General features: G+C 61.3%; 52 protein-coding genes and 1 pseudogene (1 of these 53 cut by a window edge). 24 read left to right on the forward strand and 29 right to left on the reverse strand.

Annotation, left to right across the window (positions count from 1 at the left end; genetic code table 11):
* The 4 genes from TX24_RS10870 to TX24_RS10885 all read right to left on the reverse strand — a co-directional run.
* On the reverse strand, positions 1 to 349 hold a 349-nt coding region (locus TX24_RS10870), incomplete at its 3' end, for an HAD-IB family phosphatase (protein WP_157255545.1).
* A 292-nt stretch (positions 350 to 641) separates the two neighbouring features.
* On the reverse strand, positions 642 to 1,190 hold the full coding sequence (locus TX24_RS10875; protein ID WP_003192236.1) for a cytochrome b: 549 nt from the start codon (positions 1,188 to 1,190) through the stop codon (positions 642 to 644).
* Positions 1,191 to 1,304: 114 nt separating this feature from the next.
* Entirely contained in the window at positions 1,305 to 2,132 is an 828-nt protein-coding gene (gene phnX / locus TX24_RS10880; protein ID WP_057710321.1) for a phosphonoacetaldehyde hydrolase, read from the reverse strand.
* Between the two features lie 100 nt (positions 2,133 to 2,232).
* Positions 2,233 to 3,357 carry a 2-aminoethylphosphonate--pyruvate transaminase gene (locus TX24_RS10885; protein ID WP_003192233.1) on the reverse strand — a complete coding sequence of 375 codons (1,125 nt, stop codon included), beginning with the start codon at positions 3,355 to 3,357 and terminating at the stop codon, positions 2,233 to 2,235.
* A 112-nt stretch (positions 3,358 to 3,469) separates the two neighbouring features.
* On the opposite strand from TX24_RS10885, the gene TX24_RS10890 reads away from it, so the two are divergent.
* The gene (locus tag TX24_RS10890) at positions 3,470 to 4,324 is read left to right on the forward strand and encodes a LysR substrate-binding domain-containing protein (RefSeq protein WP_057710322.1); all 855 of its coding nucleotides are present in this window, start codon (positions 3,470 to 3,472) and stop codon (positions 4,322 to 4,324) included.
* On the opposite strand, the gene TX24_RS10895 is transcribed toward TX24_RS10890, so the two are convergent.
* Positions 4,300 to 5,190: a LysR substrate-binding domain-containing protein gene (locus TX24_RS10895; protein ID WP_034133785.1), complete on the reverse strand. Its 891-nt coding sequence runs from the start codon at positions 5,188 to 5,190 to the stop codon at positions 4,300 to 4,302. The two genes, TX24_RS10890 and TX24_RS10895, sit on opposite strands and share 25 nt — an antisense overlap.
* A gap of 258 nt (positions 5,191 to 5,448) precedes the next feature.
* On the opposite strand from TX24_RS10895, the gene TX24_RS10900 reads away from it, so the two are divergent.
* Both TX24_RS10900 and TX24_RS10905 read left to right on the forward strand, forming a co-directional pair.
* The gene (locus TX24_RS10900; RefSeq protein ID WP_057710323.1) at positions 5,449 to 6,780 is read left to right on the forward strand and encodes an MFS transporter; all 1,332 of its coding nucleotides are present in this window, start codon (positions 5,449 to 5,451) and stop codon (positions 6,778 to 6,780) included.
* 109 nt (positions 6,781 to 6,889) lie between these two features.
* Entirely contained in the window at positions 6,890 to 7,594 is a 705-nt protein-coding gene (locus TX24_RS10905) for a YebC/PmpR family DNA-binding transcriptional regulator (RefSeq protein ID WP_003192227.1), read from the forward strand.
* Positions 7,595 to 7,727: 133 nt separating this feature from the next.
* Here TX24_RS10905 and TX24_RS10910 read toward each other — a convergent pair whose 3' ends face one another.
* Positions 7,728 to 9,017, reverse strand: a complete 1,290-nt coding sequence (locus TX24_RS10910) for a protein kinase (protein WP_057710324.1) — start codon at positions 9,015 to 9,017, stop codon at positions 7,728 to 7,730.
* Positions 9,018 to 9,053: 36 nt separating this feature from the next.
* The gene (gene zapE, locus TX24_RS10915) at positions 9,054 to 10,148 is read right to left on the reverse strand and encodes a cell division protein ZapE (RefSeq protein WP_057710325.1); all 1,095 of its coding nucleotides are present in this window, start codon (positions 10,146 to 10,148) and stop codon (positions 9,054 to 9,056) included.
* 181 nt (positions 10,149 to 10,329) lie between these two features.
* Between zapE and TX24_RS10920 the strand changes: the two genes are divergently transcribed.
* From TX24_RS10920 to TX24_RS10950, 7 genes are all read left to right on the forward strand, one after another.
* A complete protein-coding gene (locus tag TX24_RS10920) occupies positions 10,330 to 10,830 on the forward strand; it encodes a Csu type fimbrial protein (RefSeq protein ID WP_442962802.1) in 501 nt (166 codons plus the stop codon).
* A complete protein-coding gene (locus TX24_RS10925; protein ID WP_003192221.1) occupies positions 10,824 to 11,369 on the forward strand; it encodes a Csu type fimbrial protein in 546 nt (181 codons plus the stop codon). The genes TX24_RS10920 and TX24_RS10925 overlap by 7 nt, the downstream gene beginning before the upstream one ends.
* An 18-nt stretch (positions 11,370 to 11,387) precedes the next feature.
* Entirely contained in the window at positions 11,388 to 11,930 is a 543-nt protein-coding gene (locus TX24_RS10930; protein WP_003192220.1) for a Csu type fimbrial protein, read from the forward strand.
* A gap of 2 nt (positions 11,931 to 11,932) precedes the next feature.
* Entirely contained in the window at positions 11,933 to 12,421 is a 489-nt protein-coding gene (locus TX24_RS10935) for a Csu type fimbrial protein (protein ID WP_003192218.1), read from the forward strand.
* Positions 12,422 to 12,447: 26 nt separating this feature from the next.
* Entirely contained in the window at positions 12,448 to 13,236 is a 789-nt protein-coding gene (locus TX24_RS10940) for a fimbrial biogenesis chaperone (protein WP_003192217.1), read from the forward strand.
* A 72-nt stretch (positions 13,237 to 13,308) separates the two neighbouring features.
* Positions 13,309 to 15,657 carry a fimbria/pilus outer membrane usher protein gene (locus TX24_RS10945; protein ID WP_057710452.1) on the forward strand — a complete coding sequence of 783 codons (2,349 nt, stop codon included), beginning with the start codon at positions 13,309 to 13,311 and terminating at the stop codon, positions 15,655 to 15,657.
* A 77-nt stretch (positions 15,658 to 15,734) separates the two neighbouring features.
* Positions 15,735 to 16,655, forward strand: coding sequence for a Csu type fimbrial protein (locus tag TX24_RS10950; RefSeq protein WP_003192215.1), 921 nt, complete (start codon positions 15,735 to 15,737; stop codon positions 16,653 to 16,655).
* Here the strand turns inward: TX24_RS10950 and TX24_RS10955 are convergent.
* Positions 16,652 to 17,389, reverse strand: a complete 738-nt coding sequence (locus TX24_RS10955) for an anti-sigma factor family protein (RefSeq protein WP_003192214.1) — start codon at positions 17,387 to 17,389, stop codon at positions 16,652 to 16,654. The two genes, TX24_RS10950 and TX24_RS10955, sit on opposite strands and share 4 nt — an antisense overlap.
* Complete coding sequence (locus tag TX24_RS10960; RefSeq protein WP_003192212.1) at positions 17,386 to 17,892, reverse strand: sigma-70 family RNA polymerase sigma factor; 507 nt, start codon at positions 17,890 to 17,892, stop codon at positions 17,386 to 17,388. Before TX24_RS10960 ends, TX24_RS10955 begins: the two co-directional genes overlap by 4 nt.
* Positions 17,893 to 18,059: 167 nt before the next feature.
* Here TX24_RS10960 and TX24_RS10965 point away from each other — a divergent pair, with 167 nt between their 5' ends.
* Positions 18,060 to 19,142 carry a catalase family peroxidase gene (locus TX24_RS10965; protein ID WP_034133787.1) on the forward strand — a complete coding sequence of 361 codons (1,083 nt, stop codon included), beginning with the start codon at positions 18,060 to 18,062 and terminating at the stop codon, positions 19,140 to 19,142.
* Positions 19,139 to 19,678, forward strand: a complete 540-nt coding sequence (locus TX24_RS10970) for a cytochrome b (RefSeq protein WP_003192209.1) — start codon at positions 19,139 to 19,141, stop codon at positions 19,676 to 19,678. Before TX24_RS10965 ends, TX24_RS10970 begins: the two co-directional genes overlap by 4 nt.
* 46 nt (positions 19,679 to 19,724) lie before the next feature.
* On the opposite strand, the gene TX24_RS10975 is transcribed toward TX24_RS10970, so the two are convergent.
* Together TX24_RS10975 and TX24_RS10980 are read right to left on the reverse strand one after the other, a co-directional pair.
* Complete coding sequence (locus TX24_RS10975) at positions 19,725 to 20,876, reverse strand: M14 family metallopeptidase (protein ID WP_057710327.1); 1,152 nt, start codon at positions 20,874 to 20,876, stop codon at positions 19,725 to 19,727.
* A gap of 464 nt (positions 20,877 to 21,340) precedes the next feature.
* Positions 21,341 to 21,691: a DUF6124 family protein gene (locus TX24_RS10980; RefSeq protein WP_169855972.1), complete on the reverse strand. Its 351-nt coding sequence runs from the start codon at positions 21,689 to 21,691 to the stop codon at positions 21,341 to 21,343.
* A gap of 130 nt (positions 21,692 to 21,821) precedes the next feature.
* Between TX24_RS10980 and TX24_RS10985 the strand changes: the two genes are divergently transcribed.
* Positions 21,822 to 22,457, forward strand: coding sequence for a LexA family protein (locus tag TX24_RS10985; protein WP_057710328.1), 636 nt, complete (start codon positions 21,822 to 21,824; stop codon positions 22,455 to 22,457).
* Here the strand turns inward: TX24_RS10985 and TX24_RS10990 are convergent.
* From TX24_RS10990 to TX24_RS11005, 4 genes are all read right to left on the reverse strand, one after another.
* Positions 22,454 to 24,379 (reverse strand): acetyl/propionyl/methylcrotonyl-CoA carboxylase subunit alpha, encoded by a 1,926-nt coding sequence (locus TX24_RS10990; RefSeq protein ID WP_003192204.1) that lies wholly within the window; start codon positions 24,377 to 24,379, stop codon positions 22,454 to 22,456. The genes TX24_RS10985 and TX24_RS10990 overlap by 4 nt on opposite strands.
* Positions 24,376 to 25,182, reverse strand: a complete 807-nt coding sequence (locus TX24_RS10995; RefSeq protein WP_003192202.1) for a gamma-carboxygeranoyl-CoA hydratase — start codon at positions 25,180 to 25,182, stop codon at positions 24,376 to 24,378. Before TX24_RS10995 ends, TX24_RS10990 begins: the two co-directional genes overlap by 4 nt.
* A gap of 133 nt (positions 25,183 to 25,315) precedes the next feature.
* Complete coding sequence (locus TX24_RS11000; RefSeq protein ID WP_057710329.1) at positions 25,316 to 26,923, reverse strand: carboxyl transferase domain-containing protein; 1,608 nt, start codon at positions 26,921 to 26,923, stop codon at positions 25,316 to 25,318.
* A gap of 11 nt (positions 26,924 to 26,934) precedes the next feature.
* Positions 26,935 to 28,098 carry an isovaleryl-CoA dehydrogenase gene (locus TX24_RS11005; RefSeq protein WP_003192199.1) on the reverse strand — a complete coding sequence of 388 codons (1,164 nt, stop codon included), beginning with the start codon at positions 28,096 to 28,098 and terminating at the stop codon, positions 26,935 to 26,937.
* 150 nt (positions 28,099 to 28,248) lie between these two features.
* On the opposite strand from TX24_RS11005, the gene TX24_RS11010 reads away from it, so the two are divergent.
* On the forward strand, positions 28,249 to 29,880 hold the full coding sequence (locus tag TX24_RS11010) for an AMP-binding protein (protein ID WP_057710330.1): 1,632 nt from the start codon (positions 28,249 to 28,251) through the stop codon (positions 29,878 to 29,880).
* 1,134 nt (positions 29,881 to 31,014) lie between these two features.
* Here the strand turns inward: TX24_RS11010 and TX24_RS11015 are convergent.
* The 3 genes from TX24_RS11015 to TX24_RS11025 all read right to left on the reverse strand — a co-directional run bounded on the left by TX24_RS11015 (position 31,015) and on the right by TX24_RS11025 (position 33,563).
* A complete protein-coding gene (locus TX24_RS11015) occupies positions 31,015 to 31,914 on the reverse strand; it encodes a hydroxymethylglutaryl-CoA lyase (RefSeq protein ID WP_057710331.1) in 900 nt (299 codons plus the stop codon).
* Positions 31,915 to 31,930: 16 nt separating this feature from the next.
* A complete protein-coding gene (locus TX24_RS11020; RefSeq protein WP_003192195.1) occupies positions 31,931 to 32,323 on the reverse strand; it encodes a MerR family transcriptional regulator in 393 nt (130 codons plus the stop codon).
* A 304-nt stretch (positions 32,324 to 32,627) separates the two neighbouring features.
* Positions 32,628 to 33,563, reverse strand: a complete 936-nt coding sequence (locus tag TX24_RS11025) for a LysR family transcriptional regulator (protein WP_034133793.1) — start codon at positions 33,561 to 33,563, stop codon at positions 32,628 to 32,630.
* 151 nt (positions 33,564 to 33,714) lie between these two features.
* Between TX24_RS11025 and TX24_RS11030 the strand changes: the two genes are divergently transcribed.
* The gene (locus TX24_RS11030; RefSeq protein WP_003192191.1) at positions 33,715 to 34,944 is read left to right on the forward strand and encodes an acyl-CoA dehydrogenase; all 1,230 of its coding nucleotides are present in this window, start codon (positions 33,715 to 33,717) and stop codon (positions 34,942 to 34,944) included.
* Positions 34,945 to 35,057: 113 nt separating this feature from the next.
* Here the strand turns inward: TX24_RS11030 and TX24_RS11035 are convergent, their stop codons facing one another.
* Entirely contained in the window at positions 35,058 to 36,389 is a 1,332-nt protein-coding gene (locus TX24_RS11035) for a substrate-binding domain-containing protein (RefSeq protein WP_057710332.1), read from the reverse strand.
* A gap of 210 nt (positions 36,390 to 36,599) precedes the next feature.
* Positions 36,600 to 37,412 carry an exodeoxyribonuclease III gene (gene xthA / locus TX24_RS11040; RefSeq protein WP_057710333.1) on the reverse strand — a complete coding sequence of 271 codons (813 nt, stop codon included), beginning with the start codon at positions 37,410 to 37,412 and terminating at the stop codon, positions 36,600 to 36,602.
* 166 nt (positions 37,413 to 37,578) lie between these two features.
* Between xthA and TX24_RS11045 the strand changes: the two genes are divergently transcribed.
* The 7 genes from TX24_RS11045 to TX24_RS11075 all read left to right on the forward strand — a co-directional run bounded on the left by TX24_RS11045 (position 37,579) and on the right by TX24_RS11075 (position 48,648).
* Entirely contained in the window at positions 37,579 to 38,229 is a 651-nt protein-coding gene (locus tag TX24_RS11045) for a GNAT family N-acetyltransferase (RefSeq protein WP_057710334.1), read from the forward strand.
* A 64-nt stretch (positions 38,230 to 38,293) separates the two neighbouring features.
* Positions 38,294 to 40,021, forward strand: a complete 1,728-nt coding sequence (locus tag TX24_RS11050) for an autotransporter assembly complex protein TamA (RefSeq protein WP_057710335.1) — start codon at positions 38,294 to 38,296, stop codon at positions 40,019 to 40,021.
* The gene (locus tag TX24_RS11055; RefSeq protein ID WP_169878753.1) at positions 40,021 to 43,707 is read left to right on the forward strand and encodes a translocation/assembly module TamB domain-containing protein; all 3,687 of its coding nucleotides are present in this window, start codon (positions 40,021 to 40,023) and stop codon (positions 43,705 to 43,707) included. Before TX24_RS11050 ends, TX24_RS11055 begins: the two co-directional genes overlap by 1 nt.
* A gap of 275 nt (positions 43,708 to 43,982) precedes the next feature.
* Complete coding sequence (locus TX24_RS11060; RefSeq protein ID WP_003192182.1) at positions 43,983 to 44,456, forward strand: MarR family winged helix-turn-helix transcriptional regulator; 474 nt, start codon at positions 43,983 to 43,985, stop codon at positions 44,454 to 44,456.
* Positions 44,453 to 45,904, forward strand: a complete 1,452-nt coding sequence (locus TX24_RS11065; protein ID WP_057710337.1) for an efflux transporter outer membrane subunit — start codon at positions 44,453 to 44,455, stop codon at positions 45,902 to 45,904. The genes TX24_RS11060 and TX24_RS11065 overlap by 4 nt, the downstream gene beginning before the upstream one ends.
* Before the next feature lie 15 nt (positions 45,905 to 45,919).
* Positions 45,920 to 47,119, forward strand: a complete 1,200-nt coding sequence (locus tag TX24_RS11070; protein ID WP_003192180.1) for an HlyD/EmrA/EmrK family protein — start codon at positions 45,920 to 45,922, stop codon at positions 47,117 to 47,119.
* On the forward strand, positions 47,119 to 48,648 hold the full coding sequence (locus tag TX24_RS11075) for a DHA2 family efflux MFS transporter permease subunit (protein ID WP_057710338.1): 1,530 nt from the start codon (positions 47,119 to 47,121) through the stop codon (positions 48,646 to 48,648). Before TX24_RS11070 ends, TX24_RS11075 begins: the two co-directional genes overlap by 1 nt.
* A gap of 138 nt (positions 48,649 to 48,786) precedes the next feature.
* On the opposite strand, the gene lpxH is transcribed toward TX24_RS11075, so the two are convergent.
* Both lpxH and TX24_RS11085 read right to left on the reverse strand, forming a co-directional pair.
* Positions 48,787 to 49,536, reverse strand: coding sequence for a UDP-2,3-diacylglucosamine diphosphatase (gene lpxH, locus TX24_RS11080; RefSeq protein WP_003192177.1), 750 nt, complete (start codon positions 49,534 to 49,536; stop codon positions 48,787 to 48,789).
* Entirely contained in the window at positions 49,533 to 50,039 is a 507-nt protein-coding gene (locus tag TX24_RS11085; protein ID WP_003192175.1) for a peptidylprolyl isomerase, read from the reverse strand. The genes lpxH and TX24_RS11085 overlap by 4 nt, the downstream gene beginning before the upstream one ends.
* 238 nt (positions 50,040 to 50,277) lie before the next feature.
* On the opposite strand from TX24_RS11085, the gene TX24_RS11090 reads away from it, so the two are divergent.
* The gene (locus TX24_RS11090; RefSeq protein ID WP_003192174.1) at positions 50,278 to 51,978 is read left to right on the forward strand and encodes a glutamine--tRNA ligase/YqeY domain fusion protein; all 1,701 of its coding nucleotides are present in this window, start codon (positions 50,278 to 50,280) and stop codon (positions 51,976 to 51,978) included.
* Positions 51,979 to 51,993: 15 nt separating this feature from the next.
* Positions 51,994 to 53,376 (forward strand): cysteine--tRNA ligase, encoded by a 1,383-nt coding sequence (cysS, locus tag TX24_RS11095; protein WP_003192173.1) that lies wholly within the window; start codon positions 51,994 to 51,996, stop codon positions 53,374 to 53,376.
* Between the two features lie 77 nt (positions 53,377 to 53,453).
* Here cysS and TX24_RS11100 read toward each other — a convergent pair whose 3' ends face one another.
* The 7 genes and pseudogenes from TX24_RS11100 to TX24_RS11130 all read right to left on the reverse strand — a co-directional run.
* A complete protein-coding gene (locus TX24_RS11100; protein WP_057710339.1) occupies positions 53,454 to 53,756 on the reverse strand; it encodes a hypothetical protein in 303 nt (100 codons plus the stop codon).
* Positions 53,753 to 54,466, reverse strand: coding sequence for a DUF4225 domain-containing protein (locus tag TX24_RS11105; RefSeq protein WP_057710340.1), 714 nt, complete (start codon positions 54,464 to 54,466; stop codon positions 53,753 to 53,755). The genes TX24_RS11100 and TX24_RS11105 overlap by 4 nt, the downstream gene beginning before the upstream one ends.
* Positions 54,463 to 54,947, reverse strand: a pseudogene (locus tag TX24_RS11110) (Hcp family type VI secretion system effector). The gene TX24_RS11105 and the pseudogene TX24_RS11110 overlap by 4 nt, the downstream one beginning before the upstream one ends.
* A gap of 353 nt (positions 54,948 to 55,300) precedes the next feature.
* Positions 55,301 to 55,639, reverse strand: coding sequence for a Na+/H+ antiporter subunit G (locus TX24_RS11115; protein WP_003192169.1), 339 nt, complete (start codon positions 55,637 to 55,639; stop codon positions 55,301 to 55,303).
* The gene (locus tag TX24_RS11120; protein WP_003192168.1) at positions 55,636 to 55,914 is read right to left on the reverse strand and encodes a K+/H+ antiporter subunit F; all 279 of its coding nucleotides are present in this window, start codon (positions 55,912 to 55,914) and stop codon (positions 55,636 to 55,638) included. Before TX24_RS11120 ends, TX24_RS11115 begins: the two co-directional genes overlap by 4 nt.
* Positions 55,911 to 56,399: a Na+/H+ antiporter subunit E gene (locus TX24_RS11125; protein WP_034133804.1), complete on the reverse strand. Its 489-nt coding sequence runs from the start codon at positions 56,397 to 56,399 to the stop codon at positions 55,911 to 55,913. Before TX24_RS11125 ends, TX24_RS11120 begins: the two co-directional genes overlap by 4 nt.
* Positions 56,396 to 56,680, reverse strand: the end of a protein-coding gene (locus TX24_RS11130; protein WP_057710341.1) for a monovalent cation/H+ antiporter subunit D. The gene runs 1,398 nt beyond the window's last position; only the last 285 of its 1,683 coding nucleotides appear in the window; its start codon lies beyond the right edge, outside the window; its stop codon occupies positions 56,396 to 56,398. The genes TX24_RS11125 and TX24_RS11130 overlap by 4 nt, the downstream gene beginning before the upstream one ends.

Genomic DNA, 56,680 nt, shown 5'->3' on the forward strand with positions numbered 1-56,680 from the left:
GGCGCAGGCGGTTGGCGAGGATCGGCAGCAGGGTCACGTAGTTGCGCGAAAGGATGCGGGCAATGCCCTGCTCGATGCCGTCGCTGACCACTTCGATGGAGGCACCCAGGCCCATGACGTGATCGACGAAGTCCGGGAAGTCCGGGTCGATCTCGACACTGTCAAAGTACGCCAGCAGTTCAGCCGGGGTGGCCTTGATCAGCGCCAGTTGGCGGCTCAGGCATTCGCGTGAACCGATATGCCCATCCAGCCATTGCTGCTCAATGGTTTCCCACTCGGGGCCGGCGAAGCGTTGGAGGACGTTGTCGATGACATCGGTGGGAGTAATGGTCCCGTCGAAGTCACACAAGACATACCACTGGCTGAACGTCGGAGGTGCTGTAGCATCTCCCTGATCCGCGCAAGTGTGCTGGCGACAGTTACTTGAGGCGCCTTCCATAAAAATCCCGTTCAGTTCGTTGTCAGAGGCGAGTGTTCAATTGCTGGAGCACTGCCGTGCGACAAAACATTACGGGTTCTTTCTGATGGATGTCGTGGGAGTAATCCCAAGCTAAAAGCGTTAAATCGAAACTACAAAGTAGGAAATGTATAGACGATGTAGGATGGTTTACCTGGCACGCTTGGAGTGCCAGGTAAAGTCGTTACCTGCGTTTGGGCATCATGCGCAGCGCCGTGTTATCGCGCATCACGTAATGATGAAAGATCCCCGCCAACGCATGCAGCCCGATCAGCCAGTAACCGATCTGGCCAAATAGCACGTGCCAGCCTTCAATTTCCTTGGCCAATGCTTTGTTTTCCGTGATCAGCGGCGGCAATTCCATCCCATAGAACATCACTGAATGCCCTTCGGCACTGACGATCAACCAACCGGCAATCGGCATGCCGATCATCAACGCATACAACGCAGCGTGCATCAGCGTCGCCAGCAGGCTTTGCCACTGCGGCGGCGCCGGCACGATCTTCGGCGCCACCCCCAGGCTACGTGCAAACAAGCGCAGCCACACCAGTACAAACACGGTAAGGCCGAGCATGAAGTGCATTTCAACAATCAAGGTGCGCGCACCGCTGCCTTTGGGGAATTGGCCGCGCAGTTCAATGCAGGCGTAGACCACCGCCAGCAGTACCACCATCAACCAGTGCAACGCAATGGACATAGTGCTGTAGCGTGTATCGGAATTTTTCCACGGCATCGCTGTGTTCCTCACTCATCAGGGCGTACCTCCATTCTTTAGCGATGGAGTGCATTAACTGTATGCCTGTTTTGAGCGCTGCGCTTGTTGCCACTGCCCTTGTCTTGACCTCGGTCAGTAGGCCTGCGGCATTTCCCCGCGGGCCAGGCGCTGGTTGATGTCGCTGATGACCCGTGGCAGGTCGGTAATGGTGTCGATCAGATAATGCGGGCGCGACCCTTCGAACATCGCTTCGATGCGCTGGCGCTCGCTGGCCAGTGTGTCGGTGTCCAGGGCGCGGAATTGCTCGTAGGTCAGGCCCAGCGCGTTGCCAGAGCAGGTCAGGGCCACGGTCCACATGCCGGCACGGCGACCTTCGAGAATGCCCGGCACGGTGTCGTCGACCTTCACGCAGGCCGCCACATCATCAATGCCCAGGGCGATCACGTTAGCCAGCGCCTGGGCCGGCCATGGTCGGCCGTTGGGCACTTCGTCAGTGGCCACGACGTGGTCGGCGACGTAGCCGTTGGTGGCAGCCAGGGCCACGACCTTGTCCATCACCTGCTTGGGGTAGCCGGAGCAGGAACCGATCTTGATACCTTGGCCGCGCAGGGCGGCGATGGTGTCGAGGGCGCCGGGGATCAGGGCCGAGTGCTCGGCAATTTTCTCGATCTGCAGCGGCATGAAGCGCTGGTAGATGGCGGTCACGTCGTCGTCGGTGGGCGTGCGGCCGAACGCCTGGCGGTAGCGTTCGGCAACTTGCGGTTGGTCGCAGAGGGTGCGGATATGGTCCCACTTGCCCATGCCCATCGGGCCACGGGCCTCCTCGATAGATACCTGCACGTCGAACTCGGCGAAGGCCTCGACAAAAATCTGCGTGGGGGCGAAGGAGCCGAAATCGACCACGGTGCCCGCCCAGTCGAGGATAACGGCCTGGAGGGTGTTGGGGTTTTGATAGTTCATGATTCAGATCCTGTGGGTAATGACATTCATGTCTGTAGGAGCGAGCTTGCTCGCGAAAAACATCCAGGCACCGCGTTGGCTCAGGATGCCCGCGTCATCGTTAACGCGCTTCGAGAGCAAGCTCGCTCCTACACATTTCTTGCAGCACCTCGGCGATGGCCTTGACGGCTGCGCGCATGCCGGCCGCGTCGACATGACCGATGCAGCCCACGCGAAAGGTTTCCACCTGCGTCAGTTTGCCCGGATACAGGATGAAACCCTTGGCCTTGACCCGTTCGTAGAAGTCTTTGAACTGGTAGCGCGGGTCTGTGGGGGCGTGGAAGGTGGCAATGATCGGCGCTTGGATCGCCGACGGCAGAAAACTGCGCAGGCCCAGTTCGGCCATGCCGTCCAGCAATGCCTGGCAGTTATTCACGTAGCGCTGGTGACGGGCGGGCAGGCCGCCTTCCTCGGCGTATTGCAACAGCGCTTCATGCAGAGCAGCAACCACGTGGGTCGGCGGCGTGAAGCGCCATTGTCCCGTCTTGGCCATGTAGGTGTGCTGGTCGAACAGGTCCATCGCCAGGGAATGGCAGTTGCCCTGGGATGCAGCCAGCGCCGCTTTTTCGGCAAAGACAAAGCCCATCCCCGGTACGCCTTCCAGGCATTTGCCAGAGGCGGCGATCAACGCGTCGAAGGGTATTTCGCGGGCATCAATCGGCAGCGCGCCGAAGGAACTCATGGCGTCGATGATCAAGCGCTTGCCGTGGCTTTTGACCACCTCGGCGATCTGCGCCAATGGGTTGAGAATGCCGGTGCTGGTTTCGCAATGGATCAGCGCGACGTGGGTGATGGCGGCATCGGCGTGTAACAGGCGATCCACATCGGCGGCAGTGGTGGGCTCGTCTTCGGCGGTTTCAAAGATGCTGAATTGGCGGCCAAGCACCTCGCAGATTTTCGCCAGGCGCTTGCCGTAGGCGCCGTTGATCAACACCAGCACCTTGCCATTGCGAGGGACCAAGGTGCCGATCGCAGCTTCGACGGCGAAGGTGCCGCTGCCCTGCAACGGCACGCAGTGGTGGCTCTCGGCGCCGTTGAGGATCGCCAACAACTGCCTGCACACACTGGCTGTGAGCTGGTTGAAGCGGTCGTCCCACGAACCCCAATCCACCATCATCGCCTGGCGGGTGCGGTTCGAGGTGGTCAGGGGGCCGGGGGTCAACAGGATCGGCGCGGCAGTGGGCATGTCAAATCCTCGCAAGGTGTCGGGGTTCAAGCTACGGCGCCTAAATTGCAGTTTGGCTTGTCATCAATCAAATTGTTTGTTGTTATGCGAGCTATCAGTGAGGCCGATAGCTATGAACCTGTTCCAACTGCGTGCATTCGATGCCGTGGCCCGCGAGGGCAGTTTTACCCGCGCGGCGGCTCGGCTGTTTATCAGCCAGCCGGCGGTCACCGGGCATATCAAGGCGCTTGAGGAGCATTACCAGATCCCGCTGTTGCGCCGCACCGCACGCCGGGTGGAGTTGACCGAGGAGGGCGCACGCCTGGCGGCCATCACTCGGGCGATCTTCGGTTTGGTCGACGAGGCGCAAACCATGCTGGAAGCCAACCGCCAGTTGCTCACCGGGCGCCTGGAAGTGGCGGCCGATGGCCCTCATCTGGTGATGCCGATGATCGCCAGCCTGCGCGCGCGCTACCCCGGCATTACCGTGAACCTGCGTTTGGGCAATGCCCAGGAAACCCTGGCGGCGCTGCTGTCCGAACATGCGGATGTGGCGGTGCTCACCGAGGTGGAACCGCGCAATGGCCTGCACTTGCAACCCTTGGACCAGTCACGGATTTGCGCCTTGGTGCCGGCCGCGCACCCGTGGGCCAAGCAGCCTGACGGTATCGAGTTGGCGCAGTTGCATGAGGTGATCATGGTGCTGCGCGAGCCCAACTCCATTACCCGTCGCACTTTTGATGACGCGTGCCTTGCGGCGAATGTGCAACCCAAAGTGCTGCTGGAACTGGACAGTCGTGAAGCCGTGACCGAAGCGGTGGCGGCAGAATTGGGCGTGGGCGTGGTGTCGTCGATGGAGGTCAGCCCGGACCCGCGTGTACAGGCGGTACCGATCCTGGGCGATGGCCTGCTGAACCGGCACATGCTCGGCTGCATGGAGCGGCGCCGCTCGCTGCGCTTGATTCAGGCGTTTTTCGAGTTGGCGTGAAGGCTTTCACGCACGATCTCCAGGAAGGTCGCGACCACGCGGCGTGAACTCTGCTCTTTCAGGCACACCAGGGTTTCTTTCATGCGTTGTGTGCAATCGCGGATCGGCATGGCGTATACCCGCGCGTCGGCACCGAACTCTGCCGCCGACACCACGCCTACGCCAATCCCCACCACCACGGCTTCCCGGGCGGCTTCGCGGCCTTCCACCTGGATGGCCGGGCGAATGCGCAGGCCGGCTTGGCGCATTTCCTGCTCCAGGGTCTGACGGGTGACCGAGCCGGTTTCCCGCAGCACCAGCGGGGTGTTATCGAGGTCGGCCAGGCAAATCGATTCGCGCCCGGCCCAGGCATGGTCACGTGCGACAAAAGCCAGAAGTTGGTCGTCGGGCAGCGGCAGTGACAACAGGCGCGCATCATCGACATCGCGCCCCAACAGCGCCAGGTCGGCCTGGTAGTTGTAAAGGCGCGACAGCGACTCATCGGTGTTGCCGGTTTCGATCTTCACGCTGATCCCAGGGTATCGCTGGCAGAAGCGCGCAACCTGCGGCAGTACGTGCACGGGTGCATCCACTGCCAGGGTGAGGGTGCCGGTGAGCAGGGCGCGCGAATCCTGCAGCAATTCTTCGGCTTCGGCTTCGATCACAAACAGGCGTTGGGTGATACCCAGCAGGCGCTCACCCAGATCGGTCAGGCGCACCGAACGTTTGTTGCGGTGAAACAGCAGTACGCCGAAGCGCTCTTCCAGTTTGCGCACCTGGTCGGAAATCGCAGGTTGGGTCAGGAACAGGCGTTCGGCCGCCCCGGTAAAACTGCCGTGAATGGCCACCGCATGGAAGGCTTTGAGCTGGGCATGGGAAACGGACATGGCACGTCCTCTTAAAAGCTGAGCTTATATTTGAAATACGATAAATCGATTTTACCTATGAGTCAGCCATTGCTTTGATGCACCTCAGTCGCCGTAGGTTGAGTCCTACAACCACGGCCGCCATGGGCGCAGGCACACTGCACCCATCTGACCAATACCGCGCTCTTCAAGGCCCGGCATTGCAGTGCTCAACCATAAAAACAACAGGCGTTTTCTTTCGATTCTGCCGGCACACTCACACCTGAGGTCAGAACCACCATGAATATCCCTATGGGTAGCATCAAGCGTTGGCGCGTGCAGATTTTTGCCATCACCTGGCTGGCGTATGCCGCGTTCTATTTCACCCGCAAAGCGTTTTCAGTGGCGAAGCTGGGGATCGGCGACGACCCGAGTTTCCCCCTCGACAAAATGATGATGGCCAACCTGGATGGCCTCTACCTCGCCGCGTATGCCGTAGGCCAGTTCACTTGGGGCATGCTTGCCGACCGCTTCGGGCCACGGGTGGTGGTGCTTGGTGGCTTGCTGATTTCCGCAGGCGCGGCGTTGGTGATGGGCACCTTTGCCACCTTGCCGATCTTTGTCACTTGCATGTTAGTGCAGGGCTTGGCGCAGTCCACCGGCTGGTCGGGGTTATGCAAGAACCTTGGCAGTTTCTTCCCGGCGCAGCAGCGGGGGCGGGTGTTGGGGTTATGGAGTTCGTGTTACGCGTTTGGCGGGTTGGTCGCGTCACCGTTTGCCGGTTGGTGGGCCTATACGCTGATCGGCAGTTGGCACGCGGCGTTTATTTCCAGTGCCGCAGTGGTAGCGGTGGTGGCCGTGTTGTTCTTTATGTTCCAGCGCAATACCCCGCAGGATGTGGGCTTGCCGGCAGTCGAGCCCGAGCCCGAGCCGATGCTGAGCGCCGAGCAGTTGGCCGCCCAGCAGCGCGTCAGCGTACTCGAACCCCTGCGCGCGATCCTGCGCAACCGCACGGTGTTGACCCTGGGGCTGGCGTACTTCCTGCTCAAGCCGGCGCGCTACGCGATTCTGTTGTGGGGGCCGGTGATCGTCTACGAGCAGATGCCGTCGGTGGGCAAGGTCGGTGCCGCCATTGTGCCCACCGCGTTTGAGTTGGCTGGTTTACTGGGGCCGGTGCTGATCGGCCTGGCCTCCGACAAACTGTTCGGCGCCCGGCGCATGCCCGCCTGTGTGCTGAGCCTGTTGGCGCTGACGGTTGCCCTGGCGTTGTTCATGGGCGCGCTGCACACCGGCAGTGTGGTGCTGGTGATGGCCCTGCTGTTTCTCATGGGCCTGACGCTGTACGGGCCGGACTCGATGATCAGCAGCACCGCGGCCATCGACTTCGGCACCGCCAAGGCCGGCGCTACCGCCGCGGGTTTTGTGAACGGCTGCGGTTCGGTGGGGGCGATTCTGGGCGGTTTGCTGCCAGGCTATTTCGATACCGTTACGGTATTTATTGTGTTTGCCGGTGCGGCGCTGTTTTCTTCGCTGGTGCTGATGCCCTACTGGAATGCCAGGCCCGCCGTACTGGCCCAGGCCGGGGGTTTTGTGCCGGACCGCAATGCGGTGATCAAACCCTTGCGCACCTGAGGGCCTTGGCCGGTTTTTTGGTGGAACGAAGCGTTCTCGCGCTATAAACTCTGCCCCCAAAGCGCCGGCCAGTAGACGTTTGGGCGCGATGGAAATAAGAGAGTGAGTCATGGGCGCACAGTGGAAAGTCAAACATAAAGAAGCGGCAGCCAATGCCAAGGGCAAGATCTTCGGCAAGCTGGTGAAAGAAATCACCATCGCCGCCCGCAACGGCGCCGATACCGCGACCAACGCGCACCTGCGCCTGGTGGTGGAACAGGCCAAAAAGGCCTCGATGCCCAAGGAAACCCTGGACCGCGCGATCAAGAAGGGCGCCGGTCTGCTCGGTGAAACCGTGCAATACCACCGCGTCACCTACGAAGGTTTCGCGCCGCACCAGGTGCCTTTGATCGTCGAGTGCGTGACTGACAACATCAACCGCACCGTGGCGGAAATCCGCGTGGCCTTCCGCAAGGGCCAACTGGGCGCTTCCGGCTCGGTAGCCTGGGATTTCAACCATGTCGGGCTGATCGAAGCATCGCCGGACACCCCGGACGCCGATCCGGAAATGGCCGCCATCGAAGCAGGCGCCCAGGATTTTGAAGAGGGTGAAGAAGGCGCCACCTTGTTCATCACCGAAACCACCGACCTGGATGCCGTGCAGAAGGCCTTGCCGGAGCAGGGCTTCACCGTGCTGTCGGCCAAGCTGGGTTATATCTCCAAGAACCCGGTCAGCGGTTTGACCGATGAGCAGATGGCAGAAGTCGAGGCGTTCCTGGAAGGCCTGGACAACCATGATGATGTGCAGGACATGTTTGTCGGCCTGGCGGGCTGATTTCTATCTGAGAGCATGCTGTCAAATTGCCTTGTAGGAGCGAGCTTGCTCGCGAAAAACTCACCGGCGCTGCGTTTATTCAGGACGCACGCGTTATCGTTGACGTTTTTCGCGAGCGAGCTCGCTCCTACAGTTAGATAGCGTGCAGCAAGGCTTCGATCTCTTCGAAGCCCGGCCGCGCCAGCACATCCGGCTGGCAGCAGCGTTGTTGCAGTGCCTGCAAGCGTTCGTCACTGGCCTCAGCCCGCTCCAACAACTCCCCCAGCAACACCCCGAACGCGCGCACTTCAATACGCTGCAGCGCACGGGTTTCCAACGTGTCCGCCGTGGCATGGAAGGACGCCGCGCCAAAGTCTCCCAGCAAGCAATCACCCGCTGCATTCCACAGGATATTGTGGCCATACAGGTCACCATGGGTAATGCCGTGCCGATGCAGGTGCGCCGCCACCGAAGCAATACCCCGCGCCATGCGCAGTGCCACATCCAGGCTGAAACGGGTGTCGGGGGCGTAGATGTCGCGCGTGCACGACGCCAGGCTCGGCAGGGCCGCGAGGTTGCGGTAACTCGGATCGATCAGCTCCATCACCAGCGCGGCCTGGTTATCGGGATGGCCGACGACCCGCCCTTCAACCTTGATCAGGTTGGGATGCAGACCGGCAGCGATGCAGGCTTGCATTTCATGCAGCGGTGAACCGTCGCTGGTGATGGTGCCCTTGTACAGCTTGACCGCGACCGGCACCGCACGGGGTTTCCACAGCGCCTTGCGAATAATCCCCGAGGCGCCTTCGCCCAGGACTTCGCCCATTTCCAGTTCCTGCCAGGCGATGTTCGGCGTCGCCTCATCACTGCTCACCTGCACGGCCATTTCCACCGGGTTGCCTGCGTAGGCCAGCCAGGTCAGGCTCGGCAGGGTCAGCAGCCACTGCGGCAGATGAGTGAGGCGGTTGGAGGCGATGCGGATCAACTCCAGGTTTTGGCACTGGGCCAGGCTTGGCGGTAGGTGAGTCAGTTGGTTACCGGCCAGCATCAGTTTTTGCAGCAATGGGCGTTGGCCCAGTTCATCGGGCAACTGACTGATGCAGTTATCGGTGAGGATCAACCAGCGCAATTGCGGGGGCAGGGCAGCGGCGGCTACCTGGCTGATCTGGTTGGCTTTGAAACCGATCATGCTCAGCTTGGCGCACTGGCCCAGGCATTGTGGCAGTTCGGTAAAGGCGTTGTCCGAACAGAACAGTACGCGCAGGTGCGTCAGGCGGTGCAGGTCGTCGGGCAGGCTGCTCAGCGCGTTGCCGGTGAGGTTGAGGATTTCCAGCGAGTCGGCCAGATCGAAAATTTCCCGGGGGAACTCGGTCAGCCCGCAGGCCAGGTCCAGGCGCATCGCGCCGGCCAATTGGCCAGCCTTGAGTTGGGCGAGGGTATTCATGCAGGCGTGGTGCTCGGAAGAGGGCGTAAAAGGCGCTCATGATAGCCGCTCGGGCGCGGTTTGCGGGCATAGCGTGTGCAATTGCCGCAGGCGACTGGCGGTGCGGGCGAGGTCGATGGCCTGGCCTTCCAGGCATTTATCCAGGGGCTGGTGACCGATAAGTGTCAGTTGTTTGTCCTGGTCGTAGAGCACGTCTACCAGGTTGATAAAGCGCTGTTGCACGGCGATGGGGCATTCGGCCAGATGCGGCAGGCCGTCGATGATCCAGTGGTCGAAGTCCTGGCACAACAACAGGTAGTCCATGACCGCCGTGAGCTGTTCGCACAGGTCGTTGAAGGTGAACGCGATGGTTCGTGCCTGATGGCCTCGGCATTGTAACTGCCGAGTGCCGACCTTCAGGGTTTGCGCCGGGCAATCTGTGGCAGGCAGGCCCAGGTTTTCACGCTGGCCAGCCGTACCTGGCCAGACGTACTGGCCGCCCGTGAAGCGTTGTTGCGCGTGGGCGTGAGCCAGGCTGCGAAAGTCCTGAGGCGCACTGACTTCCAGCACCTCCATGCGCGCGGCGATCAGCTCGATCACCGGTTTGAAGCGTTCGTGGTACAGCGGGTTGGGCAGCAATCCTTCCGGCGGATAGTTGGAAGTCACCAGCACCAGCACGCCGCGCTGGAACAGGGCCTTGAACAAGCGGCTGATGAGCATTGCATCGCCGATATCGTGCACATGGAATTCGTCAAAACACAGCACTCGGCAGCCGGCCAGCAGCTCGTCCAGCGTGACGCCCAGGGCATCGTCATGCCCGCGGTGCAGGAACATGCCCTGGTGCAGCCGGGTGAAGAAGCTGTGGAAATGCACGCGCTGCTTCTCGGCGATGGGCAGTGCTTGGAAAAAACCGTCCAGCAGCCAGCTTTTGCCACGCCCCACCGGGCCATGCAGGTACAGGCTGCGCGTGGCCTGGCCGGTGAGCAGGTATTGGGCCTCGCGATTCAGGGCGCTAATCGCCCGGATTTGCCCATCACTGAGGGTATAACCCTGTTGTGCGGCCTTTTGTTGAAAATATGCCGGGATAGGCGAGGCGTCCGAGGCGTCGGTTTTTTTACCCAGCAGGCGCTGGAGCAGGGCAAGCACGGCCAAGAATAAACACTCTGTATTGCGGTGGTCGCTCACTGTAAGACGCTCGATGCCATTTGACCAATAGCGAACGGCCCCAAGCCTTGCAAACTGGCACTTTCGGGTTAACTGGCTAACCTCATACACAGTTGTCACCCCTGTATAAGGAATTGGGGCTGTGAAGGGACCGGCGGTATTGGCACTCATGGGCACGATGCTCTGCAACGCGGCGATTGCTGCGCAACTCCAGGTGCAGGTGCGTATCGACGTGCAACGGGGTTGCCAGTTGGTGGGCACCACCCGTAGTGCGGGCATCGAGCAACTTGGTGTATTGGATTTCGGCAGCGGCCCGCGTCTGGATGACCCGGCCGGCCCCCTGAGTGCGGCCCTGATCAGCCAGCGCCAGCCGCGCCTGGAATGTAACCCCGACACGCCTTACCAGGTGCGCGTTGACGGCGGCCTGCATGGCGGTGTGGGTGAAGTGCGTTATCTGGCCACTGCGGCGCCTTCCAGCCGGCCCATCCCCTATCGAATCTACGCCGACGCCGCGCGGCTTATCCCCTTGCCGGTGGACGTGCCGATCAGTGGCCGTGTGCCGGACACCGGCTCCGTGGAGCTGCCGCTGTATGGGCGCATCGAACCACTCAAGGACATCCCCGCCGTCGGCCGTTATTCCGACCTGCTCAAGGTCACGGTCACATGGTAAGCCGCTACCTGGCCGTGACGGCCCTGGGCAGCCTGCTGTTGCTGGCGGATGACGCGCAGGCGGCGGTGGTCAACGGCCAAGTCCACGCACGGTTGGTGATCACCGCCAGTTGCGAAGTGAGCAAGGGCGTGGAAACCGCGCCGGTCACGCCCGAAGGCGGCACCGCGCTGTTGGACTTTGGCAGCCAGGGGCCGACGTGGAACGAGACCTTGGGCGCGGCGATTTCCGATGGCGACAAGGCGCCGCTGTCGGTGTCCTGTAACCCCTCGGTGGTCAGCAGTTTCACGGTGACCATCGACGGCGGCGCCAACGGCGACGGCACCACGCGGCGCCTGAGCAATGGCCGCCAGACCATTCCCTATCGACTCTCGGCCGACCCCCAGGGGCGCAGTGCCTACAGCATCGGTCAGCAACGCAATTTCGTCGTGACCCAGGGCACCCAGGTACCAATCCCGGTATTCGGTTCCGTGGTGGCGAATACCAGGGCCCTACCGGCCGGCATCTACACAGACACCCTGACGGTGACTCTGGATTGGTAAACCATGAGGATGGATATCATGCATGTACTTGTATCGCGAATCGGCCTCTGTGCCCTGGGCCTGGGGCTGGCCTCCAGCCTGAACGCGGCGACCACGGTGACCGGGCAGATCAGTTCCAGCCTGACGTTGATCGCCAGTTGCCAGGTCAACGGCTCGGGCGCGGCCACCGGGCTGAATTTCGGTAGCTTGAACTTCGGCACCACCAACAGCCTGTTTACCAATGCCGACGCCCAGTTGCTCGGCGGCACCGGTACCGGCGGGGCGTTGTCGATCCTGTGTTCGGCTGGCACCGCGCCAACGATCAAGGTGCGTGCCGGCGCCCACGATGGCGCTTCCCCCGGTGGCACCCGAGCGTTGGCCGATGGCGTGGGTAACTTCGTGCCCTATGATTTCTACACTGACAGCGGGCGTTCCGCGCTGTTGGCGATTGACGGCGTGGTGACACTCGCCACCAGTACCGGCGTGGCGCAGACCGTCAACCTTTACGGCCGGGCGGTGGGCAAGGCGGGGCTGCCAGCGGGCACCTACACCGACACGGTGGCCGTGGAACTGACGTTCTAACGATGTGGCCCAGAGTGTTGCTTGCCATCGGCCTGGCGATGCCGTTGCCGCTGTCGGCGGTGGTCAACCAGAGCTTCCAGGTGAGCGCGACCATTACGCCGGGCTGCCTGATCGTGGGCGGCGGTTCCAACTACGGCACGTTGGCCTACGGCAGCTATTCGGCCCTGGCCACCAGCACGGTGACGGCGGCCCTCACTGGCGGTGTAACCCTGCAATGCACGCCGGGCGTGGCCCTGAGCATGAGCGTCGATGGCGGCCTGCACAGCAGCACCGGGCGCAACTTGCAGCTCAACAGTGGCAGCGCGCGGGTGGCTTACCAATTGTTTCGCGATGCGGCGTTCAGCCAGAGCCTGGGCATCAGCCAGAGCGTCAGCGTGACCTACAGTGATGCGAGCAACATCAGCCTGCCGATTTACGGGCGGGTGGTTTTACCGGGCAATCAGCCTGGGGGGACGTACAGCGACACGCTGCAGGTGCAGCTGACGTGGTAGGGCTAACGGTTTTAAGGAGGGGTGTTATGGGGTGTGCTTTGCGACGGTTATGCACCGTGGGTTTCGCCTTGGGGGCGTTGTGCTCGGCGGGGTTTGTACAGGCAGCCAGTTCGGTGCTGATCTGGCCCATCGACCCGGTGCTGGAGGCCGACCAGCAGGCCAGCGCGCTGTGGCTGGAGAACCGTGGCACCGAGACCGCCAACCTGCAGATCCGCGTGTTTGCCTGGAGCCAGAATGGCTTTGACGAGCAGTACCAGAACCAGCGCGATGTGATCGGCAGCCCGCCCGTGGCCAAAATCGAGCCGGGCCAGAAACAACTGGTGCGCCTGACCCGCACCCGGGAAGTGCCGCCGGGACAGGAGCTGGCCTATCGCATCATCATTGATGAAATCCCCTCGGCGCTTCAGGTGCCCACGCCGCCGGAGGGCAAGAACACGGCGGCGGCGATTCGCTTTCAGATGCGTTATTCGGTGCCGTTGTTTGCCTACGGCGCCGGCTTGTGGAGCAAGGACGACGCTACCCGCCAACGCGATCCCAAGGGCGCGGGCAAGCCGCAGTTGAGCTGGCAGAAGGTCAACGTGGCAGGGCGCAACTACATCGAGGTGCGCAACCAGGGCGCCGTGCATGCGCGGCTTACCGATGCGTCATTCAAACAGGGCGGGCAGACCCGGCCGTTGGTGGACGGTTTGCTCGGCTATGTGCTGCCGGGCGCGAGCATGCGCTGGCCGGTGCCGGATGCCGTATCGGCCGACCAGCCGTTGCAGGTACGCGTCAACGGCGCGCCGCAACTGGAAAGCCTGGCGCCCAAGCGATAGCCGTTATGTAGCGCAACGGGCACGCGCCCGGGTTTTAACAGGATGGAGATGTCCATTGAAGGACACAACGCCATGGTGAGTCGTGGTTGGGCTCGGGTTTTATGGCCGTCGGTGGCAGTGGCAAGCGGGCTGTGGGGCGCAGCGATGGCAGGCGACTTGCCGCCGCCGCCCGGCAGCATGGAGGCAGTCGCCGATGCACAGCTGTTTCTGGAACTGGTGGTCAATCAGATGGACACTGGCCGCGTCATCGCGGTCGATCAGCGCGCCGGCCAGCTGTTTGTGCCAGCGAGCGCGTTGCAGGACGTGGGCATGAAACTGCCGGGTGAGCCTGTCGGTAGCGTGGCCCTGGACCAAGTGCCGGGCCTGCACAGCGACTACGACAGCAACGGTCAGCGCCTGCTGCTGGATGTGCCGGCCTCCTGGCTGCAGGAACAGCTCATCGGCAACCGCAATACCTATCCGCGTACCCAGGCCATGAGCAGCTTCGGCGCCTTGCTCAACTATGACGTGTATTTCAATGACACCGATGACGGCGGCAGTTACCTCGCGGCCTGGAACGAAGTGCGGCTGTTCGACACCTGGGGCACCTTGTCTACCACCGGGCAACTGCGCCAGACCCTGTCCGATGGAATCAGCGGCGGCACCCTCAACAATGGTTATCGGCGTTACGACACCACCTGGCGTTTTTCCGATGATGAGCGCCTGCTGACCTACGAGGCCGGCGACGTGATCAGCGGCGCGCTGCCCTGGAGCAGTTCGGTGCGCCTGGGCGGGGTGCAACTGTCCCGGGATTTTGCCGTGCGCCCCGACCTGGTCACGTACCCCTTGCCGCAGTTTGCCGGTGAGGCGGCGGTGCCGTCGTCGGTGGACCTGTTTATCAACGGCTACAAATCAGACACCGCGCAACTGCAACCCGGCCCCTACACCTTGACCAACATCCCGTTCATCAACGGTGCCGGCGAGGCCGTGGTGGTCACCACCGATGCCCTGGGCCGCCAGGTGTCGACCACGGTACCGTTCTACGTCACCAGCACCTTGCTGCAACAAGGCTTGACGGATTTTTCGCTGGCCGCCGGTACCTTGCGCCGTGACTACACCCTGCGGGATTTCGGCTACGGCCCAGGCGTGGCCAGTGGCACGTTCCGTTATGGCTATTCCGATAACCTCACCCTGGAAAGCCACGCCGAAGCCTCCAGCGACCTGACCCTCGGCGGGCTTGGCGGCAACCTGCGCCTGGGCAACTTCGGTGTACTCAATACCGCCCTCAGCCAGAGCCAGTTCGACAGCCGCACAGGCCAGCAACTGAGCCTCGGTTACCAGTACAACAGCACGCGCTACAGCTTTATGTACCAACGGGTGGAACGCCGCGACGACTACGCCGACCTGACCCTGGTCGATACCCCTTACGCCAGCCTCAGCAAGCGCAGCGAGCAGGTGACCCTGAGCCTCAACCTTCAACGTTTCGGCAGCCTGGGCCTGGGCTATTTCGACGTGCAGGCGGCGGACGACTCGCGCACACGGCTGCTCAACCTGAGCTGGAGCAAACCGCTGTGGCGCAACACCAGTTTCTATCTGTCAGCCAACCGCGAAATCGGCGACAGCAACTGGGCCATGCAGGCGCAACTGGTCATCCCGTTCGACCTCAACGCCAGCCTGGCCTTGAGCTCCGAGCGCAGCAAGGACGGCGCCAGTCGCCAGCGCATCAACTACAGCCGCGCGGTGCCCAGCGAAGGCGGGGTGGGCTACAACCTCGGCTATGCCCAGGGCGATGCCCCCAGCTATCGGCAGGCCGACCTGACTTGGCGCTTGCAGTCGGTGCAGTTGCAGGCCGGTGTGTACGGCAGCAGCGAGGCCATGACGCGTTGGGCGGACGCCAGCGGCTCGCTGGTATGGATGGGCGGCGAAACCTTTGCCGCCAACCGCATCAATGACGCGTTTGTGGTGGTGAGCACCCAGGGTTTCGCCGGCATTCCGGTGCGCTACGAAAACCAGCTGGTGGGCCAGACCGACCGCAACGGCCATTTGCTGGTGCCGTGGAGCAGTGCCTACTACCGCGGTAAATACGAGATCGACCCGTTGAACCTGCCGGCGAATGTGCAGAGCCCCAATGTGGAACAGCGCGTGTCGGTACGCCGGGGCAGCGGTTATCTGCTGGAATTCCCGCTGCGCCGGGTGCTCGCCGCCAGCATCACCCTGGTGGACCGCCAGCACCAGGAGTTGGCGCTGGGCAGCCTGGTAATGCACGAGCAAAGCAACACTCAGGCGGTGGTCGGCTGGGATGGCCTGGTGTATCTGGAAAACCTCAGCGCCCATAACACCTTGCAGGTCACGCTCGGTGAGGGCCGCATCTGCCAGGCAACCTTCGATATTGATGAGCAGCAACAGGATGTGCCCTTGATCGGGCCGTTAGTGTGCCAATGAGGGATTGAACAGGGAGTGTTCAGGTGAGGGGCAGCGTAGGGCTATATGGCGTAGGTTTGTTGTTTTGCGGGCAGGCCATGGCGGCGTGTTCGGTGGTGTCCACCGTGCCGGCCAGTTTTGGTTCGATCAGTTCGATGACGGTGCGCACCGCCGCGCAAACCAGCTCTACGGCCAACTCAGGGTTGAGTTGCACCTCGGCGCTGATATCGCTGCTGGTGTCCACCGACCACTTTTACGCCACGATCACCTCGCCCCAGACCGGTTTGGTCGGGCCGACCGGTGATGTGATCAGCTACACGATTTATGGCAATAACAGCACCAGCTATCCCATCACCCGTGGCAGCCAATTCGATTTCGGCGGCGCTGGCGGCATCGCCCAGAGCATCGGCCTGATCGCCGGGCCCGGCGCGAAAACTGTGCCGTTGTACCTGAGCAGCATCACTGGCAGCAACGTCGCCGCCGGGGTGTACACCGAGACATTGAGCATCGCCTGGGTGTGGAATTATTGCTCGGGGATCGGCCTTGGCGGCATTTGCCTGGGACGTGACATTGGCAGCGGCACGGCATCGCTGACCGTCAACATGACCGTGACCAACGACTGCCAGATCACTGCCCCGAATATCAGCTTTGGCAGCGCGCCGGTGGTCAGTGGGTTTACTGCGGTGACCGGGCAGACCATCAACATCGCCTGCACCAAGGGCAGCGCCTATACCGTGGGCTTGAGCGATGGCCAGAACCCGGTGAGTGTCGGCGGCCGGCGCCGCATGATTTCCGGCAGCAACTACCTGGCCTATGACATTTTCCAAAGCGCCGGCACCACGCGTTGGGGCAGTGTCGGCGCGGCGCGGCGGGCCAGTTCCACGGCCGAGGTCAACCCTGGCAACGGGTTGGGCGTCGGTAGCCAGGTGTACAACTACAACGCCAAGGTCTACACCGACCAGCCCACGCCGCCGGCTGGCACCTATCTGGATAATGTGGTGTTGGACGTCGGTTTTTAGAATGGCGTCTGCAGCGCGGCGGCCTGGTCTACCGGGCTGACCATTGCATAGTTGTAGCCGCCGCCCGACCAATAGTCGGCCTGCAAACCATCGGCACTGCGGCTGCCGCGAGGCAGGAAACCGTTGTTCGGGCCAGGCGGGCGGATGTAGAAGCTGATGCGCCGGCCTTGGGCGTCCTGATACAGCACCATGGCTGCCGCGCCTTGGTCGGTGGTGAGCAGGCGCCCGCTGACCGGCTTGAAACCGGCTTGGCTGAGGTCGGGCAGGCGATGGGCCTGGTTGAAATAACGGTCGAGCCAGGCCTGCATGGTGCCACGGTCCTGAGCGTTGTAGTCGGCGGGCATGATGCCGTCCTGGGCAAACAGACGGTAGGCCTGCATGGCGTCGGTCATCGGCAGCAGCGGCGGCTGGGTGGCTTCGCGGGCGTGCCAACCGCCAAACCCGCCGAGGCTCACGGCGATCAGCAGCAACGCCGCCGTGGCCAGGTGCCGACGGGACTGTTTATTGATGCGCTGACGAATCAGCGCCGGGTCCAATGCCGGGTTGTACGGCTGCTGCAGGGCGCCGCTCAACGACGCACGCAGCAACTGTGCATCCTGTTGCCAGGCCTGTACCTGGGCCGCCACTTCGGGGTGGCTGGCCAGCCAGGTTTCAAGCACACGACGGTCACCGTCCAGCAGTTGATGATCGACGTAGGCATGTAAATCGCGTTCGCTGGGGGGCAGGCTGATCATTTGAGTCTCCGCAGGGAAGGGCTGGTCATTTCGCCATCGCTGAGTTGACGCAACGCTTGGCGCGCGCGGGACAGGCGTGACATCACGGTACCGATGGGCACCTTGAGGATCTCGGCCACTTCCTTGTAGCTCAAGCCCTCGACAGACACCCACAGCAGCAGGGCGCGCTGTTCGGTGTTGAGTTGGTCGAAGGCTTGCAGGGTGGATTGGGCCAGCACCGTGCGTTCCACCGAAGGTTGCACGTCATCGCGGCCGGTGAAGAATTCGAGCATGCGCGCATAGCGGCGGCTGCGGCGGTGGGCGTCGAGGAATTGCCGGTAGAGGATAGAGAACAGCCAGGCGCGCAAATCGCCCTCGATACGTTTATCGGCCCAGGCGACGATGGCGCGCTCCAGGGTCGATTGCACCAGGTCATCGGCGCTGCTGCTGTTGCGCGTCAGGGACACGGCAAAACGCCGCAACCTGGGGATGAGTTCACGTAACTGTTCGTCGAGTTCATGCATGGGTGTCTGGCTGATCACTACGCTGGGACTAGAGAGACGTCCGGCGTTGAAGGTTATTCCCCGTCCCGCAAAATAAATCCAGGGCCTGGGAATAGAGCCCATCGGCGTTCGTCTTAATGCTCCGACCTTATGTTTCAGCCTGAGGCCTCTGGCCCTGGAGTTCCTGCATGGTAGATCACTCATCACCCCCCCGTCCTCCCTTGAGCACTGCGAGCCTGATCGCACGACTCGCCGGCATCGGTGCCGTGGTTGCGGTTGTTGCCGGCGCATTTGCTTACGTCAATGGCACGCTCGACCCACAGCGCCTGCGGCCAAAAACCTTGGTCAATGCCCTGGAAACCAATAACGGCGTGCATCCGGGCTTTCGCCGTAACCATGCCAAGGGCGTATGCGTGGCGGGTTATTTCCAGAGCAGTAGCGAGGCCCGTGCGTATTCCAGTGCCCAGGTGTTCAGCGAGGCCAAGACCCCGATCATTGGCCGCTTTGCCTTGCCCAGCGGCAACCCCTACGCGCCGGACAGCAGTGTGCCGATTCGCAGCTTTGCCGTGCAATTCAGCCAGGCCAACGGCCAGCAATGGCGTACAGGGATGAACAGCATGCCGGTGTTCCCGGTGGGCACGCCCGAGGCGTTCTACCAATTGCTCAAGGCCGGCGCGCCAGACCCGGCCACGGGCAAGCCGAACCCGTCGAGCATGCCGGCGTTTTTTGCCGCACACCCTGAGACCGCGCCGTTCCTGGCCTGGGTCAAAACCGCCAAGCCATCGGCCAGTTACGCGACTGAAACCTATAACGGCATCAACGCGTTTTACCTGGTGGCTGCCGATGGCAAGCGCCAGGCCGTGCGTTGGGAGGTGGTGCCCCAGAGCCAGGACGCGGCGGGTGATACCGCACCTACGGGCAGTGACTTCCTGGAGCAGGATTTGGTGCGACGCCTGGGCGCCGGGCCGTTGCGTTGGCAGTTGAACATGACCCTGGCCAACCCCGGCGACCCGCTGGACGATGCGAGCAAGACCTGGAGCGGCGCACACAAGGTGCTCAACGCTGGCACCCTTGTGCTGCAAAGCAGCCAGCCCCAGGCAGACGGCGATTGCCGCGATATCAACTTTGACCCGCTGATTCTGCCCAGTGGTATCCAAGCCTCCAACGATCCCTTGCTGGCCGCACGTTCGGCCGCGTATGCCAGTTCGTACCTGCGCCGGGCCGGTGAAGTCAGCCCGTTGCACAGCGCCCCTCAGGAGTCGAAGCCATGAATGCTCAACCGCGATTTTTTGCGCCCTTGGCGCGCGTGCTGCACTGGCTGATGGCGCTGATGATCATCGCCATGCTGTTTATCGGCGCGGGTTTGGCGGCGTCGGTATCGGAGCGCCATGAGTGGCTGATCCACCTGCACAAGCCACTGGGCATTGCGATTCTGGCATTGGTGATCGTGCGCCTGGCGGTGCGTTTCTCTACGCGCCAGCCGCCGTTGCCAGCGGATTTGCCGGTGTGGCAGAGGCTGGCAGCCAAGGCCTCCCATGTGCTGTTGTACGCGTTGATGCTGGTGTTGCCGCTGCTGGGTTGGGCGATGATTTCAGCGGCCGGTGACCCTGTGATGCTCAGTAGTAACCTGCAACTGCCCGCGCTGCTGGGGGCGAATGCGCCGTTGTTTGCGTTGTTGCGCAAGGCTCATGGTTATTTGGCCTATCTGCTGTTTCTCACCGTACTGGTGCATCTGGCGGCCGCGTTGTTCCACGGTTTGATCCGACGCGATGGTGTCTTGCAAAGCATGACCGGTAGCAAGGATTGACCGCTCTTGTGGCAAGCTCGCTCGCCACAAGAGCTCGCCTCAGGGGTTAGCGCAAACGCCCGACGATATCGGTGATGCTGCTCAATACGTCCTTGCCCAACTGTTTCGAACGATCGCCTGACCAGCCAGTTCGCAGGTTGGGCGCGTCGTCGTTGTCCTTGAAGGGCATTTCCAGGGTCAGGGACAGGCAGTCGTACTTTTCCCCCACCGCGTTGCAGGCCAGGGTCATGTTGGCTTGGCCAGGCAGGTCGCGGGTGTAGCCGTGGGTGGTCTGGAAGTCCCGGGTCAGGTGGCTCAAATGGCTGCGGAAGTGTTTTTCCAGGGCTTCGATACGCGGGGTGTAGCCAGGGTTGCCTTCGCAGCCGGCGGTGAACACGTAGGGGATTTCTTCATCGCCGTGTATGTCGAGGAACATATCCACGCCGTATTTTTCCATCTGTTGCTGGACGAACAGGACTTCGGGGCTGAGTTCCTGGCTGGCGCTTTGCCAGGCGCGGTTGAGGTCCTGGCCCATGGCATTGGTGCGCAGGTGGCCATGGAAGGCACCGTCCGGGTTCATGTTCGGCACCAGGTACAGATCGGCGACGGCCAGCAGTTTTTTCAGTTCGTCGTCGCCGTCTTTTTGCAGGCGCTCAATCACGCCCTCCATAAACCATTCGGCCATGTGTTCGCCGGGGTGCTGCTGGGCGATGATCCACACCTTGCGCCGGCCTTCGATCCCTTTGCCACGGCGCAGCAGTTGGATATCGCGGCCTTCAGCGCTCTTGCCGGTGGCCAGCAGGGTGACTCCGGCGTACTTCAGGGCTTGCTCGATCAACCAGTCGTGGCGTTCACGGCTGTAGGGCTCGAAGTAGGCAAACCAGGCGTACTTTTGCCGGGTCTGGAGAGTGATGTGCAGGATCTCGCCATCAAAACGTGTCGGTACCCGGAACCAGTTGATATGGTCATAGGACGCCACGGCGTTGTAACCGCTCCAGGCATGCTTGTAGGACGAGCGCCCTGCGTTGCTCAAGCGAAAGGTGTGGGTGTGCCCCACGTGCATGCCTTCGGCCTTGAAGTGGAACCATTGGTAGTGATCGCTGCGGGTGTCGGGTTTGATTGCCAGCAACAACTGATAAGCGTCGCTGGCATCCAGGACCTGAATGTTGCCGCTGTCGAAGTCGGTGCTGATCTTGATGGAGGTCAAGGCCACGGTCATAGTCTGGTTGCCTGAATATGAGTGATGTGGCGGCTATCTTACACAGGGGTTCGGTAAAACCTGGATGCAAAAATTGTTGCAGGGGAGGGGGCGTCATCCGTGACGCCGCGGCAGCTTAGAGTCTATGAGATTGATTCTCAAGCGCTAATTCGCAGATATACGGGCTAGAGCGTTCGGACGACTTTCTTTGAGCGATAGTCTTTTGCTACCATGCGCGCCATCAAGCAACACACAGTCTTCATTAGCCTGAAGCCACGCCAGGGAAACTGGCAAAAAAAAGACCCGGCCAAAGAGCCGGGTCAAAAACCGTGATTAGCCTGATGAGGAGATATTCCAAGAGTCCGACCTAAGGTCTCTTGGTCTATCGACTGATCTCGCGATCAGCTGAGCCCAATAATAATCATTATCATTTGCAAGTCAAATGTTTTTATCCGTGGGATAGAAATATTTTTCTTTCGTGCCTGCTACGCGTTTGCCGCCGCCCCTGGCGCCTGCAACGACCGCTCCACCATCGCTTTCGCCATATCGATCAAATACACCACCGAAAACGCCAGATCACGCTGGTTGCCTTGATGGCTGCACGCCGATTCGTAGGCGGTAGCCGCTGCACTGCGCAACAGGTCCGAGGCGTGTACCAGGGCTTCCTCCTGGCTGATTTGCGGTTTTATCGCGAACAGGGCGCCGTCCGAATCCGGCGTCGACCGATTTTCTTTCAAGTAATAGTCCAGTGCGCGCTGGGCCGCACCACTGTTGCACATGTCGTTTACTTCAGTCAGTTCGGATGTTTCGGGCGTTAAGTGCGTGCGGGTCGTCATAAGCGGCAGTACTCCGGTGGGTGTCGAAATCCTTGGGCTTGATGATAGTACGTATCGTATTCCTGTCGTTTTATGGATTACTACAAACTGTTTATTGCCCGAAAAAATGGGCACCGTATTGTGATGCGTCATGGATAACTGGATAGCGTTGGTCAAAGCCAACATGAAAGACCGCAAGGTCACACAGGATGAACTGGCGCAGCGCCTGGGCATGTCCCAGGGCGGCATCGGCCATTGGCTCAATAAACGCCGTGTGCCGAGCCTGGCGGACATGAACCGCGTACTGGCCGAACTGGGGTTGGGGTATTTGGAGGTGGCGCTGGAAATTCGTGAACGGGCCGCGCAAGTGCCTGAACGGGAATCGCACTACAACCCGTACTTTCGTTACCCGGTCAGCGACTGGAAGCAGGCCTGCGAGCTGCGTGAGGAGCGTGCGCCTTATAGAACCGAGCGCTACGAATTGACCGATTACCACGCCCGAGGCAAGGCATTCTGGCTGCCAGTGAGGGGAGACGCCATGACCGCCCCCACGGGCATGAGCATTGCAGCTGGCATGATGATCCTGGTTGACCCGGCGATCGCGCCCGAGCCCGGTAAATTAGTGCTGGCCCAATGGGCTGGCAACCCCCAGGCCACCTTTCGCCAATTGCAGGAAGAAAGCGGCCAGCACTACCTGGTGCCGCTCAACCCCACTTACCCCAAGGTGCTGCTCACCGACGGCTGTCGCCTCCTGGGTGTAGTGGTGCAGGCCACGGCGAAGTTCTAGCCAGCCGTTTCAAGCTCCACCAACGCGCTGCCTTCGGCCACCATTTCACCTTCCTGGCAGAACAGCGCCTTGACCACCCCGGCGTGGGGCGCTCGGATGCTGTGTTCCATCTTCATGGCTTCGAGCACCACCAGCTGAGCGCCGGCTTCAACGGTTTGACCCAGCTCTACGAGCACTCGCACGATGCTGCCGTTCATCGGTGCGGTGAGGCCGCCCTGATGAGATTGACTGGCCTCGACCGCCGCAATCGGGTCGAACAGGCTGACGGCATGCATCTCGCCGTCCCAGCGCAGGTACAGGCTGCCTTCACTGCGCACCGCCAGATGAGCACGGCGCACGCCCTGATGTTCAGTCAGCAACTGTTCGCCGCATAACTGTGCGGTGTGCCCCGCCAGCGTCACCAGCCGATCCTGCCCATTGCAACTCAGGTGCAGCGACACCTCGGCAGGCAGGCCCGCGCGAAAGCCCTGGTGACTTGCCCAAGGCCCGTCGCCCACCGGCAAGCTCTGCATAAACGCCGCGCCCGCCGCCTGCCAGAACTCATCGCTCAAGGCCCCTGGCGTCGGCAACAACTCATTCTGATAGCGCGGGATAAACCCGGTGTCCAACTCGGCCGCGGCAAACGCAGGATGCCCGATGATGCGCCGCAAAAAGCCCAGGTTGGTCTTGAGCCCACCGACCGCAAACTCATCCAGCATGCTCAATAAGCGCAGGCGCGCTTGTTCGCGGTCTTCACCCCAGGCAATCAACTTGCCGAGCATCGGGTCGTAGAACGGCGACACGCTGTCACCTTGCTCGACGCCGCTATCCACCCGGCGTCCAGGGCCTGGGCTGGACTCGCGGTATAGCGCCAAGTGCCCGGTAGCGGGCAGGAAGTCATTGGCCGGGTCTTCGGCATACAGCCGTACTTCAATCGCATGACCGTTCAACGCGACCTGCTCTTGCGTGATCGGCAGCGCCTCGCCCTGGGCCACCCGAATCTGCCAGGCCACCAGGTCGAGGCCGGTAATCGCTTCGGTCACCGGGTGCTCGACTTGCAGCCGCGTGTTCATCTCCATGAAGAAAAACTCGCCACGGGCATCCAGCAAAAACTCCACCGTGCCCGCGCCGACATATCCGATGGCCTGGGCAGCGCGCACGGCTGCTTCGCCCATGGCCTTGCGCTGCTCCACACTCAAGCCGGGCGCCGGGGCTTCTTCCACGACCTTTTGATGGCGCCGCTGGATCGAGCAGTCGCGCTCATTGAGATACAGGCAATGACCCTGCTGGTCGGCAAACACCTGAATCTCCACATGCCGCGGCTTGAGCAGGTATTTCTCCACCAGCATTTGCCCGTTGCCGAAGGACGACAACGCCTCACGCTGGGCGGAAGCCAGGGCTTCGGCCAGCTGGCTGACATCCTCGACCACCTTCATGCCCTTGCCACCGCCGCCCGCCGTGGCCTTGAGCAGCACCGGGTAGCCGATACGTTCACAGGCGGCGCGGAAGGTCTCCAGGTCCTGGGCCTCGCCGTGATAACCCGGCACCAGCGGTACGCCAGCTGTTTCCATCAGCGCCTTGGCCGCGGATTTGCTGCCCATGGCGTCGATGGCCGAGGCCGGCGGGCCGAGGAAGATCAAGCCTGCCGCCTCGATGGCTCGGGCGAAGCCGGCATTCTCCGAGAGGAAGCCGTAGCCGGGGTGAATCGCCTGGGCGCCGCTGGCGTGGGCGGCGGCAATCAGCTTGTCGATTTGCAGGTAACTGTCGGTGGCTTTGCTGCCGCCCAGGTCGACGCGGATATCGGCTTCACGGCTATGGCGGGCATCGCGGTCGATGGCGCTGTGCACAGCCACGGTGGTCAGCCCCATGGCTTTGGCGGTGCGCATGACCCGGCAGGCGATCTCGCCACGGTTGGCCACCAGTACGGTGGTGAGTGTGCTCATGAACGCGGCTCCTGGGTCTGCCAACTCGGCGCACGTTTTTGCAGAAAGGCGCGCAAACCTTCCTGGCCCTCGGCGCTTACCCGGATGCGTGCGATAGCGTTTTCGCAATAGCGGCGCAGTGCGGGGGTGAGGGCACCGTTACCCACTTCACGGAGTAAATCTTTACTGGCGCGCATGGCCGCCGGGCTGTTTTGCAGCAGGTTGGCGACCCACTGGTCCACCTGTTGATCCAGGCTCTCGGCCGGATAACTTTCGGCCAGCAAGCCGATCTCCCGTGCGCGCTGGCCGCCGAACCGCTCGGCCGTCAGGGCATAGCGACGGGCCGCGCGTTCGCCGATGGCCTGCACCACGAACGGGCTGATCACCGCCGGTGCCAGGCCGATACGCACTTCCGACAGGCAGAACTGCGCATCATCGGCGCCGATGGCCATGTCACAGCAACTGATCAGGCCCAGCGCGCCACCGTAGGCCGCGCCTTGCACCACCGCCAGCGTGGGGATTTTCAGCTTGGACAGGTTGTACATCAGCTCCGCCAGTTCCCGGGCGTCGTCCAGGTTGGTGTGGTAGTCCAACTCGGCCGACTGCTGCATCCAGGCGAGGTCGGCGCCGGCACTGAAGTGCTTGCCACGCCCGCGCAGTACCAGGAAACGCAGGGACGGGTCGCCTTGTACGCGGTCAAGAGCCAGGATCAGCTCGCGGATCATCTGGGCGTTGAACGCGTTGTTCTTGGCTTCACGGCTGAGCCACAGCGTGGCAAAGCCACGGCGGTCAGTGATCAGTTCGAGGGTGTTGAAGTCGCTCATGCAAGGAGCTCCATGATAATGAGAGGCCTCCTGTAGGAGCGAGCTTGCTCGCGAAGATCGTCAACGATAACGCGGGGCTTGAGAATGACCGCGTTGCCCTGAGGTTCTTCGCGAGCAAGCTCGCTCCTACAGGTTACATGCGGAACACGCCAAAGCGGCTCGGCTCGATGGGGGCGTTCAGTGCGGCGGACAAGGCCAGGGCCAGCACGTCGCGGGTCTGCAGCGGGTCGATCACGCCGTCATCCCACAAGCGCGCGCTGGAGTAGTAGGGGTGGCCCTGGGTTTCATACTGGTCGAGAATCGGCTGTTTGATCGCGGCTTCCTCCTCGGCACTGAAACTGTTGCCGGCGCGCTCAGCCTGTTCGCGCTTGACCTGCACCAGTACCCCGGCGGCCTGTTCGGCCCCCATCACGCCAATCCGTGCGTTGGGCCACATCCACAAAAAGCGCGGGTCGTAGGCGCGGCCACACATCCCATAGTTACCCGCACCAAAGCTGCCGCCGATGATCACGGTGAATTTCGGCACCTTGGCGCACGCTACGGCGGTGACCAGCTTGGCGCCATGCTTGGCAATGCCACCGGCCTCGTACTTCTGGCCGACCATGAAACCAGTGATGTTTTGCAGGAACAGCAGGGGAATTCCGCGCTGACAGGCCAGTTCGATAAAGTGCGCGCCTTTTTGCGCGGCCTCGGCGAACAGGATGCCGTTGTTGGCCAGGATCGCAATCGGGTAGCCATGCAAATGCGCAAAGCCGCATACCAGGGTTGTGCCGAACAGGGCCTTGAATTCATCGAACACCGAGCCGTCCACCAACCGTGCGATGACTTCGCGCACATCAAAGGGTTGCTTGGCATCCGCCGGGATCACGCCGTACAGCTCGTCGCTGCTGTACAACGGCGCTACCGGTGGGCGTTGCAGCAGCTCACCTTGCTTGCGCCAATTGAGGTTGGCCACGCTGCGCCGCGCCAGGGCCAGGGCGTGTTCATCGCTGTCGGCATAGTGGTCGGCCACGCCGGAAATCTTGCAATGCACATCGGCACCGCCCAGGTCTTCGGCGCTCACCACTTCACCGGTGGCGGCTTTCACCAGCGGCGGGCCGGCGAGGAAGATGGTGGCTTGCTGGCGCACCATGATCGCTTCGTCGGCCATGGCCGGCACGTAGGCGCCGCCGGCGGTGCACGAGCCCATCACCACGGCAATCTGGGGAATGCCCTGGGCGCTCATGTTGGCCTGGTTGAAGAAGATCCGCCCGAAGTGCTCGCGGTCGGGGAATACCTCGTCCTGGCGCGGCAGGTTGGCACCACCGGAGTCCACCAGGTAGATACACGGCAGGCGGTTCTGCTCGGCGATGGTCTGGGCGCGCAGGTGTTTTTTAACGGTCAGCGGGTAATAGGAGCCGCCTTTGACCGTGGCATCGTTGGCCACGATCATGCATTCGACGCCTTCCACTCGGCCGATGCCGGCAATCACTCCGGCCGCCGGGACGTCTTCGCCATACACCTGGTGAGCGGCCAGTTGGCTCAGCTCCAGAAACGGCGAGCCCGGGTCGAGCAGACGGTTGATGCGCTCGCGGGGCAACAGCTTGCCGCGTGAGGTGTGGCGTTCCTGGGCCTTGGCGCCGCCACCTTGGTGGACGTGGGCAAGCAGGCTGTGCAGGGCGTCGACCTGTTCAAGCATCGCCGCGCGGTTGGCGGCGAATTCCGCCGAGCGCGGGTTGAGCTGGGTATGCAGGGTAGCCATGGGGCGCTCCTTCAGCGGGTTTCGTTGAACAGTTCGCGACCGATCAACATCCGCCGAATCTCACTGGTGCCCGCACCAATTTCGTAGAGCTTGGCGTCACGCAGCAGGCGCCCGGCGGGGAATTCATTGATATAGCCATTGCCGCCCAGAATCTGGATCGCATCCAGGGCCATTTGCGTGGCGCGCTCGGCGCTGTAAAGAATCACGCCCGCGGCGTCCTTGCGCGTGGTCTCGCCGCGCTCGCATGCCTGGGCCACCGCGTAGAGGTAGGCACGGCTGGCGTTGAGTTGGGTGTACATATCGGCGACCTTGCCCTGGATCAGCTGGAACTCGCCGATGCTCTGGCCGAACTGCTTGCGGTCGTGGATGTAGGGCACGATCAGGTCCATGCACGCCTGCATGATCCCGGTAGGCCCACCGGAGAGCACCACGCGTTCGTAGTCCAGGCCGCTCATCAACACTTTCACGCCGCCATTGAGCACGCCGAGGATGTTGTCTTCGGGTACCTCGACATCGTCAAAAAACAGCTCGCAGGTGTTGGAGCCGCGCATGCCCAGCTTGTCGAATTTGTTGCTGCGGCTGAAGCCTTTCCAGTCGCGCTCGACGATGAAGGCGGTGATGCCGTGGGGGCCTTTTTCCAGGTCGGTCTTGGCGTAGATCACATAGGTGTTGGCGTCCGGGCCGTTGGTGATCCAGGTCTTGCTGCCATTGAGTACGTAATGATCGCCGCGCTTGTCGGCGCGCAGTTTCATCGACACCACGTCAGAACCGGCATTCGGCTCGCTCATGGCCAGGGCGCCGATGTGTTCGCCGCTGATCAGCTTGGGCAGGTACTTGAGTTTTTGTGCGTGGTTGCCGTTGCGGTTGATCTGGTTGACACACAGGTTGGAGTGCGCGCCGTAGGACAACGCCACCGAAGCCGAGCCGCGGCTGATTTCTTCCATGCTCACCACATGGGCCAGGTATCCCAGGCCAGCACCGCCGTACTCCTCGGGCACGGTGATGCCCAGCAGGCCCATGTCCCCGAACTTGCGCCACAGGTCAGCGGGGAACAGGTTGTCGATGTCGATCTGGGCCGCGCGCGGTGCGATCTCCTTGGCCACGAAGGACTGCACCTGGTCGCGCAGCATGTCGATGGTCTCGCCGAGGGCGAAGTTCAGGGACGGGTAACTCATGGACAGGCACCTTAATGTGAGCTTTGTTGTTGTGTGGGCGGGGCGCGGGAGGAGGGCGCTCACCTTTACGTTAACGTAAGCTTGCGTTACGACGCTGTCAATCGTAGTTTACGTATACGTCAACCTACAAAAAAGATAACAGGGGTCGTTATGGATCAACCGCACCCGAGCTACAGTCGTGGCTCCCAGGACAAGACTTTGTTGGCCATGACCATTGGCCAGGCATTCGATCACACTGTCGCGCAATACCCAGATGGCGAAGCCTTGGTGGTGCGCCACCAGCAGCGGCGCTACACCTGGCGGCAACTGGCCGAGACGGTTGAGCTGCACGCCCGCGCATTCCTCGCCCTGGGTATGCAAACCGGCGACCGCCTGGGTATCTGGGCGCCTAACTGTGCCGAGTGGCTGATCTGCCAGGTGGCGAGCGCCAAGCTCGGGGTGATCCTGGTCAATATCAACCCGGCCTATCGCAGCAGCGAGTTGGATTACGTGCTCAAGCAGTCCGGCTGCCAATGGCTGGTGTGCGCCGGTTCGTTCAAGAGCTCCGATTATCACGCCATGCTCCAGGCGCTGAAACCCGAGCTGCGCGGCCTCATCAGCCTCGACCCCAGCCCGCCGCCGGAATTCATGCCCTGGTCGCAGTTGGCGGCCCTTGGCGCAGGCGTGTCGCCCGAGCAACTGCACAGCCGCCAGGCCAGCCTGCATTTCGATCAACCTGTGAATATCCAGTACACCTCCGGCACCACCGGCTTCCCCAAGGGCGCTACCCTCAGTCACCACAACATCCTCAATAACGGTTACATGGTCGGTGAAAGCCTGGGCCTGACGGCAGGGGACCGCCTGGTGATCCCAGTGCCGCTGTACCACTGCTTCGGCATGGTCATGGGCAATCTCGGTTGTATCACCCACGGCACCACCATGATCTACCCCAATGACGGCTTCGACCCGTTGCTGACGCTGAGCGCCGTCGCCGAAGAACAAGCCACCGGCTTATATGGCGTGCCGACTATGTTTATCGCGCTGCTCGATCACCCACGCCGGGCCGAGTTCGAGGTGTCCAGCCTGCGCACCGGGATCATGGCCGGGGCGACATGCCCGATCGAGGTGATGCGTCGGGTCATCCATGAGTTGCACATGAAGGAGGTGCAGATTGCCTATGGCATGACCGAAACCAGCCCGGTGTCGCTGCAGACCGGCGCGGATGACGATATAGAACGGCGTGTCACCACGGTGGGCCGCACCCAACCGCAACTGGAAACCAAGATTGTCGACGAGGCCGGTAACACCATGGCCCGTGGCGTGATCGGTGAACTGTGCACCCGGGGCTACAGCGTGATGCTGGGTTACTGGAACAACCCTGAAGGCACCCGTGAGGCCATCGACGATGCCGGCTGGATGCACACCGGTGACCTGGCGACCATGGATGAGGAGGGTTACGTGTGCATTGCCGGGCGTAACAAGGACATGATTATTCGCGGGGGCGAGAACGTGTACCCGCGTGAGCTGGAGGAGTTTTTCTTTACCCATCCGGCGGTGGCGGATGTGCAGATCATTGGCATTCCGGATGAGCGTTATGGTGAAGAGATTGTTGCCTGGATCAAGTTTCATCCCGGTCAGGTGGCCAACGAGCTGGAGTTGTTGAGCTGGTGCAAGGGCCGTATCGCCCATTTCAAGACGCCCAGGTATTTCAAGTTCGTGGATGAGTTTCCGATGACGGTGACGGGCAAGATTCAGAAGTTCCGGATGCGTGAGATTTCCATCCAGGAGCTGCAAGCGCGCTGACAACTTCAGCCCCCTGGGGGACCTGCGCATGTCTACCTGACCCCGCGCGATTCAACTGTGGGAGCTGGCTTGCCTGCGATGACGGCCTGCCAGCCGACACCTCTCTACCTGACACCCCACAATCTAACTGTGGGAGCGGGCTTGCTCGCGAAGGCGGCCTGACAGTCAACACAGTTGGATTGTGTACATATCCATTGCTGCGGTAACGGCCGCTTAGGGTTCCGCTCTGACAGCGGGTCACTTTTGGAAAAGAGCCCGGAATGCCGGCCCAGCCAAAAGTAACCAAAAGGGCTCTTGCCCCACCACTCGGCACCTCGCTTAGGCTCGGTGTGCCCGAACACAGGCTTGAATCCGTGGGCCGCCGCCACGCGCCATCCATGGCGCGGGGCGGCTAACCCGGCGTCCTGCCGGGTTACCCACGAATTCAAGCTTGCGTTCGGCCAGCGTGGTTTAACGGGGCGCCTGAAATCAAGATCACAAGCAGATCAAGAGCGGCTCGCTTCGCATCGTGGTTACCATTGAGAGCTGCAGGGTTGTATAGATACCTATGGCCAGCTCCCACACTGAACTGTGCTGTGCCACCCAAATCGTGAAACCCAGAAAGCACAAAGGGGACCCGAAGGTCCCCTTTAATTTGTCGTTGCGTGCTCTTTTCTTATTATTGAGGGGCGGCCTGTTGTTGTTTTTGGTAGCCGTGGCCCGTACCGCTTTTTTTGGCGACCCCCATCCGGGGTCAAGAGCAAACGTATTTTTTTGAACGCTGACCTGCTTCTTCGTAAACGATCCAACCAGTGGGTAGCTACCTGAGGTAGTTTTATTTTTCTCTATCCGGTTGCGGGTTGCGGCATGCCGTACCCTGGGAAGCACATCTTCTCCAAAAAAATCTGTTAGCTGCGTCTCTGCCGTGTTGTTTTTGTTATGTCAGAGTCGTTTCGTCTTATTTTTATTAGGTTTGGCGCTTTTTATTCTTGTTATGCAATAGAGATAGCAGAACGCGTGCCAACTTTTTAAAAGCCTTTAAAATCAATGGTTTGGTTTTTTGGCCCGCTTTATCTTGCCGTGTGTGCGGCGGATTTTGTTCCCGCGTTACCCGTTACGCCGGCGTGCGGTAACACATTGTCACAGCTGTGCTACTCACCCGGCGTTACGCACCTTCGCCACACGCGACCCTGTAGGCCGTCCCAGCACCTGGCTGATCTGCTGGCCGGCGCCAATCAAGCACTCCAGGTCGATGCCCGTGTGGATACCCAGGCCGTTGAGCAGGTACAGCACGTCCTCGGTGGCGACGTTACCGCTGGCGCCTTTGGCGTAAGGGCAGCCGCCCAGGCCGGCGATGGAGCTGTCGAACACCGTGATGCCCTCCAGCAGGCTGGCATAGATGTTGGCGATGGCCTGGCCGTAGGTGTCGTGGAAATGCCCGGCCAGCTTGTCCCTTGGCACCTGTGCGCCGACCACTTCGAACAGGCGCCGGGTAGCGCCCGCGGTGCCGGTGCCGATGGTGTCGCCCAGGGAGACTTCATAACAGCCCATGGCATACAGCTCGCGAGCGACCGCCGCCACTTGCTCCGGGGCGATCACGCCTTCATAGGGGCAACCCAGCACACAGGACACATAACCGCGCACGCTCACGCCGTGCTGCTTGGCCGAGGCCATGATCGGCGCGAAGCGCTCCAGGCTTTCGCTGATGGAGCAATTGATATTGCGCTGGGAAAACGCCTCGGAGGCCGCCGCAAACACCGCGACTTCCTTGACCCCGGCTGCCAGCGCATCCTCGAAGCCGCGCATGTTCGGTGCCAGGGCGCCATAGGTCACACCGGGCTTGCGCTGGATCTGCGCAAAGACCTCGGCGGAGCCGGCCATTTGCGGCACCCACTTGGGTGAGACAAAACTGCCGACTTCGATGTAGCTCAAACCGGCGGCGCTCAGGGCGTCTACCAGTTGGACCTTATCCGCCACGCTGATGGGCTGGGCTTCGTTCTGCAAACCGTCGCGCGGGCCGACTTCAACCAGGCGTACGTGGGAGGGGAGGGACATGGCAGTTACCTTCTGGTCAATGGCCGGCTTGGCTGATGGTCTGCGCCAGGGCCTGGGTGCAACGCTCTTCAGCGGTGTCCAGTTCCAGCTTCATCTGTTCGATATCCAGCAGTTGCTGTTCCAACTGCTCACGGCGTTCGGCGATCTTGGCCAGCATGCTGTTGAGTTGGATCTGGTTGCCGCCGGTGGGGTCGTAGAGTTCGATCAGCTCGCGGCATTCGGCCAGGGAGAAGCCGATGCGCTTGCCACGCAGGATCAGCTTGAGGCTGACCTTGTCGCGCGCCGAGTAGATGCGCTCCTGGCCCCGACGCTCCGGGGCCAGCAGGCCTTGTTCTTCATAGAAACGAATGGCGCGAGTGGTGATGTCGAGCTCGCGGGCGAGGTCGGAGATGCTGTAGGTGGTGCTCATGGCAGTGCTCAAGAAAGTCTTGGCGCTAAGCTAATTGCAGGTTGACGTAAACGTCAAGGGCCACTGCGCAACCCATCGGGAGCAAGCCCGCTCCCACAGTTTGATTGCGGGGTATCAGGTAGAGACGTGTCGGCTGGCAGGCCGTCATCGCAGGCAAGCCAGCTCCCACATTTGGATCACGGTGCGTCAGTTAGATCAGCGTCGGCTGGCAGGCCGTCACGGGAGCAAGCTCCCTCGCCACAGGTTCGCCGTCATACCGAAGTTGTGTAGATACCTATGCGCTCACAGGGGTAGCCCTTCAACTTCAAGCCTGTTGTTTATCCAACTTCTTTTCCTGGGCCGTCACCTGCTGGCACAACTCGATCATCTGTTCACGCATCCAGCGGTTTGCCGGGTCCTGGTCGGTGCTTTCGTGCCAGTACAAATGGGTTTCCACCGGCGGCACGTTGTTGACCGGCAGATTGAACCAGTGCAGTTCATGACGGCGGGCGAAACGCTCGGGCACGGTCATCACCATGTCGGTCTGTTGCAGCACCTGGGAGGCCATCAGGTAATGCTGGGAACGCAGGGCGATCTTGCGCTGGATGCCCATTTTGCCCAGGGCGAGGTCCACGTAACCCAAACCGTTGCGGCGGCTGGAGATATGGATATGGGTCAGTGACAGGTAATCATCCAGCGTGAATTTGTCCTTGCCCGCCATCGGGTGGCCCTTGCGCATGGCGCACACGTAGCGGTCTTCCATCAGCTTGACGTGACGCACCTGCGGGTCGGTGTTGAGCGGCGCATCCACGGCAAAATCCAGGCGCCCGGCGGCCAGTTCCTTGGTGGTTTCGCGGCGTTTGGACAGGAAACTCTCGATCACCACGGTCGGCGCCAGGCGGCGCAGGCGCTGGAACAGCGGCGGCAGGATCACGGCTTCGGTCAGGTCGGTCATGCTGATGCGGTAGGTCTTGGCCGCCTGCTGTGGGTTGAAAATTCTGCTTTCCTGCACCGACACCCGCAGCAACGACAACGCATTGCGCACCGGGCCGATGATGTTCTGCGCCATGGGCGTGGGTACCATGCCTTGGGCGGTGCGCACGAACAGCGGGTCGTTGAAGGTCTCGCGCAACCGTGCCAGGGCGTTGGACACCGCCGGCTGGGTGATGCCGACGATCTGCCCGGCGCGGGTCAGGTTGGCTTCGGTGTAGATCGCATCAAAGACGATGAAGAGGTTGAGATCGACCTTGCTCAGATTCATTTCGTTGCGCTCTTATTGTGAGGTGCCCATGCGCCGATCATATATCGGTGATGAATGTTAATACACGCCGAGAATAGGCTAGGTAAATTATCAGCGCTGTTCTAGCATCGAATGCATGACCTAAACAACCTCTCAGAGAAGGGAGCCGCTCATGGATTTCGCCTATTCGCCCAAGGTTCAGGAACTGCGTGAACGCGTCACTGCGTTCATGGACACTTATGTCTACCCGGCCGAACCGGTGTTCGAACGCCAAGTCAGCGAAGGTGATCGCTGGCAGCCCACGGCAATCATGGAAGAACTCAAGGCCAAGGCGAAGGCCGAGGGCTTGTGGAACCTGTTCCTGCCGGAATCCGAACTGGGCGCCGGCCTGAGCAACCTGGAATACGCACCCTTGGCGGAAATCATGGGCCGCTCGTTGCTGGGCCCGGAGCCATTCAACTGCTCCGCTCCCGACACCGGCAATATGGAAGTGCTGGTGCGCTACGCCAACGAAGAACAGAAGCAGCGTTGGCTCGAACCCTTGCTGCGCGGCGAGATTCGCTCGGCTTTTGCCATGACCGAACCGGACGTGGCGTCCTCGGACGCCACCAACATGGCCGCCCGCGCCGAACGCCAGGGCGACGAGTGGGTGATCAACGGCAAGAAATGGTGGACTTCTGGCGCCTGCGACCCGCGTTGCAAGATCCTGATCTTCATGGGCCTGAGCAACCCCGATGCACCGCGCCATCAGCAGCACTCGATGATCCTGGTGCCGGTCGATACCCCAGGCGTGAAAATCCTGCGACCGCTGCCGGTATTCGGTTACGACGATGCGCCTCACGGCCATGCCGAAGTGCTGTTCGACAATGTGCGCGTACCCTATGAAAACGTATTGCTGGGCGAAGGCCGTGGCTTCGAGATCGCCCAGGGCCGCCTTGGCCCTGGCCGTATCCACCACTGCATGCGTTCGGTCGGCATGGCCGAACGGGCATTGGAATTGATGTGCAAACGCTCGGTCAGCCGCACCGCATTCGGCAAGCCCTTGGCGCGGTTGGGGGGCAATATCGACAAGATCGCCGACTCGCGCATGGAAATTGACATGGCCCGCCTGCTGACCTTGAAAGCGGCGTACATGATGGACACCGTGGGCAACAAAGTGGCGAAAAGCGAAATTGCCCAGATCAAGGTGGTGGCGCCGAATGTGGCCTTGAAGGTTATCGACCGCGCAATCCAGATGCACGGCGGCGCCGGGGTCTCCAACGACTTCCCGCTGGCCTATATGTACGCCATGCAACGCACCCTGCGCCTGGCCGACGGCCCGGACGAAGTACACCGCGCGGCGATTGGCAAGTTTGAGATCGGCAAGTATGTGCCGCGGGAATTGATGCGCGGCGGGCAGTAACACCGCGTCGCCTGTATTCGCGAGCAAGCCCGCTTGACGCTCTGCGTCACCCTTTCAAGAGCGGACGCGGAGCGTCCAGAGCGGCATTCCCACGCGGAGCGTGGGAACGATCCTCAGTACACCCAAACCTCCACCCGCCGATTCTTGATCCGGCCCTCATCCGCCGTATTGGCCGCCACCGGCATCTGCGCGCCAAACCCGCGAATATCCTTGAGCACCACGCCGCTCTTGACCAGCTCCCGGCGCACTGCCATCGCCCGCAATTTCGACAACAAAGCTGCACGTTGTGGGTCATTCTTGGTGTCGCCAAACCCCACCAGCGTCACCTGTTTATCCAGCTTGCCGTGGCTTCTGATATAGGCCACCACCCGCTGCACATCCTGGCGCGCCTTGTTGTCGAGGCTGGCGCTGCCCTCGTCGAAGCGAAAATTCACCGTCAGGCGCTGAGCGTCGCGGGCGATGGCCTGGTAGTCGTCGGGCATCGACGGGCGCGGCGCCACGCCAATCGCTTGCACCTGCTGGGCGATAAAGCCATTGGCGGCCACAATCGCCTGGCCCTGGCTGCCTTGGGTAAAGTCCACCAACGCCTTGGCCCACGGGTTGGGGGAAGAGGGCGGCAAGTAGAAGAACAGCCGCCGTGACAGCGGGTAATCCTCGGTGGCGATCAGGCTGGTCAGCGGCAGCATCGGTTGCGAGTCGCCGTCGACAATCGCCACCGCCTTGGCCTGGCGCACAGAGGGCAGGCCGATAAAACCGATGCCCTGGGGGTCTTGGCTCACCGCATCGGACAGCTGTTCGCTGGATTCAAAGCGCTTGGCCGACGGCGCGAGCGGTTGGCCGCGGCGGCTCATCACCAGTTCCCTGAAAGTGTCGAAGGTGCCGGACTGATCATCCCTGGCATATAAATGGATGGTCCCGCCTGTACCTCCGAGTGCCTCCCAGGTGCTGACCTCGCCGTTGAAGATCTGCGCCAATTGCTCGGTGTTGAGGCTATTGAGCGGGTTGCGCGGGTTAACGATGATTGCCAGGCCATCAATGGCGATCACATGCTCGGCGCCTGGGCTTTTCAAGTCGCCCAGGGGATCGAGGTCCACCAGCTCGCTGTCTTTGATCGGGCGGGACGCTGCGGCGAGGTCGGCGCGGTTGTTCTTCAGCGCCGCAAAGCCGGTGCTGGAACCGTGGGCCGCGACCTCGATGGTGACCGTCTGGCCTTGGCGTGTCTTGCCGACCACGCGCTGTTCATTGGCCCCCGCACCCGCTTCAGCGTGTACGTCCTGCAAGCCCTGATGCTCCATCAAACCCTTGACCAGCGCCGGGCCGAGTGCCGCGCCGATGGTGTTGGAGCCCTGGATGCGCAGGGCCGGGCCTTGGTCGGGAATGGGCAGAGGGGCCGCCACGGCGGGGAGGGCGATTGCAAAACACAGGAACAGAACGCGCAGCATCATGCCGGCACCGTCTCAAGCCAAAGGGAGTACCGCAAGATTAAGTCAGTTGGATTGCAGCCATATGACCAACACGGGCGCTGGCAAACCCTGATGCCCTGTAGGAGCGAGCTTGCTCGCGAAGAGCGTCAACGATAACGCAGCGAATCTGTTTTAACGCGGCGCTTTCAAGTTCTTCGCGAGCAAGCTCGCTCCTACAATCTATTTTTGAGGTCAGCTCAGTTCCAACCAGATCGGCGCATGGTCCGACGGTTTTTCCAGCCCGCGCAGGTCGTAATCCACCCCCGCATCCTTGACCCGTGGCACCAACCCGGTGGATGCCATGATCACATCAATGCGCAGCCCGCGCTTGGGCTCGTCCTCAAACCCACGGCTGCGGTAATCGAACCAGCTGAAGCGGTCGGTCACATCCGGGTTGAGGTGGCGGAAGCTGTCCACCAGGCCCCAGTTCTTCAAGCGTGCCATCCACTCGCGTTCTTCCGGCAGGAAGCTGCACTTGCCGGTTTTCAGCCAGCGCTTGGCGTTGTCTGCGCCGATGCCGATATCGCAGTCCTCTGGGGAAATGTTCACGTCGCCCATCACCACCAGCGCCTGGTCGTTGCTGAACTGGGTTTCCAGCAGGTGCTGCAAGTCTGCATAGAAGCGCTGCTTGGCCGGGAACTTGGTCGGGTGGTCGCGGCTTTCGCCCTGCGGGAAGTAGCCGTTCATGATGGTTACCGGCTGGCCGTTTTCGTCGGCGAAGGTGCCCCAGATAAACCGGCGTTGGGCGTCTTCTTCATCGCTGGCAAAGCCTTTGTGCACGCTCAACGCTTCTTTGCGCGAGAGCAGGGCTACGCCGTAGTGGCCTTTCTGCCCGTGGTAGTACACGTGATAACCCAGGGCCTGCACCTCGGCCAACGGGAACTGATCATCGTGGACCTTGGTTTCCTGCAAACCGATCACGTCCGGTTGATGCTTTTCAATCAGCGCCGCCAACTGATGAGGGCGAGCACGCAGCCCGTTGATATTGAAGGAGACGATTTTCATGGTCGGCAGTCCAGTCTGGCAAAAGGGCGATGCTAGCCGACAAGTCGGACGGGGGCCAGCGTGGCGGTAGGGTGAATGCGCTGCTAATGTGGGAACGACTGGAGCTGTGCAGGTTCGTACCCATAAGAACGCCATGTTTGAGTGGCGCCCAGGGAGATTGATTGTTATGCCAGACACTTCGACGGCCACTGCCGAAATCCGCCTGCTCAATAGCGGTTACTCCCGCGAAGCGCGATCCCTGCTGTACCAGGCGTATCGCCATGAGCCGACCTTCGCCTACATCTTCGAAGCCGAGCGGGCGGGCTATGAGCAGCGGGTACGTGCCACTGTGCGCGAACTGGTCAAGCAGCACTTCTTTCAGAAACTCCCGGCCATCGGCCTGTTCGTCAACGACCGGCTGATCGGCATCGCCTTGATTGCACCGCCCCAGCGGCGCCTGGGCATCACCGAAAGCTGGGCCTGGCAAATCCGTATGTGGCTGAGCACCGGCGTGCGCGGTACGCGGCGTTACCTGGAATACCATCATGCCGTCATGGCGTGCCTGCCCACCGAGTCTGTGCATGTGTTGCCGCTGCTGGGCATTCACCCGCAGTTCCAGGGCAAGCACCATGGTGAGCAGTTGCTGGAAGCGGTACACAATTGGTGTGCCGACGATCCGCATTCATCCGGCGTGGTGCTCGACACCGGCAACTCCCGTTACCTGGATTTCTACAAGCGCCAGGGCTATGAGGAAATCGGCGAAGTCGCCGTAGGGCCGGTGCGCGAGCATGTGTTTTACCATCCCAATCCCCAGGCGTTACATCCTGCAACGGCTTAGAACAGAATTATTCAGACTAATCCTGGTTCAAAGTTCCTCCCTCGCTCGTGTAGCATCCGCGCCTATGAAGTTTCCAGGAAGATTTACCAGCGGCTTGATTCTGCTGTTCACAAGCTGCGGCGCATTGGCGCAAAGCGAACTGGACGTGCGGATCAAACCCTCAAACGACGCGCTGAAAGCCAACATCGAAGGCTATATCGGCGGTGTGGGCGATCGTGATGAAGAAGCCTTGCTGCGGTTCAGCCGTGGCGCCGAGGAGCAGGCGCGCAAAGCCGCGCAGGCCTTGGGCTACTATCAGCCACAGATTGCCAGCGAGGTGAAGGGCGGCAAGAACCCGCGCCTGACCCTCACCATCGACCCCGGCGAACCGGTGCATTTGCGCAACGTGACTCTGCGGGTCGATGGCCCGGCTGCGAGCCTCAAGGCCTTTCGCGTGCCCGCCAGCGACGACCTCAAATCCGGCGCCGTGCTCAACCACGGCCATTACGAAGACGCCAAGCGCCTGATCCAGAACCAGGCCTCGCGCTACGGTTTTTTCAGCGGGCGCTTCACCAGCCAGAAACTTGCCGTAGACCCTCAAGCGGGCGTGGCCGACATCGAACTCATTTACGACAGCGGCCCGCGCTACAGCATGGGCAAGGTCAGCTTTACGGGCGACACGCCCTTTGATGAAGAGCTGTTGCAGCGCATGGTGCCGTTCAAACCCGGCACGCCCTATGACTCCGAACTGGTCGCCGAACTCAATCAGAACCTGCAAGCCAGCGGCTTCTTTGAAGGCGTGCGCGTCGACGCCAGCCCCACCGCCGCCACCGATGACGTGATCCCGGTGGCGGTGCAACTGGACACCCGCAAGCCGCGCACCATGGGCCTGGGCCTGGGTTACTCCACCGACGTCGGCCCACGGGGCAAAGCCAACTGGACGCGCCATTGGGTCAACCCCCAGGGCCACAGTTATGGCTGGGAAGCCGAACTGTCGGCGCCACGGCAGAACGTCGGGCTGTGGTACGACATCCCGCTCGACCCGCCGCTCACCGACAAACTGCGCTTTGCCGGCGGCTACCAGAATGAAGAAATCGCCAACACAGACACCCTGAGCAAGCTGCTCACCATCGGCCCCGAATGGCACAGCAAATTGCCCAGTGGCTGGACCCGGGTGATCTCCCTCAAGTACCAGCGCGAAGAATATCGTCTGGGCAATGATTCGGGTCTGAGTAACCTGCTGATGCCGGGCGTGAGTTATTCCTACCTGCGCAGCGACAACCGCATCGACCCGCACCACGGCTACCGCCTGATGTTCGACACCAAGGTCGCCAAGGAGGGCGCGGGGTCCGACACCAACCTGCTTTACGGCACGGCGACTATCAAGGGCCTGACCACCTTGTGGGACAACCACCGCTTCCTGGGCCGTGCGCAATTTGGCGGCAGTGCCACCAATGGCTACAAATCCGTGCCGCCTTCCTTGCGCTTCTTTGCCGGTGGCGACCAGAGCGTGCGCGGCTACGAGTACCAGACGCTGTCGCCCGAGAACGATCGCGGCGACCGCATCGGTGGCCGCTACATGGTGGCCTTGAGCGCCGAGTATCAATATTCCATCACCGATAAATGGCGTATCGCGACCTTTGTCGACCAGGGCAACTCCTTCAACAACCTCGACTTGCCCAGCCTGAAAACCAGCGTGGGCGTCGGCGTGCGCTGGGTGTCGCCAGTGGGGCCGATTCGCCTCGACCTGGCCCATGCCCTCGAAGATCCGGGCGGCGTTCGCTTGCACTTTTCCATGGGGCCTGAGCTGTGATGCGTGGTTTGAAAATAGCGGGGCTGGCGCTGGTCGCCATCCTCGCCTTGCTGGTGTTGGCGCTGTGGTCGGTGCTCGGCACCCAGGCGGGCAGTCGCTGGGCCCTGGGCCAGGTGCCAGGTTTGAGCGTGGAAAATTTCCAGGGCCGTTTGGGCGGGCAGTGGAGCGCCGACCATCTGCTGTGGCAGCAGGATGGCAGCCGCGTCGAATTGAATGCCCCTACGTTTGAATGGTCGCCCGGCTGCCTGCTGCGCATGACCCTGTGCATCAACCGACTGGATGTGGAACAGGTCAGCCTGGAATTCGCCCCCAGTGCCGAAGAGAGCGACAGCGGGCCGATTCAACTGCCCGACCTGAAGCTGCCGGTTGCCCTGCAGTTGGGCGATGTGCGCATCGGCAGCCTGCTGTTCAACGGCAATGAAGAACTCAAGGGCCTGCAACTGGCGGCGCACTGGACTACCGCCGGCCTGCAGATCGACGCGGTGCATCTACAGCGCGATGACCTGGTGCTGGACCTCGCCGGCCTGCTGCAACCCAACGGCGATTGGCCGCTGAATGCCACCGGTAACCTGAGCTTGCCCTATGCGCCGGGCGGAGCACCCTGGACCATCGCCCTCAAGCTCGACGGCGACCTGCTCAAAACCCTCAAGCTCGACGCCGACAGCAGCGGCTACCTGCCGGCCAAGCTCACTGGCGAGCTGCAACCCCTGGCGGAAAACCTGCCGGCGCAGGTGCACATCACCTCCGAGTCGTTCAAACCCAGCGCAGACCTGCCCGATACCCTGCAACTCAACCAATTGGACCTGAGCGCCAAAGGTGACCTGAGCAATGGCTACCAGTTGCTGGGCAAGGCCGTGCTACCGGCCGAAAAAGGCCCGGTGGATTTACTGCTCAAGGGCAAGGTTGACGCCAAGGGCGCGCAGATTGCCGGCCTGGACCTGACGGCGAGTGACAAGCAAAGCCTCAAGCTCAGTGCCAACCTGGACTGGCAGCAAGGCTTCAGTGCTGACGCCAAGATCGACTGGCTGGACTTCCCCTGGCATCGCCTCTATCCGGTCATCGACGAACCGCAAGTGGCCTTGCGCACCTTTAACGGTGAAATCTCCTATAAAGACGGCAACTACCTGGGCAATCTCAAGGCTGACCTCGACGGCCCGGCGGGCAAGTTCAATGTGGTCACCCCCTTCAGTGGCGACCTCAAGCAAGTCTTCCTGCCTGAGCTGAAGCTGAGTGCCGGCCAGGGCAAGGCCGAAGGCCACCTGAACCTGCAATTTGCCGACGGCATTGCCTGGGACACCGCGCTGGATCTGTCGGCGCTGAACCCGGCCTACTGGGTCGCGGAGCTGCCCGGCACCCTGGCCGGGCCACTGCGCAGCAAAGGCGAGTTCAAAAATGAGCAGCTCAAGCTCAACGCCGACCTCGACCTCAAGGGCCGCCTGCGTGGCCAAACCGCTGTGCTCGCGGCCAAGGCCGAAGGCGCTGGCGAACAATGGACCCTCGCCAACCTGGACATCCGCCTGGGCGATAACCGCATCAACGGCAGCGGCAGCCTGCAACAGCGCCTGGCCGGGCAGATCGACATCAAGCTGGCACGCCTGGCCCAGCTCTGGCCGCAACTGCGTGGGCAAGTCAACGGGCGTGTCGAGGTGGCCGGCACCTTGAAAGCGCCTCAAGGCAAGCTCGACCTCAAGGGCCAGCAACTGGCCTTTGCCGACAACCGCCTGCAAAGCCTCAACCTGGACGCCAACCTCGATAGCGCCCAGCGCGCCAAGCTCGACCTCAAGGCCAACGGCATTCAAAGCGGCGAGACGCAAGTCGGCAACCTTACCGCCAGCGCCCAGGGCGACATCAAGAACCAGAAGGTCCAACTGGCCCTGACCGGCCCGCTGGTCAAACTAGCCCTGGCCCTGGATGGCAACCTCGACAAAGACAACTGGCGCGGGCGCCTGGCCAGTGGCGACGTGCAAGCCGGTGGCCAGGACTGGCGGCTGCAAGCCCCGGCGAAGATCGAACGCCTGGCCGATGGCAAGCTGACCTTCGGCGCGCACTGCTGGGTCTCCGGCGGCGCCAGCCTGTGTGGGGAAGACCAGCGCCTGATGCCCGAGCCGAAGTTGCGTTACCACCTCAAGCAATTTCCCCTCGACAGCCTTGCGGCATTTTTGCCCAAAGACTTCGCCTGGCAGGGCAAGCTCAATGCTGACGTGCAGCTTGACCTGCCTGAAAGCGGCCCAAAGGGTGTGGTAGCGGTAGATGCCAGCGGTGGCACCTTGCGCGTGCGTGACAAGGGCCAATGGTTGGATTTCCCCTACAACACCCTGAAGCTGGAAACCACCCTCAATCCCAAGCGCATCGACACTCAGCTCAACTTTCATGGCGGCAAGCTCGGCGAGTTGCTGTTGCAGGCGCAGATCAACCCGCTGCCGAACAACAAGCCAATCACCGGCAACTTCAGCCTTACTGGCCTGGACCTCGCCGTGGCGCGGCCCTTTGTGCCAATGGTTGAAAAACTCACCGGCAAGCTCAACGGCAGCGGCCGCATCTCCGGCGGGTTGCTCGCGCCGCAGGTCAACGGCAACCTGAACCTGGTGGACGGTGAAGTCTCCGGGCCGGAGTTGCCCATCAGCCTCGAGGGCCTGAACCTGCAGGCGCAGATCGCCGGTGAAAGCGTGCAGCTCAACGGCGGCTGGCACAGCGGCAAGGCCGGGCAGGGCAGCCTCACGGGGCAGATCGACTGGGGCCGTGCCCTGGTGGTCGACCTCAGCCTCAAAGGCTCGCAACTGCCAGTCACCGTGGAACCCTACGCCAAGCTGGAAGTGGCGCCCGACCTGAAGATCAGCCTCAAGGACGACAAACTGGCGATTGCCGGCAAAGTCCACATCCCCCGTGGCGACATCACCGTGCGCGAACTGCCGCCTTCGACGGTCAAGGTGTCCGACGACACCGTGATCATTGGCAGCCAGACCGAAGAGGGCAAAGCGCCGATGGCCATGGCCATGGATATCGACGTGGAGGTAGGCGAAGACCAGCTCAACTTCGCCGGCTTCGGCCTCACCGCCAACGTCCAGGGCCATGTGCACATCGGCGACAACATGGACACCCGTGGCGAGCTGTGGCTCAACGACGGCCGCTACCGTGCCTACGGCCAGCGCCTCAACGTGCGGCGTGCACGGCTGTTGTTTGCCGGGCCGCTGGACCAACCGTTCCTGGATATCGAAGCTGTGCGCGTGGTGGTCGAATCGTCGCGCACCGTGACCGCCGGTATACGCCTGAGCGGCAGCGCCGAACAGCCCACCACGCAGATCTTCTCCGAGCCGGCCATGGCCCAGGAAGATGCGTTGTCATACCTGGTGCTGGGCCGTTCGCGCACCAACACCGGCGAAGACAACAACATGCTCGCCGAAGCCGCCCTGGGCCTGGGCTTGATGGGCAGCGCCGGGGTGACCACGGATATCGCCAATAAGCTGGGGATTCAGGATTTTGATCTGGACACCCAAGGCACCGGCAACAGTACTGCGGTGGTGGCCAGCGGCAAGATCAACGAGAAGCTCAGCCTGCGTTATGGGGTAGGGGTGTTCGAACCGGCCAACACCATTGCCTTGCGCTACCTGCTGAGCAAGAAGGTGTACCTGGAAGTGGCGACGGGTGTGGCCAGCTCCCTGGATATCTTTTACAAGCGCGATTTCTAAGCCTTGCCCGGTCAAAAAATGTAGGAGCGAGCTGGCTCGCGAAAAACGTCAACGATAACGCGTGCATCCTGAATGCACGCGGCGCCCGTGAGTTTTTCGCGAGCAAGCTCGCTCCTACAAAAAGCCTTAACTGGACTCTCCCTGAGTTGATTGCTGCCCAAGGCTCTAAGTTACTCAACTACCAAGCAACCTAATTATTCCATTTGACATTCGCTGCCTAAGCAGTAACATCTCGTCACACATTCACTGCCTAGGCAGTAATAAGGTGACTTTCGATGCCTCACTTCACCCCTGACAACTTCCACAACTGCCACCTCGGCCTGTTGCTGGGCCGCGCCGCGATTCTCAAGGACCGCATCATCGACACCCATATGGAACCCCACGGCATCACCGCCGCGCAGTTCAAGGTGTTGATCATCATGGCCCAGTTCGGCGTCGATACCCCGGCGGAGCTGTGCCGCAACCTGTCCCTGGACAGCGGTTCGATGACGCGCATGCTCGACCGGCTGGAGCAAAAAGACCTGCTCAGCCGCAAGCGCTCCGAGCTGGACCGGCGCCAGGTGCAGTTGGTGCTGACCACCGAGGGCCAGCGCCTGGCGGACATGCTGCCGCACATTGGCGCCAAGGCCCTCAACCAGTTGGCCGGCGTGCTTGAGCCGGGCGAGCTGGAAACCCTGGAGCGGATCCTGAAAAAAATGCTGATCGCTGCGGGTGACCCCATCACGATCCAGCGGGTAGGTCGATCATGAATACACGCGCATTCAGCCTGGTGCTGGCGGCGATGACGTTGGCCGGTTGTGCCAACTACAGCGGCCTCGACACCCAGGGCCAGCGCCTCGACGCCAATACCCTGCACACCGGCAAATCCCTCAGCGGCGTGACGCTGTCGAGCGCGGCCTGGCCGGCCGCTGACTGGTGGAAAAGCCTGGGCGACCCGCAGCTTGACGGCCTGATCCAGGAAGCCCTGCAAAACAGCCCCGACATGCAAGTCGCCGACGCCCGCGCCCATCAGGCCGAAGCGGCGGCCTATGCCGCCAACGCGGCGCGCATGCCGACCCTGGATGCCAGCGCTGGCGTGAGCCGTTCGCGCCTGGCCAAGGACCAGGACCCTCGCGGGCAGGGCGATGCCTATTCGACCGTGCGTAACATCGGCGCCAGCTTCAACTACAACTTCGACCTCTGGGGCGGCCAGCGCGCCGCGTGGGAAGCCGCGTTGGGCGAGGCCCGCGCTGCCGAAGTCGACCAGCAGGCTGCGCGCCTGACCCTGGCCGCCAACGTGGCCAAGGCCTACAGCGACCTGGGCCAGGCCCATATCGTGCGTGACCTGGCCGTCGATGACCTCAAGCGCACCCGCCAGATGCTCGACCTGAGCAAACGCCGCCTGAGTTCCGGTATCGACAGCGAATACCAGTTCCAGCAGACCGAGAGCCTGGAAGCCAGCTCCCAGTCGCAACTGATTGACGCGGAAAAACAACTGCAAAGCGCCAAGATCGCTCTCGCCGTATTGCTCGGCAAAGGCCCGGACCGTGGCGACGAGTTGGCCCGCCCAGCGGTGCTCAAACCCAGCGCCGTGGCCGTGCCCGCGGTGCTGCCTGCCGAGTTGCTCGGCCGTCGCCCGGACCTGGTTGCCGCACGCTGGCGCGTAGAGGCCGCGAGCAAGAACATCGACGTCAGCAAGACCCGCTTCTACCCCAACCTCAACCTGAGCGCGAGCGCAGGTGCCGAGTCGTTGCTGGGCGATGCGATGTTCGGTTCGGCCAGCCGCTTCTTCAACATTGCGCCGACGATTTCGCTGCCGATCTTTGACGGCGGCCGCCTGCGTGCTGATCTCGATGCCCGCGACGCCGACTACGACCTGGCCGTGGCCCAGTACAACAAAACCCTGGTGCAAGCCTTGGGTGATATCGGCAACAGCCTGTCCCAACTGCGCGACACCGGGCGGCAGATCCAGGCCCAGCAACACGCGGCCGACATCGCGCAGCAGTCCTACGACACCGGGGTGCAACGCTACAGCTCAGGCATCGGTAACTACCTGGATGTGCTCAGCATCGAGCAGCAATTGCTGCAGGCCCAGCGTCAGCTGGCCACCCTGAATGCGGCGCAGATCGACCTGTCGATTCAATTGATGCAGGCCCTGGGTGGCGGGTACCACGCCAACAGCGTGGCCGCGACCACCCCAGCTACACGCACGGAATAATTTGAGGTATTTGTCATGGCCACTGCCGACAGCAACAACGCAACCGAACAACCCAACGACACCAACCCCCGCAAACGCAAAGTGATGCTGATCGGCCTGGCGCTGATCGTCATCCTGAGTGTGGTGGGCGTGTGGGCCTGGTATGAGTTCTACGGGCGCTTCAATGAAAGCACCGATGACGCCTATGTGAACGGCAACGTGGTGGAAATCACCCCGCTGGTCACCGGCACCGTGGTCAGCATTGGCGCCGACGATGGCGACCTGGTCCACGAAGGCCAGGTGCTGATCAACTTCGACCCCAACGACGCCGCCGTCGGCCTGCAGAGTGCCCAGGCCAACCTGGCCCGAACCGTGCGCCAGGTACGCGGCCTGTACAGCAACGTCGATGGCATGAAAGCCCAGGTCAATGCGCAGAAAGCCGATGTGCAAACCGCCCAGGACAACTACAACCGCCGTAAAACCCTGGCCCAGGGCGGCGCGATTTCCCAGGAAGAACTGTCCCACGCCCGCGACAGCCTGACCGCCGCCAAGAACGCCTTGACCAACCTTGAGCAACAACTGAAAACCACTAATGCGCTGGTGGATGACACGGTGATTTCGTCCCACCCCGACGTGCAAGCCGCCGCTGCGCAACTGCGTCAGGCGTACCTGACCAATGCGCGCAGCACCTTGATCGCGCCGGTTACCGGCTACGTGGCCAAGCGCACTGTGCAACTGGGCCAACGCGTGCAGCCTGGCACCGCGCTGATGGCGGTAATCCCGCTGGACCAGCTGTGGATCGACGCCAACTTCAAGGAAACCCAACTGCGCGATATGCGCATCGGCCAGCCGGTGGATATTGAGTCGGACATCTACGGCAGCGACGTGAAGTACAGCGGCACCGTCGACAGCCTCGGCGCCGGCACCGGCAGCGCGTTCGCCTTGCTGCCCGCGCAGAACGCTACCGGCAACTGGATCAAGATCGTGCAGCGGGTACCGGTGCGCATCCACATCAACGCCGAAGAGCTGGCCAAGCACCCGCTGCGCGTGGGCTTGAGCACCGTGGTCAACGTCGACCTGCACGACCAGAGCGGCCCGGTGCTGGCGCAACAGGCGCCGCAAAAAGCCTCGTTCACCACCAACGTGTATGACCGCCAATTGGCCGAGGCCGATGCCATGATCAACCAGTTGATCCATGACAACAGCGTCGCCGCTCCCAAGGCTGCGCAACGCTGATGAGCAATAACGCCTCGTTCACGCCACCCAGCCTGTTGATGGCCACTATTGGCCTGTCGCTGGCGACCTTTATGCAGGTGCTCGACACTACCATCGCCAACGTGGCGTTGCCGACGATCTCCGGCAACCTGGGGGTGAGTTCGGAGCAGGGCACCTGGGTGATCACTTCGTTTGCGGTGAGCAACGCCATCGCCTTGCCGCTCACCGGTTGGTTGAGCCGGCGCTTTGGCGAGGTGAAGCTGTTTTTGTGGGCGACCCTGCTGTTTGTGCTGGCGTCGTTCCTGTGCGGTATCTCTACCTCTATGCCTGAGTTGATCGGCTTTCGTGTGCTGCAAGGCTTGGTCGCCGGGCCGTTGTACCCGATGACGCAGACGCTGTTGATTGCGGTCTACCCACCGGCCAAGCGCGGCATGGCCTTGGCGTTATTGGCGATGGTCACGGTGGTAGCGCCGATTGCGGGTCCCATCCTCGGTGGCTGGATCACCGACAGTTACAGCTGGCCGTGGATCTTTTTCATCAACGTACCCATCGGGATTTTTGCGGTGATGGTGGTGCGTGCGCAGCTGAAAAAACGCCCGGTGGTCACCAGCTACCAGCCGATGGACTACGTTGGGCTGCTGAGCCTGATTGTCGGGGTGGGGGCCTTGCAGATCATCCTCGACAAGGGCAATGACCTGGACTGGTTCGAGTCCAACTTCATCATCATCGGTGCGGCCATTTCGGTGATCGCCCTGGCGGTGTTCGTGATCTGGGAGATGACCGACAAGCACCCGGTGGTCAACCTGCGGCTGTTCGCGCACCGTAACTTCCGGATCGGCACCATTGTGTTGATCCTTGGTTATGCGGGCTTTTTCGGCATCAACCTGATCCTGCCGCAGTGGCTGCAAACCCAGATGGGCTACACCGCCACCTGGGCCGGGTTGGCAGTGGCGCCCATCGGCATTTTGCCGGTGCTGATGTCGCCATTCGTGGGCAAGTACGCGCACAAGTTTGACCTGCGCCTGCTGGCGGGCCTGGCATTCCTGGCGATTGGCTTGAGCTGCTTCATGCGCGCCGGTTTCACCAACGAAGTGGACTTTACCCACATCGCCATGGTGCAGCTGTTCATGGGCATCGGCGTGGCGCTGTTCTTCATGCCGACCTTGAGCATCCTGATGTCCGACCTGCCGCCGCACCAGATTGCCGACGGCGCGGGGCTGGCGACCTTCCTGCGTACCTTGGGCGGCAGCTTCGCGGCGTCGCTGACCACCTGGATCTGGATCCGCCGGGCCGACCAGCACCATGCCTACATGAGCGAGAACATGACCGTCTACGACTCGACCACCCGCGATGCGTTGCAGGCGCTGGGTGGGGCAGGGCAGAAGGCCTATACCCAGCTGGACCAGATTCTCACCAGCCAGGCGTACATGATGTCCACCGTGGATTACTTCACGTTGCTGGGGTGGATGTTCATGGGCTTGATGTTGCTGGTGTGGCTGGCCAAACCGCCGTTTGCCGCAAAAGCGGGGCCGGCGGCATCGGGGCACTGATCCGCAAAAGTTGGAGTGCAATCAAGTGTGGGAGCTGGCTTGCCTGCGATGCAGACACCTCGGTGTATCAGATGCACCGAGGTGATGCTATCGCAGGCAAGCCAGCTCCCACAGGTTGATCGGTGTTGTGCCAGAGGGTTATGCGCCAGGCAGCGCCAACTGCGGATTGACGAAGTCAAACGCCGCCAGTTGAAAGCCTTGCTCATCCACCTGCAATGCCCAGCCTTGCTTGTCCCAGTCCCCCAGCACAATGCGCTTGGCCGCCTGGTCGCCGATCTGCAACTTATGGATGGCGGGGCGGTGGGTATGGCCGTGGACCAGGGTGCGCACGCCAAACTGCTGCATCACCCGTGGCACTTCTTCAGGCGTGACATCGACGATGTCATTGGCCTTCATGCGCACCTGGGCGCTGCTCTCACTGCGCAGCTTGCGCGCCAGTTTATGGCGGGTGCCCAAGGGCAGGTGGCGCAGGATAAACAGCACAATCGGGTTACGCAGGATGCGCCGCAGCTTCATATAGCCGAGGTCGCGGGTGCAGAGGCTGTCGCCGTGCATCAACAGCACAGGCTCGCCATACAACTGCACGACAGTCGGGTCCTTGAGCAAGGTGGCGCCTGCCGCTTTGCAGAACGCCTTGCCGATCAGGAAGTCGCGGTTGCCGTGCATGATGAAAATCGGGGTGCCGCTGTCGCTCAGCTCACGCAAAGCCTCGCAGATGGAACGCTGGAAGGGGGTCATGCCATCGTCGCCAATCCAGGCTTCGAAGAAGTCCCCCAGAATGTATAACGCCTGGGCGCCACGGGCGCGGCCGTGGAGCAGATCCAGAAACGCCCGGGTGATGTCCGGGCGCTCCTCTTCCAGATGCAAGTCTGAAATCAGCAATATCACGCTTCGATGATCTCGGCTTTCTCGACGATCACGTCTTCGGCTGGAACGTCCTGGTGACCGGCCTTGGAGGTGGTCGATACGCCTTTGATCTTGTCGACAACGTCGGTGCCTTGGGTGACTTTACCGAACACCGCGTAGCCCCAACCCTGCACGTTTTTGCCGCTGTGGTTCAGGAAGGCGTTGTCGGCGACGTTGATGAAGAACTGCGCGGAGGCCGAATGCGGCTCCATGGTACGGGCCATGGCGACGGTGTACTTGTCGTTGGAAAGGCCGTTGTCCGCTTCGTTCTGGATGCTTGGACGCTTGTCTTTCTTTTCTTTCATGCCAGGCTCGAAACCGCCGCCCTGGATCATGAAGTTACCGATGACACGGTGGAAAACCGTGTTTTCGTAGTGGCCGGCTTTGACGTATTCGATGAAGTTGGCGACGGTGATCGGCGCTTTATCGGCGTTCAGCTCGATGACGATGTCACCGTGGTTGGTGGTCAGTTTGACTTGAGTCATGTTCACTACTCTTTTCAGGGAATTCGTGGGTGTGGGCGCGTGGGCACCTTACCTGTCTGGCTAAACGACGGCCAAGGCGCGCAGTTTAGCCTGCCCGGCAGGAATTTCGAGGTGGTTTTTTACCAGTGGTGCGTTAAATGCACCTGAGCCCTGTCAGCGCCTTGACAGCATCAGCTATGATAAGCCCTTTGTTTTGTCTGGCCCCAACCGGCCATGAACCTGTCTGTTCAAGGATCCTATGAGCAAGCCCACTGTCGACCCTACCTCGAATACCAAGGCCGGACCTGCCGTCCCGGTCAATTTCCTGCGCCCGATCATCCAGGCGGACCTGGATTCGGGCAAGCACACGCAGATCGTCACCCGTTTCCCACCTGAGCCCAACGGCTATCTGCACATCGGCCACGCCAAGTCGATCTGTGTGAACTTCGGCCTGGCCCAGGAGTTCGGTGGCGTCACGCACCTGCGTTTCGACGACACCAACCCTGCCAAGGAAGACCAGGAATACATCGACGCCATCGAAAGCGACATCAAGTGGCTGGGCTTCGAATGGTCCGGTGAAGTGCGCTATGCCTCCAAGTATTTCGACCAGTTGTTCGACTGGGCCGTCGAGCTGATCAAGGCCGGCAAGGCCTATGTGGACGACCTGACCCCGGAGCAGGCCAAGGAGTACCGGGGCACGCTGACCGAGCCAGGCAAGAACAGCCCGTTCCGCGACCGTTCGGTGGAAGAGAACCTGGACTGGTTCAACCGTATGCGCGCCGGCGAATTCCCGGACGGCGCCCGCGTGTTGCGCGCCAAGATCGACATGGCCTCGCCGAACATGAACCTGCGCGATCCGATCATGTACCGTATCCGCCATGCCCACCACCATCAGACCGGTGACAAGTGGTGCATCTACCCCAACTACGACTTCACCCACGGCCAGTCGGACGCCATCGAAGGCATCACCCACTCCATCTGCACCCTGGAGTTCGAGAGCCATCGCCCGCTGTACGAGTGGTTCCTGGACAGCCTGCCGGTACCGGCGCACCCGCGTCAGTACGAGTTCAGCCGCCTGAACCTGAACTACACCATCACCAGCAAGCGCAAGCTCAAGCAACTGGTGGATGAAAAGCACGTACATGGCTGGGATGACCCGCGCATGTCCACACTGTCGGGCTTCCGTCGCCGTGGCTACACCCCGGCGTCGATCCGCAACTTCTGCGACATGGTCGGCACCAACCGCTCCGACGGCGTGGTCGATTTCGGCATGCTCGAATTTAGCATCCGTCAGGACCTGGATGCCAATGCACCGCGCGCCATGTGCGTGCTGCGTCCGTTGAAAGTCGTGATCACCAACTACCCGGAAGGCCAGGTCGAGAACCTCGAACTGCCGCGTCACCCGCAGAAAGAAGAGCTGGGCGTGCGCAAATTGCCGTTCGCCCGCGAGATCTACATCGACCGTGACGACTTCATGGAAGAGCCGCCAAAAGGCTACAAGCGCCTGGAGCCGAACGGCGAAGTGCGCCTGCGCGGCAGCTACGTGATCCGTGCGGACGAAGCGATCAAGGACGCCGACGGCAACATCGTCGAACTGCGCTGCTCGTACGATCCGGACACCCTGGGCAAGAACCCTGAAGGCCGCAAGGTCAAGGGCGTGGTCCACTGGGTACCGGCCGCTGCCAGCATCGAGTGCGAAGTGCGCCTGTACGATCGTCTGTTCCGCTCGCCCAACCCTGAAAAGGCTGAAGACAGCGCCAGTTTCCTCGACAACATCAACCCTGACTCCCTGCAAGTACTCACTGGTTGTCGTGCCGAGCCATCGCTTGGCGACGCACAGCCGGAAGACCGTTTCCAGTTCGAGCGCGAAGGTTACTTCTGCGCGGATATCAAGGACTCGAAACCTGGTGCTCCGGTATTCAACCGTACCGTGACCTTGCGAGATTCGTGGGGCCAGTGATTTAAGGGAAACATCGTGCTAACGATCTACAACACGCTCAGCAAGACCAAAGAAGTCTTCAAGCCGCTGGATGGCAACAAGGTGCGCATGTACGTGTGCGGCATGACCGTGTACGACTACTGCCACATCGGCCACGGCCGCAGCATGGTTGCCTTCGACCTGGTGACCCGTTGGTTGCGTTTCAGTGGCTATGACTTGACGTACGTGCGCAACATCACCGACATCGACGACAAGATCATCAACCGTGCCAACGAAAATGGCGAGTCGTTTGATGCGCTGACCGAGCGCATGATCGCCGCCATGCACGAGGACGAGGCGCGCCTCAACATCCTCAAGCCGGACATGGAGCCGCGTGCCACGGACCACATCCCTGGCATGCACGCGATGATCCAGACCTTGATCGACAAGGGCTACGCCTACGCCCCGGGCAACGGCGACGTGTACTACCGCGTCGCCAAGTTCATGGGTTACGGCAAGCTGTCGCGCAAGAAGATCGAAGACCTGCGCATCGGCGCGCGTATCGAAGTCGACGAAGCCAAGCAGGACCCGCTCGACTTCGTGCTGTGGAAGGCCACCAAGCCGGGCGAGCCAAGCTGGGAGTCGCCCTGGGGCGCCGGGCGTCCGGGCTGGCACATCGAATGCTCGGTGATGTCCACCTGCTGCCTGGGCGAGACCTTCGACATTCATGGCGGCGGCAGCGACCTGGAGTTCCCGCACCACGAAAACGAAATCGCCCAGAGCGAAGCCGCCACCGGCAAGACCTACGCCAACGCCTGGATGCACTGCGGCATGATCCGCATCAATGGCGAGAAGATGTCCAAGTCCTTGAACAACTTCTTCACCATCCGCGACGTGCTGGAAAAGTACCACCCGGAAGTGGTGCGCTACCTGCTGGTGTCCAGCCACTACCGCAGCGCCATCAACTACTCCGAAGACAACCTCAAGGACGCCAAGGGTGCCCTGGAGCGTTTCTACCACGCGTTGAAAGGCCTGCCCGCGGTGGCGCCTGCTGGCGGCGAAGCCTTCGTGGCACGCTTCACCGAAGTGATGAACGACGACTTCGGCACCCCGGAAGCCTGCGCCGTACTGTTTGAAATGGTGCGCGAGATCAACCGCTTGCGCGAGACCGATATCGACGCAGCGGCGGGCCTGGCGGCACGCCTGAAAGAACTGGCCAGCGTGCTGGGCGTGTTGCAGATGGAGGCTGATGACTTCCTGCAAGCGGGCGCTGAAGGGCGTGTGGATGCCGCTGAGGTAGATGCACTGATCCAGGCGCGTCTGGCGGCTCGCAGCAATAAAGACTGGGCGGAATCCGACCGTATCCGCGACCAACTGACCGCGATGGGTGTGGTGTTGGAAGACGGCAAGGGCGGGACGACGTGGCGGTTGGCTGACTGACCGTTGATAGCTGCACGCTGAACAAAAAACGCCCCGACTGGTTCGGGGCGTTTTTTTACAAAAAATAGCGATGTCACTTAGCGTTTCCACCACCAGTTCAAGTCGCGTTTAACTGGGAGTGCGAGTGCATGAAGTATGAAGAACGCTAGTGCGATCCAGCCAATGATTGGATAGTTTTCAATGACTTCTGGATGAGTGCCGAAGTATAAGTATTTGTCAAGTTGAGCGATTTCCATATGTGTCATCATAAAGAAAATATTGACTGCTAAGCTGATATAGATTTTGGTATATCCAAGTCCTTTGCCTGAGAAGATAACTTTAAGGCAGTATGCGAATAATAATCCCAATAGCGAGAGTATTAGAAAAGCCATAATAATCATTTTTTAGACTCTTCATGTAGTTGCTTTAATGTGATTGCATCTGTTGCGGCCTCCGCTGCCAGCGAAGTGGGTGCCATGGTTTTATAGGCTCGTATCCGGTCTGAATCCAAATACCTAAATAGACGCCAAGCATCGGGTTTGTATATATGCCGTACAGTACTGTAGATAGATAGGCTAATATCAACGGCGCCGTAGGCCATGTTTGCTTCCCGCTCTCCGTGACCGACGGCGGATGCAACTGATTGATATGCTGTACGAACCGGACCGACGGTATCGGATCTTCCTGTTACTAGGTTGTGTCCGCCTTCATATAAATTATTAGCCCCATGCGCCATCAATGGCACACCCGCAATGAGGCACAGGGTGCCCACCGACGCATAGCAAATTCCGGCACCCGTGGCTATTTGCAGCGCGCCCGCAACGGCTCCGATTCCATTTCTCCCAATCGCTATTGATTGATCCAGCAAACTACGCTGCTCTTTTTTAATCTCAATCAGCCCCTCTGCAACTGTCTTTTTTCCTTGCTCTACATCTCTGACAATACTACGAGCGTAGTAGGCAACCTCTCGGTTGAATATCGAACGATTAACGCCATCCTGTAGATGCCGGGCACTTATTGCACATGCATGATTGGTCAGTTTTGCAGCGGCTTGGCTGACGACCCACAAGTCATAAAAGTTCGGTGCTTGATTTTCTTTCTTTGATTTCATCGTCCGGTTTCCCATGAGCCATAGCCGCTGGTGCCCGCTAGATGATGTGTCCAGATGATTTCCCGATAACGAATCGACAGATGTTCCTGTGGGTCTACATCGTTCAGCAGGACGGAGTGGGGTACATCGACGGTGAGGCTGGCAATGATGCAGCCCCTGATATCGACGGTGTAGTATTTTTGGTGCTGGCCGAGCTGTGAAATGCGATAAAAGTTGATCACGCAGTTCAGTTCTTCTCGGTTGGATAACGCTACCGCCAGCAATGGCGAGGATTTACAATGTTTTTTGTGATAACCACCGGGCCGTGGGTGGAAGCTCTGACATTGCCGGTGTTGAGCATATTGTGATTGAACGACATCACCATGATTTCGTCTCGGTGCCCCTCCTGGCACTTGTTGCCGATGGAGTCTTGGGTTGAGCAGCCAGCCGAGATCAGGCCTTGAGATTTTCCATTAATGGACATGTAACCGTGGTTAGCCATGGATGTGAATTTCCTGATGGGTTCGCCACAAACATACGGAAAAATGTAAATAGGAAATATCGGACGTTTCGCCTTTTTCAGTGCGAGCGGGATGTAGGATTATTCGTTTTTGTTTGAGATGAAAACGTCCCGTTATGCCGGGGAAATGACCACCACGCGTTCGCACAATCGGACAAGATGCCGGCTGAGCTGGCGCAATGGGCGGCGCGTATCCGCTCTTTTGCCTGGCGCTAAACCAAATGTGGGAGCTGGCTTGCCTGCGATAGCGGAATTTCAGTCAATGATGCTGTGACGGATAAACCGCTATCGCAGGCAAGCCAGCTCCCACATTTTTACTGAATTCGCCTGAAGAATCAGCGGCGGCTGCTGACTTCGGCGGGGACGTCATCACCGGCCATGCGTTTGCGGAACAAGGCCGTTCGCGCCAGCAGCAGTGTGGTGACCGGCACGGTGATCGCGAGCAAAATCGGAATCAGCCAGCCATGCAACACCGGCCCGGACTTGAGCACCGAAAAGTAGATGATCGACGCCAACGCCACGCTCCACGCCCCCAGCGTCGAGGCCAGTGCCGGTGGGTGCATGCGTTGGAAAAATTCTTTCATCCGCAGCAAGCCAATCGCGCCAATCAAGGCAAACAGGCTGCTGAGCAGCAGCAACGCCGCCACGATAATTTCAACCCATAACGGAATCATTCAATCACCTCGCCACGCAGCAGGAATTTGGCCAGGGCGAACGAGCCGACGAAGCCGAACAGCGCGATCAATAGCGCCGCTTCAAAGTAAGTGTCGCTGGCATAGCGAATACCCAGGGTCAGCATCATCAACATCGCCAGGATGTACAGGTAGTCCAGCGCCAGTACCCGGTCCTGGGCCGAGGGGCCTTTGAACAGGCGCACCAGGGTCAGCACCATGGCCAGGGAGAACAGGAACAGGCTGAACAGGATCGCATTGGCGAGCAGGGCGCTCATTCGAAGATCTCCATCAGGGGCCGTTCGTAGGCGTGCTTGAATTGCTGGATAAACGAGGCCTCGTCATCCAGGTCGAAGACGTGCAGCAGCAGGATGCTACGGTCCAGGGCCAGTTCCGACCACACGGTGCCGGGGGTCACGCTGGTGATCATCGCCAGCACGGCTAGGCCGTTGGCGTCGCGCAGGTCCAGGGGGATCTTGATAAAGCGTGAGCGCGGTGGGCGTGAGCCACAGGTGAGTACGCCCCAGGCCACGTGCAGGTTGGAGATGATCACGTCGAGGCCAACCCGGAAGAACAGGCGCACGATCACCCCAGGGCGACGGATGCGGATCGGCAACGGGCGCAATGGCGCCATCATCAGCGGCGCGAGAAAGCCCAGCAGTGCGCCCAGCAGCAGGTTGCCAGGGCTGATTGACAGGTTCAGCACCAGCCACAACACCCACAACGCCAACGACAACCAGGGGGCAGGGAACAGACGTTTCATGGCTGCACCTCCAGGGCGGCGGCCTTGGCTTCAGGGCTGGGCACTGGCCGGGTCGCGAGCACTGCCATCACGTAGTGTTCCGGGTTGTTCAGGCTTTCGGCGGTGGCCTGGGTGTAGCGCATCAGCGCTTCGGCCTTGAAGGTCAGCGCTATGCTCAACCCCAGCAGCAGGAAGATCGGCACACACTCGTAGCGGCGCAGCAGCGGTGATGGGCGTTCTTCCGGGGTCCAGAAGCGTTGGATGCCGAGGCGGGCGAACGCGATGAGCGAGGCCAGGCCAGA

It is taken from the genome of Pseudomonas lactis (genome assembly GCF_001439845.1).
Taxonomy (GTDB): domain Bacteria; phylum Pseudomonadota; class Gammaproteobacteria; order Pseudomonadales; family Pseudomonadaceae; genus Aquipseudomonas; species Aquipseudomonas lactis.

Coding starts and splice junctions, on each gene's coding strand:
- TX24_RS10910 (WP_057710324.1), bottom strand. CDS start 9,017: ATGAATACCCTCGCCCAACTCAAGGCTGGCCAATTGGCCGGCGCGATG.
- TX24_RS11025 (WP_034133793.1), bottom strand. CDS start 33,563: ATGAATCTGAGCAAGGTCGATCTCAACCTCTTCATCGTCTTTGATGCG.
- TX24_RS10925 (WP_003192221.1), top strand. CDS start 10,824: ATGGTAAGCCGCTACCTGGCCGTGACGGCCCTGGGCAGCCTGCTGTTG.
- TX24_RS11010 (WP_057710330.1), top strand. CDS start 28,249: ATGGATCAACCGCACCCGAGCTACAGTCGTGGCTCCCAGGACAAGACT.
- TX24_RS11045 (WP_057710334.1), top strand. CDS start 37,579: ATGCCAGACACTTCGACGGCCACTGCCGAAATCCGCCTGCTCAATAGC.
- TX24_RS11070 (WP_003192180.1), top strand. CDS start 45,920: ATGGCCACTGCCGACAGCAACAACGCAACCGAACAACCCAACGACACC.
- TX24_RS11120 (WP_003192168.1), bottom strand. CDS start 55,914: ATGAGCGCCCTGCTCGCCAATGCGATCCTGTTCAGCCTGTTCCTGTTC.
- TX24_RS11065 (WP_057710337.1), top strand. CDS start 44,453: ATGAATACACGCGCATTCAGCCTGGTGCTGGCGGCGATGACGTTGGCC.
- TX24_RS10875 (WP_003192236.1), bottom strand. CDS start 1,190: ATGCCGTGGAAAAATTCCGATACACGCTACAGCACTATGTCCATTGCG.
- TX24_RS10920 (WP_442962802.1), top strand. CDS start 10,330: ATGGGCACGATGCTCTGCAACGCGGCGATTGCTGCGCAACTCCAGGTG.
- xthA (WP_057710333.1), bottom strand. CDS start 37,412: ATGAAAATCGTCTCCTTCAATATCAACGGGCTGCGTGCTCGCCCTCAT.
- TX24_RS10935 (WP_003192218.1), top strand. CDS start 11,933: ATGTGGCCCAGAGTGTTGCTTGCCATCGGCCTGGCGATGCCGTTGCCG.
- TX24_RS10950 (WP_003192215.1), top strand. CDS start 15,735: ATGGCGGCGTGTTCGGTGGTGTCCACCGTGCCGGCCAGTTTTGGTTCG.
- phnX (WP_057710321.1), bottom strand. CDS start 2,132: ATGAACTATCAAAACCCCAACACCCTCCAGGCCGTTATCCTCGACTGG.
- TX24_RS10970 (WP_003192209.1), top strand. CDS start 19,139: ATGAATGCTCAACCGCGATTTTTTGCGCCCTTGGCGCGCGTGCTGCAC.
- TX24_RS10975 (WP_057710327.1), bottom strand. CDS start 20,876: ATGACCGTGGCCTTGACCTCCATCAAGATCAGCACCGACTTCGACAGC.
- TX24_RS11100 (WP_057710339.1), bottom strand. CDS start 53,756: ATGATTATTATGGCTTTTCTAATACTCTCGCTATTGGGATTATTATTC.
- TX24_RS11020 (WP_003192195.1), bottom strand. CDS start 32,323: ATGAGCACCACCTACAGCATCTCCGACCTCGCCCGCGAGCTCGACATC.
- TX24_RS10945 (WP_057710452.1), top strand. CDS start 13,309: ATGGTGAGTCGTGGTTGGGCTCGGGTTTTATGGCCGTCGGTGGCAGTG.
- TX24_RS11030 (WP_003192191.1), top strand. CDS start 33,715: ATGGATTTCGCCTATTCGCCCAAGGTTCAGGAACTGCGTGAACGCGTC.
- TX24_RS11115 (WP_003192169.1), bottom strand. CDS start 55,639: ATGATTCCGTTATGGGTTGAAATTATCGTGGCGGCGTTGCTGCTGCTC.
- TX24_RS11005 (WP_003192199.1), bottom strand. CDS start 28,098: ATGAGTTACCCGTCCCTGAACTTCGCCCTCGGCGAGACCATCGACATG.
- TX24_RS11105 (WP_057710340.1), bottom strand. CDS start 54,466: ATGAAATCAAAGAAAGAAAATCAAGCACCGAACTTTTATGACTTGTGG.
- TX24_RS10995 (WP_003192202.1), bottom strand. CDS start 25,182: ATGAGCGACTTCAACACCCTCGAACTGATCACTGACCGCCGTGGCTTT.
- TX24_RS11015 (WP_057710331.1), bottom strand. CDS start 31,914: ATGTCCCTCCCCTCCCACGTACGCCTGGTTGAAGTCGGCCCGCGCGAC.
- TX24_RS11075 (WP_057710338.1), top strand. CDS start 47,119: ATGAGCAATAACGCCTCGTTCACGCCACCCAGCCTGTTGATGGCCACT.
- TX24_RS10890 (WP_057710322.1), top strand. CDS start 3,470: ATGAACCTGTTCCAACTGCGTGCATTCGATGCCGTGGCCCGCGAGGGC.
- TX24_RS10895 (WP_034133785.1), bottom strand. CDS start 5,190: ATGTCCGTTTCCCATGCCCAGCTCAAAGCCTTCCATGCGGTGGCCATT.
- TX24_RS11035 (WP_057710332.1), bottom strand. CDS start 36,389: ATGATGCTGCGCGTTCTGTTCCTGTGTTTTGCAATCGCCCTCCCCGCC.
- TX24_RS10885 (WP_003192233.1), bottom strand. CDS start 3,357: ATGCCCACTGCCGCGCCGATCCTGTTGACCCCCGGCCCCCTGACCACC.
- TX24_RS11055 (WP_169878753.1), top strand. CDS start 40,021: ATGCGTGGTTTGAAAATAGCGGGGCTGGCGCTGGTCGCCATCCTCGCC.
- TX24_RS11090 (WP_003192174.1), top strand. CDS start 50,278: ATGAGCAAGCCCACTGTCGACCCTACCTCGAATACCAAGGCCGGACCT.
- TX24_RS10980 (WP_169855972.1), bottom strand. CDS start 21,691: ATGACGACCCGCACGCACTTAACGCCCGAAACATCCGAACTGACTGAA.
- TX24_RS10965 (WP_034133787.1), top strand. CDS start 18,060: ATGGTAGATCACTCATCACCCCCCCGTCCTCCCTTGAGCACTGCGAGC.
- TX24_RS10900 (WP_057710323.1), top strand. CDS start 5,449: ATGAATATCCCTATGGGTAGCATCAAGCGTTGGCGCGTGCAGATTTTT.
- TX24_RS11085 (WP_003192175.1), bottom strand. CDS start 50,039: ATGACTCAAGTCAAACTGACCACCAACCACGGTGACATCGTCATCGAG.
- TX24_RS10955 (WP_003192214.1), bottom strand. CDS start 17,389: ATGATCAGCCTGCCCCCCAGCGAACGCGATTTACATGCCTACGTCGAT.
- TX24_RS10930 (WP_003192220.1), top strand. CDS start 11,388: ATGCATGTACTTGTATCGCGAATCGGCCTCTGTGCCCTGGGCCTGGGG.
- TX24_RS10960 (WP_003192212.1), bottom strand. CDS start 17,892: ATGCATGAACTCGACGAACAGTTACGTGAACTCATCCCCAGGTTGCGG.
- TX24_RS11060 (WP_003192182.1), top strand. CDS start 43,983: ATGCCTCACTTCACCCCTGACAACTTCCACAACTGCCACCTCGGCCTG.
- TX24_RS10985 (WP_057710328.1), top strand. CDS start 21,822: ATGGATAACTGGATAGCGTTGGTCAAAGCCAACATGAAAGACCGCAAG.
- TX24_RS11050 (WP_057710335.1), top strand. CDS start 38,294: ATGAAGTTTCCAGGAAGATTTACCAGCGGCTTGATTCTGCTGTTCACA.
- TX24_RS10940 (WP_003192217.1), top strand. CDS start 12,448: ATGGGGTGTGCTTTGCGACGGTTATGCACCGTGGGTTTCGCCTTGGGG.
- TX24_RS10905 (WP_003192227.1), top strand. CDS start 6,890: ATGGGCGCACAGTGGAAAGTCAAACATAAAGAAGCGGCAGCCAATGCC.
- TX24_RS11000 (WP_057710329.1), bottom strand. CDS start 26,923: ATGGCTACCCTGCATACCCAGCTCAACCCGCGCTCGGCGGAATTCGCC.
- TX24_RS11125 (WP_034133804.1), bottom strand. CDS start 56,399: ATGAAACGTCTGTTCCCTGCCCCCTGGTTGTCGTTGGCGTTGTGGGTG.
- TX24_RS10990 (WP_003192204.1), bottom strand. CDS start 24,379: ATGAGCACACTCACCACCGTACTGGTGGCCAACCGTGGCGAGATCGCC.